The sequence below is a fragment of the Aeribacillus composti genome (assembly GCF_007827555.1).
Taxonomy (GTDB): Bacteria; Bacillota; Bacilli; order Bacillales; family Aeribacillaceae; genus Aeribacillus; species Aeribacillus composti.
The window spans coordinates 1-54743 of sequence record NZ_VISS01000029.1 but is presented as its reverse complement, the minus strand read 5'-3'; the positions used below and the strand labels follow the sequence as shown (position 1 = coordinate 54743).

51 protein-coding genes and 1 pseudogene are annotated in these 54743 nt (G+C 39.6%); 44 read left to right on the top strand and 8 right to left on the bottom strand.

The window, feature by feature from the left end:
- Nucleotides 1-63 precede the first annotated feature (63 nt).
- Both FB379_RS14410 and FB379_RS14405 read right to left on the bottom strand, forming a co-directional pair.
- Nucleotides 64-330 carry a protoglobin domain-containing protein gene (locus FB379_RS14410; RefSeq protein ID WP_242009341.1) on the bottom strand — a complete coding sequence of 89 codons (267 nt, stop codon included), beginning with the start codon at nucleotides 328-330 and terminating at the stop codon, nucleotides 64-66.
- Nucleotides 331-658: 328 nt separating this feature from the next.
- Nucleotides 659-895: a hypothetical protein gene (locus FB379_RS14405; protein WP_063389449.1), complete on the bottom strand. Its 237-nt coding sequence runs from the start codon at nucleotides 893-895 to the stop codon at nucleotides 659-661.
- 1097 nt (nucleotides 896-1992) lie between these two features.
- Here FB379_RS14405 and FB379_RS14400 point away from each other — a divergent pair.
- From FB379_RS14400 to FB379_RS14365, 8 genes are all read left to right on the top strand, one after another.
- Nucleotides 1993-2691, top strand: coding sequence for a helix-turn-helix domain-containing protein (locus FB379_RS14400; protein WP_144598256.1), 699 nt, complete (start codon nucleotides 1993-1995; stop codon nucleotides 2689-2691).
- 938 nt (nucleotides 2692-3629) lie between these two features.
- On the top strand, nucleotides 3630-4382 hold the full coding sequence (locus FB379_RS14395; protein ID WP_063389445.1) for an IclR family transcriptional regulator: 753 nt from the start codon (nucleotides 3630-3632) through the stop codon (nucleotides 4380-4382).
- Between the two features lie 172 nt (nucleotides 4383-4554).
- Nucleotides 4555-5451, top strand: a complete 897-nt coding sequence (locus FB379_RS14390; RefSeq protein WP_063389444.1) for a class II glutamine amidotransferase domain-containing protein — start codon at nucleotides 4555-4557, stop codon at nucleotides 5449-5451.
- On the top strand, nucleotides 5439-6146 hold the full coding sequence (locus FB379_RS14385; protein ID WP_063389443.1) for a GltB/FmdC/FwdC-like GXGXG domain-containing protein: 708 nt from the start codon (nucleotides 5439-5441) through the stop codon (nucleotides 6144-6146). The genes FB379_RS14390 and FB379_RS14385 overlap by 13 nt, the downstream gene beginning before the upstream one ends.
- Entirely contained in the window at nucleotides 6128-7486 is a 1359-nt protein-coding gene (locus FB379_RS14380) for an FMN-binding glutamate synthase family protein (protein WP_063389442.1), read from the top strand. Before FB379_RS14385 ends, FB379_RS14380 begins: the two co-directional genes overlap by 19 nt.
- Before the next feature lie 23 nt (nucleotides 7487-7509).
- Nucleotides 7510-8868, top strand: coding sequence for a type III glutamate--ammonia ligase (gene glnT / locus FB379_RS14375; RefSeq protein WP_199757349.1), 1359 nt, complete (start codon nucleotides 7510-7512; stop codon nucleotides 8866-8868).
- Nucleotides 8869-8903: 35 nt separating this feature from the next.
- Nucleotides 8904-10061 (top strand): N-methyl-L-tryptophan oxidase, encoded by a 1158-nt coding sequence (gene solA, locus FB379_RS14370; protein WP_063389441.1) that lies wholly within the window; start codon nucleotides 8904-8906, stop codon nucleotides 10059-10061.
- A 31-nt stretch (nucleotides 10062-10092) separates the two neighbouring features.
- Nucleotides 10093-11475 carry an ammonium transporter gene (locus FB379_RS14365; RefSeq protein ID WP_066251084.1) on the top strand — a complete coding sequence of 461 codons (1383 nt, stop codon included), beginning with the start codon at nucleotides 10093-10095 and terminating at the stop codon, nucleotides 11473-11475.
- Between the two features lie 432 nt (nucleotides 11476-11907).
- Here FB379_RS14365 and FB379_RS14360 read toward each other — a convergent pair whose 3' ends face one another.
- A complete protein-coding gene (locus FB379_RS14360) occupies nucleotides 11908-13128 on the bottom strand; it encodes an acyl-CoA dehydrogenase family protein (protein ID WP_144598255.1) in 1221 nt (406 codons plus the stop codon).
- A 476-nt stretch (nucleotides 13129-13604) separates the two neighbouring features.
- Here FB379_RS14360 and FB379_RS14355 point away from each other — a divergent pair, with 476 nt between their 5' ends.
- From FB379_RS14355 to FB379_RS14325, 7 genes are all read left to right on the top strand, one after another.
- A complete protein-coding gene (locus FB379_RS14355) occupies nucleotides 13605-14021 on the top strand; it encodes a cupin domain-containing protein (protein WP_066251087.1) in 417 nt (138 codons plus the stop codon).
- An 87-nt stretch (nucleotides 14022-14108) separates the two neighbouring features.
- Nucleotides 14109-15083: a heme-dependent oxidative N-demethylase family protein gene (locus FB379_RS14350; protein WP_235600511.1), complete on the top strand. Its 975-nt coding sequence runs from the start codon at nucleotides 14109-14111 to the stop codon at nucleotides 15081-15083.
- Between the two features lie 74 nt (nucleotides 15084-15157).
- Nucleotides 15158-16111, top strand: coding sequence for a PDR/VanB family oxidoreductase (locus FB379_RS14345; protein ID WP_242009340.1), 954 nt, complete (start codon nucleotides 15158-15160; stop codon nucleotides 16109-16111).
- A gap of 29 nt (nucleotides 16112-16140) precedes the next feature.
- Nucleotides 16141-16872 carry a hypothetical protein gene (locus tag FB379_RS14340; protein ID WP_063389437.1) on the top strand — a complete coding sequence of 244 codons (732 nt, stop codon included), beginning with the start codon at nucleotides 16141-16143 and terminating at the stop codon, nucleotides 16870-16872.
- Between the two features lie 168 nt (nucleotides 16873-17040).
- The gene (locus FB379_RS14335; RefSeq protein ID WP_144598253.1) at nucleotides 17041-17628 is read left to right on the top strand and encodes a dimethylamine monooxygenase subunit DmmA family protein; all 588 of its coding nucleotides are present in this window, start codon (nucleotides 17041-17043) and stop codon (nucleotides 17626-17628) included.
- A gap of 71 nt (nucleotides 17629-17699) precedes the next feature.
- Nucleotides 17700-19019: an ammonium transporter gene (locus FB379_RS14330; RefSeq protein WP_199757348.1), complete on the top strand. Its 1320-nt coding sequence runs from the start codon at nucleotides 17700-17702 to the stop codon at nucleotides 19017-19019.
- A gap of 33 nt (nucleotides 19020-19052) precedes the next feature.
- A complete protein-coding gene (locus FB379_RS14325) occupies nucleotides 19053-19304 on the top strand; it encodes a hypothetical protein (protein ID WP_144598252.1) in 252 nt (83 codons plus the stop codon).
- Between the two features lie 419 nt (nucleotides 19305-19723).
- Here the strand turns inward: FB379_RS14325 and FB379_RS14320 are convergent, their stop codons facing one another.
- Nucleotides 19724-20488, bottom strand: a complete 765-nt coding sequence (locus FB379_RS14320) for an IclR family transcriptional regulator (RefSeq protein WP_094245469.1) — start codon at nucleotides 20486-20488, stop codon at nucleotides 19724-19726.
- A 600-nt stretch (nucleotides 20489-21088) separates the two neighbouring features.
- Here FB379_RS14320 and FB379_RS14315 point away from each other — a divergent pair.
- The 19 genes from FB379_RS14315 (at nucleotide 21089) to FB379_RS14230 (ending at nucleotide 40211) form a co-directional block, all read left to right on the top strand.
- Nucleotides 21089-22381, top strand: coding sequence for a homocysteine synthase (locus tag FB379_RS14315; RefSeq protein WP_063389432.1), 1293 nt, complete (start codon nucleotides 21089-21091; stop codon nucleotides 22379-22381).
- Between the two features lie 585 nt (nucleotides 22382-22966).
- Nucleotides 22967-23140 carry a PaaD-like zinc ribbon domain-containing protein gene (locus FB379_RS19300; RefSeq protein WP_422386932.1) on the top strand — a complete coding sequence of 58 codons (174 nt, stop codon included), beginning with the start codon at nucleotides 22967-22969 and terminating at the stop codon, nucleotides 23138-23140.
- 5 nt (nucleotides 23141-23145) lie between these two features.
- Complete coding sequence (locus FB379_RS14310) at nucleotides 23146-24003, top strand: 3-hydroxyacyl-CoA dehydrogenase NAD-binding domain-containing protein (RefSeq protein ID WP_144598251.1); 858 nt, start codon at nucleotides 23146-23148, stop codon at nucleotides 24001-24003.
- Nucleotides 23993-24718, top strand: coding sequence for a 3-hydroxyacyl-CoA dehydrogenase family protein (locus FB379_RS14305; RefSeq protein ID WP_144598250.1), 726 nt, complete (start codon nucleotides 23993-23995; stop codon nucleotides 24716-24718). The genes FB379_RS14310 and FB379_RS14305 overlap by 11 nt, the downstream gene beginning before the upstream one ends.
- Nucleotides 24719-24803: 85 nt before the next feature.
- Nucleotides 24804-26003 carry a thiolase family protein gene (locus tag FB379_RS14300; protein ID WP_063389429.1) on the top strand — a complete coding sequence of 400 codons (1200 nt, stop codon included), beginning with the start codon at nucleotides 24804-24806 and terminating at the stop codon, nucleotides 26001-26003.
- A gap of 15 nt (nucleotides 26004-26018) precedes the next feature.
- Nucleotides 26019-27494: an aldehyde dehydrogenase family protein gene (locus FB379_RS14295; RefSeq protein ID WP_117017466.1), complete on the top strand. Its 1476-nt coding sequence runs from the start codon at nucleotides 26019-26021 to the stop codon at nucleotides 27492-27494.
- Between the two features lie 122 nt (nucleotides 27495-27616).
- Nucleotides 27617-28417, top strand: a complete 801-nt coding sequence (locus FB379_RS14290; protein ID WP_144598249.1) for an enoyl-CoA hydratase/isomerase family protein — start codon at nucleotides 27617-27619, stop codon at nucleotides 28415-28417.
- A gap of 266 nt (nucleotides 28418-28683) precedes the next feature.
- Nucleotides 28684-29559, top strand: a complete 876-nt coding sequence (locus tag FB379_RS14285; RefSeq protein WP_066251023.1) for a PaaX family transcriptional regulator — start codon at nucleotides 28684-28686, stop codon at nucleotides 29557-29559.
- A gap of 22 nt (nucleotides 29560-29581) precedes the next feature.
- Complete coding sequence (locus FB379_RS14280; RefSeq protein WP_082829593.1) at nucleotides 29582-30556, top strand: MBL fold metallo-hydrolase; 975 nt, start codon at nucleotides 29582-29584, stop codon at nucleotides 30554-30556.
- A 210-nt stretch (nucleotides 30557-30766) separates the two neighbouring features.
- Nucleotides 30767-31702 (top strand): Phenylacetic acid catabolic protein, encoded by a 936-nt coding sequence (locus FB379_RS14275; protein ID WP_066251026.1) that lies wholly within the window; start codon nucleotides 30767-30769, stop codon nucleotides 31700-31702.
- Nucleotides 31702-32028: a metal-sulfur cluster assembly factor gene (locus FB379_RS14270; RefSeq protein WP_144598248.1), complete on the top strand. Its 327-nt coding sequence runs from the start codon at nucleotides 31702-31704 to the stop codon at nucleotides 32026-32028. The genes FB379_RS14275 and FB379_RS14270 overlap by 1 nt, the downstream gene beginning before the upstream one ends.
- Nucleotides 32025-32255 carry a hypothetical protein gene (locus FB379_RS14265; protein WP_063388948.1) on the top strand — a complete coding sequence of 77 codons (231 nt, stop codon included), beginning with the start codon at nucleotides 32025-32027 and terminating at the stop codon, nucleotides 32253-32255. The genes FB379_RS14270 and FB379_RS14265 overlap by 4 nt, the downstream gene beginning before the upstream one ends.
- Nucleotides 32252-32896, top strand: coding sequence for a Phenylacetic acid catabolic protein (locus FB379_RS14260; RefSeq protein ID WP_375338787.1), 645 nt, complete (start codon nucleotides 32252-32254; stop codon nucleotides 32894-32896). Before FB379_RS14265 ends, FB379_RS14260 begins: the two co-directional genes overlap by 4 nt.
- A 9-nt stretch (nucleotides 32897-32905) precedes the next feature.
- The gene (locus tag FB379_RS14255) at nucleotides 32906-33691 is read left to right on the top strand and encodes an enoyl-CoA hydratase-related protein (RefSeq protein WP_144598247.1); all 786 of its coding nucleotides are present in this window, start codon (nucleotides 32906-32908) and stop codon (nucleotides 33689-33691) included.
- 17 nt (nucleotides 33692-33708) lie between these two features.
- Nucleotides 33709-34509, top strand: coding sequence for an enoyl-CoA hydratase/isomerase family protein (locus FB379_RS14250; RefSeq protein WP_144598246.1), 801 nt, complete (start codon nucleotides 33709-33711; stop codon nucleotides 34507-34509).
- A gap of 109 nt (nucleotides 34510-34618) precedes the next feature.
- A complete protein-coding gene (locus FB379_RS14245) occupies nucleotides 34619-36202 on the top strand; it encodes a benzoate-CoA ligase family protein (protein ID WP_094245477.1) in 1584 nt (527 codons plus the stop codon).
- Between the two features lie 33 nt (nucleotides 36203-36235).
- Nucleotides 36236-36685 carry an acyl-CoA thioesterase gene (locus FB379_RS14240; protein WP_144598245.1) on the top strand — a complete coding sequence of 150 codons (450 nt, stop codon included), beginning with the start codon at nucleotides 36236-36238 and terminating at the stop codon, nucleotides 36683-36685.
- 35 nt (nucleotides 36686-36720) lie between these two features.
- Entirely contained in the window at nucleotides 36721-38289 is a 1569-nt protein-coding gene (locus FB379_RS14235; protein WP_242009339.1) for a long-chain-fatty-acid--CoA ligase, read from the top strand.
- 143 nt (nucleotides 38290-38432) lie between these two features.
- Nucleotides 38433-40211, top strand: a complete 1779-nt coding sequence (locus FB379_RS14230) for an adenine deaminase C-terminal domain-containing protein (RefSeq protein WP_066251041.1) — start codon at nucleotides 38433-38435, stop codon at nucleotides 40209-40211.
- 458 nt (nucleotides 40212-40669) lie between these two features.
- Here the strand turns inward: FB379_RS14230 and FB379_RS18815 are convergent.
- Nucleotides 40670-40885, bottom strand: a pseudogene (locus tag FB379_RS18815) (hypothetical protein); the annotation flags it as partial.
- 844 nt (nucleotides 40886-41729) lie between these two features.
- On the opposite strand from FB379_RS18815, the gene FB379_RS14220 reads away from it, so the two are divergent.
- Genes FB379_RS14220 through FB379_RS14205 form a run of 4 tightly spaced genes read left to right on the top strand, consistent with a single transcriptional unit; the run spans nucleotide 41730 to nucleotide 45468 of the window.
- On the top strand, nucleotides 41730-42119 hold the full coding sequence (locus FB379_RS14220; protein WP_063389422.1) for a GntR family transcriptional regulator: 390 nt from the start codon (nucleotides 41730-41732) through the stop codon (nucleotides 42117-42119).
- Nucleotides 42112-43011, top strand: coding sequence for an ABC transporter ATP-binding protein (locus FB379_RS14215; protein WP_117017216.1), 900 nt, complete (start codon nucleotides 42112-42114; stop codon nucleotides 43009-43011). The genes FB379_RS14220 and FB379_RS14215 overlap by 8 nt, the downstream gene beginning before the upstream one ends.
- Complete coding sequence (locus FB379_RS14210; protein ID WP_144598243.1) at nucleotides 42986-44944, top strand: DUF6449 domain-containing protein; 1959 nt, start codon at nucleotides 42986-42988, stop codon at nucleotides 44942-44944. The genes FB379_RS14215 and FB379_RS14210 overlap by 26 nt, the downstream gene beginning before the upstream one ends.
- A 17-nt stretch (nucleotides 44945-44961) precedes the next feature.
- Entirely contained in the window at nucleotides 44962-45468 is a 507-nt protein-coding gene (locus FB379_RS14205) for an RNA polymerase sigma factor (RefSeq protein WP_063389419.1), read from the top strand.
- 63 nt (nucleotides 45469-45531) lie between these two features.
- On the opposite strand, the gene FB379_RS14200 is transcribed toward FB379_RS14205, so the two are convergent.
- Nucleotides 45532-45948 (bottom strand): DUF4395 domain-containing protein, encoded by a 417-nt coding sequence (locus tag FB379_RS14200; RefSeq protein ID WP_130156953.1) that lies wholly within the window; start codon nucleotides 45946-45948, stop codon nucleotides 45532-45534.
- Between the two features lie 147 nt (nucleotides 45949-46095).
- Between FB379_RS14200 and dat the strand changes: the two genes are divergently transcribed.
- The 3 genes from dat (at nucleotide 46096) to FB379_RS14185 (ending at nucleotide 48875) form a co-directional block, all read left to right on the top strand.
- Entirely contained in the window at nucleotides 46096-46935 is an 840-nt protein-coding gene (gene dat, locus FB379_RS14195; protein ID WP_144598242.1) for a D-amino-acid transaminase, read from the top strand.
- A 78-nt stretch (nucleotides 46936-47013) separates the two neighbouring features.
- Nucleotides 47014-47940, top strand: coding sequence for a dipeptidase (locus FB379_RS14190; RefSeq protein WP_144598241.1), 927 nt, complete (start codon nucleotides 47014-47016; stop codon nucleotides 47938-47940).
- A gap of 110 nt (nucleotides 47941-48050) precedes the next feature.
- Nucleotides 48051-48875 carry an alpha/beta hydrolase gene (locus FB379_RS14185; protein ID WP_277874809.1) on the top strand — a complete coding sequence of 275 codons (825 nt, stop codon included), beginning with the start codon at nucleotides 48051-48053 and terminating at the stop codon, nucleotides 48873-48875.
- 59 nt (nucleotides 48876-48934) lie between these two features.
- Here FB379_RS14185 and FB379_RS14180 read toward each other — a convergent pair whose 3' ends face one another.
- Entirely contained in the window at nucleotides 48935-49492 is a 558-nt protein-coding gene (locus FB379_RS14180; RefSeq protein WP_063389414.1) for a DUF420 domain-containing protein, read from the bottom strand.
- A gap of 170 nt (nucleotides 49493-49662) precedes the next feature.
- Between FB379_RS14180 and FB379_RS14175 the strand changes: the two genes are divergently transcribed.
- Nucleotides 49663-50079, top strand: a complete 417-nt coding sequence (locus FB379_RS14175) for a universal stress protein (protein WP_158640205.1) — start codon at nucleotides 49663-49665, stop codon at nucleotides 50077-50079.
- Between the two features lie 704 nt (nucleotides 50080-50783).
- Here the strand turns inward: FB379_RS14175 and FB379_RS14170 are convergent.
- On the bottom strand, nucleotides 50784-52175 hold the full coding sequence (locus FB379_RS14170) for a polysaccharide deacetylase family protein (protein WP_063389411.1): 1392 nt from the start codon (nucleotides 52173-52175) through the stop codon (nucleotides 50784-50786).
- A 998-nt stretch (nucleotides 52176-53173) separates the two neighbouring features.
- On the opposite strand from FB379_RS14170, the gene FB379_RS14165 reads away from it, so the two are divergent.
- Together FB379_RS14165 and FB379_RS14160 are read left to right on the top strand one after the other, a co-directional pair.
- Nucleotides 53174-53737: an FAD-dependent oxidoreductase gene (locus FB379_RS14165; RefSeq protein ID WP_063389410.1), complete on the top strand. Its 564-nt coding sequence runs from the start codon at nucleotides 53174-53176 to the stop codon at nucleotides 53735-53737.
- 304 nt (nucleotides 53738-54041) lie between these two features.
- The gene (locus FB379_RS14160) at nucleotides 54042-54623 is read left to right on the top strand and encodes a cell wall hydrolase (protein ID WP_063389409.1); all 582 of its coding nucleotides are present in this window, start codon (nucleotides 54042-54044) and stop codon (nucleotides 54621-54623) included.
- Nucleotides 54624-54743 lie beyond the last annotated feature (120 nt).

Sequence of the window (54743 nt, the reverse complement as noted above, 5' to 3'; positions counted from 1 at the left end):
GACATCTTTAAAAATCAAATGAATAAATGGTTGGCCACTATACCTAATTATATCAAGCAATGCTTAAATATTTCTGTGTGCGAAAGTTGAGTTAATAATTTTTAAAAGCGATGGTTCTTTTTCCAAGTTCTTATAAAATCTATCAGCAATTAAATCAATTTTTTCTATTACGAATGGCTGTATAGCATTAATAATCTGTAAATCTTTTTCTGTTAGGTCGATCATTAAGATTTGCCTTTCAATTTCACTGCCTTTCGTGATACTTATATTGCCTTTCCCTTGATCAAAATTAAAATACGAATTTTCTTGCTTTGTTCTTTTGAAAATCACCTATATTTCACCCCGTTACAACATGTAGGCATGTGCCAATACGAATAAATCCCGAAAAATACAACAATACATAACATTTTTGAAAATATTTTACATCATCCGTTCCAAAAATGTTGGGATGATTTTGGATAACCAACCCTATTATCTAACTAGCTGTATAAGGCAATTAAATATCATTTAGCTTCTTTATGTACCTATTCACGCTGCGAGTACGGATGGCAGTGAAACGATATTGAGCGGCTAGAGCAGAAATAATAGTTTCCACAATTTTAACCATCGTACCAAATGAGTTTTTTCTTCTGCTTAATTTGTTATAAATTATTCAGTTTCAACCGACATGCTGCACTTGTTCGGCATGGGGTTGACCCTCCTCTTCGATTTCCAACTCTCTTAAAATTTTATCGCGATATTTTCGGTTTTGACGTGTTCCTGAAATAATTTCAGAAAGGCGGCTTAACGGGATTTTATGCTGCTCGCAAAACTCCTTATGGGTCATTTCAAGTTCTGCCAAGCGCCGCTTGATTTTCCACCCTAACGGAGTGATGCGTTGTTTGCGAACCGCCATTTAAATCACTCCTTTCTATGATCATTCTGTTTCCCTATGCCGAATTTTGGTAGAATGAAAGGGAGTCATAACTATATTGAGGATTAGAATTCGTTATGAGATGTTGATTCAAAAATCTATTGCTGATTAACTATGTCCTGGTGCTATCTCCGAAAGATTTTCATGTATAACGAGGACGGAGAAACGCAGCAGGAGCTTTTATCATCCTTAAAGCTTCACATCGACCAGATTGTTCAGGAGATTAAGCCTGCTCATCATGTTGTAAAACCAAACTGTGGATAAATAAAAGAACCAAGTTCCTCAATTCATGCCAGTACTAGCTCTATTTAGAGACTATCTATATTTCGGAGAATTTAATGCAGATGGTATTAAAAAACAGTGAAGCATTTCCATTTGTATATCTTCAACTGATTGATGTAGTTGGGAACAAGTTGTTTTCTCGATGCTTCAAATTGGCAATTTTTAAAGGACAGATGATTCAACAGTTTATGTATGAATTTGAAAGTATTTATACAACAGCTCAAAGGACTATTTTAGATAGCAAAACTCTGCTTGATGCTTCGAATGGGTATAGCCTTTGATTGAGCTCGTCTATTTCTTTCATTGTTATGATCAATAATCAGAAGGCTTTCCGGGCATATAGAACATTTGATATGCTGCATTTTTCAGTCAGCACGCTGTACCTGTTTCATCCAAAGCATCTGCACCGGAACAACAGCTTGCTTATTCCAATCATTGGATCGCGATGCTATTGTTGTACAATGATTCAACTGCTAGTTCAGTTTCAAGGCTGCAAAAGCGGTTGTGATGATTAATATAGAGGATAAACCGCTGCGCACTGATTATTTAAACGGATATATAGTCCATCGGTAACTTTCATGAAATGACCCTATGACGGTTCTTTTGGACCAATGGACTAGGAAACTTACGCAGATTGTCGAGCTTTCACATCTATTTACACTTTATTTTTGTTTGACAAGGTAATCGGTTACCACTTTTGATTACATTATATATTCCTATAAGACGAAAATCAACAAAATATTCCTTTAGGACTAAAAATATTTCTTTTAGGAAGATTATAGAGAGGTTGACAAAAAATGAACGATTTCAAAAAGGAATTGGGCAGTCGGATAAGACGAATTCGTAAAGAAAAAGGTTTGACACTTGAGGAAATGGCAAAAGCTACTGGTATTACGAATAGCGCACTAAGCAAAATTGAAAGAGGAGCAGTTTCAGTTTCTGCTGAGAATCTATCATTAATAAGCAGAGTTTTAGGAGTGAGTAATGATTTCTTGCTATACGGCGAGGCTTATTTGACTAGTGTTCCGATTTCTGAAACTAATGATAAATTTACGTCAAATTCTTGTTTACAAGAAATGACTGACCGTGCTTCAGCTGAAGACGATAAAATTAAAAAATCTCCATTGTTTAAAAGATTTCAGGATTTAACCATAAAATGCTTGAAAGGCGAAAACAGTTCGGTCAGCTTAGATCCTGAAGCACTAATGAATCTATTTAAAGCCTCAGCTGCTCTTTTTGCCGATCCATCTATAAAAGTTAGTGAAAACGAAATGATCGATCAACAAAATGACAAAAACGAACTTTCTCCAGAAGAGCAGGAACTAATCGAAATCCTCCGTCAATTGGATGACGGCGACAAATTTGAAATTATGACTATTGCCAGAATGAAAAGAGACATCACTAAAAGGTATGGCAAACGAAAAAAGGGGATGTCATCTACATCGATTTCCGAGGGGGCTGCCGCATCTGAAAAACGTTATGATAAGTTTGCTTAATTTTATATTCCAAAATGGTAAGTATGTTACCATTTTTAAAAATTGAGCAGGTCTCGTATTTTCCCTTAACAGGTAGACAGTCAAATGTAATGATTTTATGCTCCTAACCGTCTACATGGGAGGGTATTTTTTAAAGCAAAGAAAGGATAAACGTTTCAATTTTTATCAAAGCATTTATTTTATAATGAAGGTTTGGATTTATTTAGGCGTTTTGTAACTGAAAGACAATATTATACTAAAACCGACAATTTAAATATGTAAGTGAATTTCGAAACGGATTGACCTTATTCTAAGCGGAAATTGTTGTCAATACGAACCTTTCACGAAAGTGTAATCGAGTACACTAAAACCATTCAACTAAAGAAGAACTATTAAGGGCATCCTGGCTGGTGTACTATTCGTTTTGGCTGGTATTTTCATTACGACACGAGAGAGACATGGGGCTGTCCAGAAAATCAAATCCCATTAAAAACAAAAATCATAAACATCGATATATCAACGTTTCTAAAACATTAAAGGGGGCGTCAATAAGCCGTAAAAACGACTTATTAGACACCCCCATCTTATGAGACCTTCAGGATACAAGGCCAACCAGCTGCAATTTGCGCTTTTTCAACAAGTGCATCCAAATGACGGATTATTTTGTCGTATATTGCTTGGATAATAAATTCGCAAATTGTTACATGATCCGATATACATCCCCAGTTCGCCTCTAGAGAACCACAGAAAATGGAGAAGAGAAAAATTAACTCAACTTGCTCGTTTATTAAATTCCTCCCTCAACCTCTTCCGGTAAAAAATCTCATTATATGGGAAAAAATATAAAAAGTATGTTGGCCGATCTGACAAAACAACGTTGTATCATTTTTTATTTCGTTAATATAAAAGCAAACATTCCATTCTCATTATGTAAATTTTTTTACATAGGAGGGGTTTAGATGTCAGAGGTGATTCGGAAAACGATTTTATTATTGCAAACTATTCAGCCGAACGAAAATAAAGAAGAGTGGAGTACTACGGAAATCAGTAAAAAGCTCGGTATTCCCGTTCAAACGGTGCACCGATTGCTGACTTGTTTAGAAGAGTATGGATTTGTGTATAAAAACAAACAAACGAGAAAATTCCGTCTAGGCCTTACATTGCTTCAATTAGGTCTTTCCATACGAGACAATCTATCGGTTCGTAATGCTGCAGTACCAATTATGGAAAAGCTGGCCCAAAAAACAAAGGAAAGTGTGTACTTGACCGTACCGGAAGGATGTGAAGGCGTGTTTATTGATTGTGTTGATTCGCCTCATTGGCTTAGAATTGTCGAACCGATTGGAATGCGTCTTCCTTTATGCGTAGGTGCTTCGAAAAAAGTGATTTTAGCATACTTGGAAGAGAAAACAAGAAGCCAAGTGATTAAAGATCTTGTAAAAAATGGAAGGATAAAAGACGTGGATCATCTTCACCGACATTTAATGTTAATTCGAAAGCATGGATATTGTATTTCTTTCGGGGAAACAACAGAAGGAACCGCCAGTGTGGCAGCTCCTATTTTCTCTTGGGAAAATAAAGTGATCGCCTCTTTAAGTGTTGCCGGGCCGGAAACGCGTTTTACGAAAGATGAGTTAGCCGGTTTAATATCTACCACAATCAGAGCCGCAAATGAAATTTCCGAAGAACTAGGCTGGGTACCAAACAGATGACCAAAGGATGAAAAAGTCCATCCTATGGGAGAAAAGGTAACATGGTTTTTGTAATTTTCCCAATATTCGATAAAATGAGCTTTTTTTTGGGAAAAAATTATGGAATATTGTATATAACCACAACCTCTCACAAAAAGTTCCAAAAATTTTTCAACGACTGGAGGGAAAAAAGATGTGCGGGATCAGTGGTGTCATCTTTAAAAATCCAAATCACAAAAGGAAAACAGGCGAAGTCATATTGGCAATGCTGGACAGTTTGTTTCGAAGAGGTCCTGATTCAACAGGAGTTGCCATTCTCCATCCAAAGGAAGAGAACGTCTTATATGTTGATGTGAATTATGAAACAAGGGGCAACGGGGAGAAAATCATTTCCTTCTTAAAAGATAAAGCAGATGTGCTGTATTCATCTGATCATGGCAATTACGTCAGAACAAAAATTTTCCATTCAGGAGATATCCAACATATTGTTCAAGGAATCAGTCAGCTGGACGAAGACATTTCAGTCGCAAACATCGGAGAATCGATTGAAGTGTTGAAATCTTTAGGGGGAGCTCATCTTTTAGATGCGCAATTTAAGCTTTCCGTATATGACGGGCAAGTTGCTGTAGGCCATACAAGAATGGCGACAGAAAGCAAAGTCGATATTTCCCATTCGCAGCCGCTCTGCTGCAATTCTTTCAAAGATTTAACGATTATTCACAATGGCCATGTGACAAACTACATTAAATTGAGAGCATACTACGAAAAGAAAGGCTATCAATTTATAACCGGAAACGATTCGGAAGTGATTGCCGTTTATTTAGTAGATGAAATGAAGAAAGGAGCCAGCTTAAAAGAAGCAATGACAGCATCTGTTCATGATTTAGACGGCTCTTTTAGCTATATTGCTGTTACGCCGACAGCAGTCGGTTTAGCAAAAGAACCTTTTAGTATGAAGCCGATTGTGCTTGCGGAAACTGATGATTTCATCGCTTTTGCTTCTGAAAGCTTAGCAATTACAAATGGCTTTGGGGAAAGCTTGCCAGTAAGAGAACCAGGGGCAGAGGAGGTATTGGTATGGAATCTGTGAAAGAAAGTATAGTAATTGATTGCAAGAGTGAAACGGTGACTTCAATCAACCAAATGATTCGGGATTTTGCGAAAAATAATATAAAGGAGGTCATCATCGAAAACCCTCTCGCACGCCATAACCTTGGAGTATGCATAACAGATCCGATTCATCTCATTTATAACGGAGATGTCGGCTACTATGCAGTGAGTTTATGTGATAAGGTGACAGCGACCATAAACGGGAATTGCGGCTGGGCAGTTGGTGAAAATTTAATGAGCGGAGAAATTGTCGTAAATGGAAATGCAGCGTCTTCCTGTGCAGCTTCGCTGAGAGGCGGTATCGTAGTTGTCAAAGGAGAGGCAGGCGCCAGGGCGGGAATCAGCATGAAGGGAGGGACTTTAATTATTGGCGGTAATACCGGATATATGACCGGTTTTATGATGCAAAAAGGAAAAATGATTATTTGTGGAGATGCTGGGAAAGCGCTGGGAGATTCCATGTATGATGGAGTGATCTATGTTGGCGGGAAAATTGCGGAGCTGGGGAATGGAACAAAGGTAGAGGAAGTGTCGGAAGAGGAAAAAGATGAGATAAAGAGTTTGCTTGATTTCTATCAAATAGAACCGCCGCCCTCTTTTCAAAAAATTGTTCCTAACGGCTTGCTTCATCATTTTAATAAAAAGGAGTTTCGCGTATGGAAAGAAATCTTATAAGAAAAAGCAAGGTGTGGAGTCCGGAAAAAATTGAAGAAATTCAAGAAAAAGCTCAGATTGGACGATATCGCATCCGCGGCCAAGCTACAAAAAGAATGGACTTACCTTCCTTTGACGATCTCGTCTTTACTCCGGCAGGACTGTCAAGGGTACCGCTGGAAGGGTATCGGGAGCGATGCGATACAAAAGTTGTTATAGGAGAAGGAAAGGTGAAACGTCCCCTCGTACTCGAAACACCGATCATGATTGCAGGGATGAGTTTTGGGGCGATTAATGCTCATTCTAAAAAAGCGCTTGGCATTGCAGCGACTAGATGCGGCATCAGTACATGTACGGGCGATGGGGGCATGCATCCGATAGAACGTGAATATTCGGAGAAATTGGTCTACCAATTGCTTCCGAGCCGCTACGGTTTAAATCCTTATGATTTGAAAAAAGCCGATGCGGTAGAAATTGTCGTGAGCCAAGGCGCCAAACCAGGTACGGGCGGAACGCTTCTTGGACATAAAGTTTCTGAAGAAGTGGCAAAAATGCGGGATCTTCCTGCAGGAGTCGATCAACGAAGCCCGTGCCGGCACCCCGATTGGATGGGGCCAGATGATTTAGGGGTAAAAGTAGAGCAAATTCGGGAAGCGACTGATTATGAAGTGCCGATCTTTATTAAAATTGGGGCCGGACGCGTTTATGATGATGTAAAGCTGGCGGCAAAGGTTGGGGTGGAAGCAGTCGTCATTGATGGAATGGAAGGAGGAACCGCTGCCTCACCGGAAATCCAATTGGATCATACAGGGATTCCGACCATTTCCGCTGTAGTTGAAGCAGCTCAAGCACTTTACGATATCGGTATGAAGCACGAAGTAAAGCTAATTATCGGCGGCGGAATCAGCAATGGCGCTGATGCAGCGAAAGCCATCGCACTAGGTGCGGATGTCGTTTATATGGGTTCAGCAATGTTAATTGCCCTTAATTGCCAGCGGCCAATTTATATAGAAGACTACCATGCCTTAGGGACAGAACCTGGTGCATGCCATCATTGCCATACGGGTAAATGCCCGGTCGGTATTGCGACACAAGATCCTGAGTTAATGGCGAGATTAGATCCTACAGCTGCCGCTGAAAGAGTGGAGAATTATATCAATTCGATCACGATGGAAATGCAAATTTTTGCAAGATCGTGCGGAAAAAGCAGAGTCAGTGATTTAGATCCTACCGATTTGCGCTCGTTAACATTAGTCACCTCCTATATTACAGGAGTTCCTCTAGTAGGATTAGGGGGCAAAAAACCGTATTTTGCAAGCCTTGACCATGGGAGTTCATTTAAAGATCTTTTAAAAGTGTAAAAAATAAGGGATGGTGATGATCATTGATCGGTATAGTGGAAAGCAATAACAAGGTGTTGGAGGAGACGTTAAAATATATCGAAGGTAAAAAGATCAAATTGGCGTTAGCCTCCTTTTCGGATTTGAACGGTTCTTTACGTGCGAAATTAATTCCTTCCTCCCGTTTACAGTCAGTCTGCCAATCAGGGGCTGGATTCGCCGGTTTTGCTGTAGGCGATCTCGGCCACGGACCGCATGATCCCGATATATTGTGCATCCCTGATTTGCGTTCTATGACTATATTACCGTGGAATAAAGAGATTGCTTGGTTTGCCGGAACTTTAACGGAAGATGGAACTCCTTGGCCGTTTTGTACGAGAACGATTTTGTTAAATGTGCTGACGCAAGCAAAAAGCATGGGATATACGATGAAAACGGGAGTGGAACCGGAATTTTTCCTTGTGAAACAGGGAGAAGACGGGAAAATTGCCCCGTTTGATGAACAGGATAAAGAATTGAAACCATGTTACCAACAGCAGGCGCTTATGAGAAATATCGAATTTTTAGGCACTTTGATTGAGTATATGAATGAATTGAAATGGAATGTCACACAAGCAGATCATGAAGATGCCAATGGACAATTTGAAATCAATTTTGATTTTTCAGATGCGGTGACGTCTGCTGATCGGCATACATTTTTTAAATATATGATTAGAACCATGGCAGAGGAACGAGGACTAATCGCCACGTTTATGCCGAAGCCATTTTCCAATCTGACCGGGAATGGCTGCCATATGCACTTAAGCTTATGGGATGAGCGGGAAGAACGAAATGTATTTGAAGATGCTCATGATCCAAAAGGCTTTGGATTGTCTGCAGTCGCGTATCATTTTATTGCAGGTATTCTCAATCATGCAAAAGCCTTGGCTGCTATTGTCTGTCCAACTGTCAACTCTTACAAGCGGCTAGGAGCGTTAAATTCCTCATCTGGATCTACATGGGCTCCTAATTTTATTTCTTATGGAGGGAATAACCGCACACAGCTTATTCGCATTCCTGATGCTGGAAGGATTGAGTTTCGGGCCATGGACGGTTCCTGTAATCCGTACCTGGCGACTGCTGCGATTTTAGCAGCGGGATTGGACGGCATCGAAAAGCGGATGGATCCAGGAGATCCATTTAACGGAAATTTATACATGTTCCATTCGATAGAAAATGAATTTGACAAATTGCCTTCTACATTGAATGAAGCGATTGAAGCATTAGAAAGCGATGAAGTGTTAGTCAAGGCACTAGGGGAAACATTTATGGAGACCTTTATTAAACGAAAAAAGGCTGAATGGAAAGAATATCATGACTATGTCAGCGAATGGGAAGTTGAAAAATATTTAAAAGGCTACTAAAAACAAATCGTATTGATTTATATGGAGGAATTCGTATGAATTATGACGGGATGTACGATGTGATTGTTATTGGAGCAGGTTCTGCAGGAAGTGCTGCAGCCTATTATTTAGCCCAAAATGGTCAAAGCGTGTTGATGATTGATCAATTTTCTGTTCCAAATTCCTTTGCAAGCCACGCCGGGGAAACAAGAATGCTGCGATTTGGTTATGGCCAAGGGGAAAAATATGTTGATTTAGTTAAAGAAGCATACCGGTTATGGATGGAACTGCAAGAGCAAACAGGAAAAACGTTATTTTATCAAACAGGCACTTTAGTTGTCGGCGAACGCGATTCATCTTTTGTCAATGAAACGATTCAAAGCTCTATTCATCACAACCTCCCAATTGAAATGTTCACAGCAAGCATGGTGATGAACAAATGGCAAGGCATTCAAATTCCCGAAGATTTTACTGCCTGTTTTGATCCCCAAGCAGGATTTTTGTTATGTGAAGTATGTATTCAAACTTATAAAGAAGAAGCTTTAAAACTGGGAGCCAAACTGTTGGAAAACAATCCTGTCTTAAAGCTGTCCATTCAATCGGATATGTCGGAGGTCATTACGGAGAAGGGACGTTTTCAAGCAGCCAATTTAGTGATCACAGCTGGTGCATGGATTCCGAAATTATTGCCGGAACTCGATTTTCCGATCCAAGTGATCCGAAAACCTGTTGCATGGTTTGCACCGTTGGAGGATGGACTATATGATTTTGGTCAATTTCCTGCTTTTGTCTTTGACACAAAAGAAGGTCATTATTATGGTTTTCCGAATTTTCGGAAAACAGGTGTAAAAATAGGACGTCATGACATGGGGATTGAAAGTGATCCAGATTCCGTGAACAGACTATTTGGTTCTTACTGTGAAGATGAACGTGATGTACGAAGCTTTCTTGAAAAATATATGCCGCAGGCTGCCGGCGAGCTGACCGATGGTAAAATTTGTTTATATTCACTTACTCCTGATAGCGACTTTATTATCGATTTTCATCCAAACTTCAGCAATGTGTTGTTAGCCGGTGGATTTTCCGGACATGGGTTTAAGTTTGCCAGCATCGTTGGGAGCATTTTAGCAGATTTAGTCACGCTTGGGAAAACAAAACATGATATTTCCTTTTTTCGATTAAATCGTTTTGAACAAATCGCTACCGAAAGCTAGAGTAATGAAAAAAGTAAGGAGGAGGATTCCTATGGATGGTTTCGTAAAGAAAAGAGCTTCAATATTTTTCGTTTTTCTTCTTTATCTTTTATTCCTTTTTCCGATTTCAGCCTTTGCGCAAGAGAACGAGCCGGTGGTTGATACGGGGGATACAACTTGGTTGCTCGTAGCAGCGGCTATCGTTATTTTTATGCATGTACCTGGTTTGGCTCTCTTTTATGGAGGGCTTGTAAGTGAACGGAATGTTGTATCAACGATGATGCACAGCTTTGTCAGTCTTTTAACTGTGACCATTGTTTGGGTGCTATGGGGATACAGCCTCAGCTTTGGACAGGATGTAGGGGGAATCATTGGAAAACTGGACTACCTGGCATTTAACGGAGTAGGAGGAGAGGCTGCTTTTGGTTCATTAACCATCCCTCATTATATATTTGCCATTTTTCAAGGTGCATTTGCTGCTATAACGGTTGCGATTATTTCCGGAGGAATTGCAGGGCGTATTTCTTTTCCTGCATGGGTAATGTTTTCGGTTTTATGGATCACCTTTGTTTATGCACCAATGGCTCATTGGGTATGGGGAGGCGGATGGCTTTTTGCCATGGGCGAACTTGATTTTGCTGGAGGTACGGTTGTTCATATACTTTCCGGTGTTAGCGCATTAACAGCTGCACTCGTAATTGGGCCGAGATATGAACATATGAAGAAAAATGATGCTCCTCATAATATTGTTTTATTTCTTATTGGAGCGGCCACTCTTTGGTTTGGCTGGTTCGGTTTTAACGCAGGAAGTGCACTTAGTGCAAATGGTATTACCGCTCTTGCCTTTGCCAATACACAAGTTGCCGCAGCAGCCGGGGGCTTGGGATGGCTGATCATAGAATGGATGGTTCGCAAGCGCCCGACGCTAGTAGGAACTGCCACTGGGGCAATAGGCGGTCTTGTTGGCATAACTCCAGCAGCAGGATTTGTCACAATCCCTTCAGCTTTGATTATTGGACTTGCATCCGCCCCTATCTGCTATTTTGCTATCCATTTTGTGAAAGCACGTCTAAAATATGATGATACGTTAGATGCTTTTGGAGTACATGGCATCTGCGGAATATGGGGATCCATTGCAACAGGACTTTTTGCTACTAAGTCAGTGAATCCGGCAGGGAATAACGGTTTGTTTTATGGAAATCCTGAACAGCTGTTCCATCAGGTTATAGGAGTGATTGTGGCTGTTTTGCTTGCGGCAGTAGGAACATATATTGTTTTGAAAATTGTTTCGCTGTTTACACCGTTGCGTGTGAAAAAAGAAGACGAGCTGCTTGGCCTTGATTTAAGCTTTCATCAAGAACCGGCTTATTCAGATGTTGATCAGTCGATAGAAGAGAAGGGTAAATCAAACGATATTGCTTCTCAAATGTCCTAGCATGGCAATGTATTTTTCATTGGTTGTCAAAACGGCAAAGCTATGACCAATTCAATTGTATACGCATAAAAGAATCCTCACCTGATAAACAGTGTGAGGATTCATGTTTGTTTTGATGAATTTGTAAAAACACAACAAGTAGATTTCGACAAAGAAAAACAGCCGATTATTGTTAATTTTTTATACTGTAAAGAAAAAGATTAAAAATCTGTCGTCATGTGATCGTTTTGTTCTCTTATTTCTTTAAAACTATTTTAAGCAAAAAATATACAAAAGGGTGTGGAGCTTGTTTCTGAAATATCTTTCGACTAATCGGAAGGCAGGGCTCCCTCCTCTCGTAAGGCGATTTATTCGGCTAACGATTCTCTTTTTTTGCATTTCAGAAACAAGTTATTGGCACAAACAGTTATATTTCAGATCAAGTGATACAAATTATTCAAACCAAGGAACACCAATTAACGTGCGGCCAATCCATTCGCGCAATATTTCGTTTGTGGGTCCCATGACTGCATCTGCTCGACCGTCACGCAAAAATTTTTCCACTTGCCCGGTTAGATATCCTCTTCCTCCAGAAACTTGTAATGCTTGATTTGTAACTTGTATGACTATATCTGCTGCATGAGTTTTGAGTTCCCAAAGCGGGTATAAGCATTCTGACAATTCTTTTCCACTATTTAAACATTGATCCATCCCTTCAGCTGTACGATAAAGCATGCTTCTTGCACTATCGATTAAAATTTGCGCTTTTGCCAATTCGTGGCGAATGACTTGGTAGCCGGCAACTGATTTTCCTGTATCTTTATGGACTTTTTTCTTTGCCTGGTCAATTGCTGCATTCAAGGCTCCTTGAGCAATACCAACCCAGCAAGCACTTGTGCCTAATAAAAAGAGCGGATCAATGACGTTTTCATTATAAACATTCATTCCGCCTTCAGTCCCAAGACGATTTTCAATAGGGACAAAGACATCTTTAAACTTCATCGGTCCGCTTGAATTTCCGCGAAGCCCCATAGCTGAAAAAGGAAAATATTCGATTCCCTTCTGATTATGATCTACAATTAAAAACATTAATGGATCGTCTTCTATGCTATTTGGATAATTGGTGCAAACAATATACCAATCCGCCTCGCCCGCACTGGTGACAAATGATTTTTCCGCATTTAACAAATATCCGTTTCCTTTGCGGGGAGCCGAACTAACAACATTCCAGAAGTGGCTTCCAGTCGCTGGTTCACTAAAGGCTAATGCGCCAATCTTTCCCTTTAGCACCCCAGAAATATAACGCTGCCGCTGCTCTCTAGTTCCAGCTGTATAAAGCGTTTGGACGGCAGCAGTGTGCATAACCCAACACATAGTAGTGGAAGCGCAATATTGAGAAAAACTTTCGGCTAACAAAGCAAATCCAGTTAGTCCAGCGCCAAGGCCTCCGTCGTCAACAGGGATTGTAACTGCTCCAAATCCAGCATCCGCAATTGCTTGTAAGCTTTCCCGAGGATAACGGCACTCCTTGTCTGAAATAGAAGCACGGGGCAGCAGCTCCTTTTTGCCTAATTCATGTGCTTTTTCAATTAGTTTTTCGAATCCTTCTGGGTAAGACCACCATTTTGGAATTTGCATAATTTCTTCCTGCAGTTCTGTCTGATTGACTACCATTGACATCACTCCTTTTTAAAGGTTACTGTTAAGAATGTTAACAAAAATTACAATATTATGAATATTGTGCTTTTATTTTTACATAGACGATTCTTTCAAAGAAACAGAGATTTCCTAAATAGTGGGAATAAATCAAAAACCTTGTCATTACATTTTACAATGATTCGGTACTCTCCCTGTCTCCTTTCCGTGTAAAACATCGTTGCTGATCTCATTATTGGCGCTAATAATGTTAAGTTCTCAAAGAAATAAAATTTCATTGCCTGCTCATGTTGAATGATCCGAAAGGAAAAGCTCTAATTGTCAGAACATTTTACAGATTTTTGTGAATATTCCCGCCATTTGAGAAAAAACGGTTGTGAGAACGTTACGGTTGTTATTATGATAGGATCATCAGAGTTATAAAATAATACATTTTTTGTTACAAAACATAACATAACTCTGATTATAAAAATTGAAAAAGGAGAGTGGAAAGAATGAGTGAATCAGCGGTAACAGCTATGGATCATCAATTTTTAAGTCAAAAGCCAGGAATTCAGCTAATAAAAGCTGGAACGTATGAAAAAATTGAGTTGAACAATGTTTTGAGTATACCGGCTTTGAAAAGTCAAATTATTGACGTTCCGATTAGCCCATTAGAGAAGCCTTTAACAATTGGATATTTCTCTATGCAAAAGTCGGAAGAGTTTGAATTTTTGTATACTTACTTAGAAGTAAAGGTAATTATAAAGGGGCAGATCATCGTCAGAGATGAACAAGGAAACAAATATGTAGGGGAAGCGGGAGATGTTTTTATCTTTACCCCTGAAACGAAAGTGATCTTTGATGCTGAAAGCGATGGAGATGCGATTTATACGGCACATCGATTGCCGGAGCCAACATTTTTAAATTAAACAAATGAAAGAATTTCCCCTTGTCGTAACGCGGCTTCATGGGGAGGTTCTTTCATCCAGTTTTGATCGTGAGGAGGAGAGAGGGCAGTGAGTGTAAAAACGACTAACCAACATATGATCAAAGAAATTCCGCTTATTAAAAGGTTCCCATTTCCATTTCAAAAGGACTCTTACAGGTATTCTAATAATGCGAGGCCTCTAGAATCCGGGAAACTTGCAGATATTACTCCCGAATATTTTGAAGAAATAGATAAAAAGCGTCAAATACTATTAAACCACCATGAACGTGCTTTTCAATCTTTAGAACATTCAATCGATGGACAGTGGGAAGTGCTGGAATTTTTAATAGATGAACTTGCCATTATTTACCCTGAGTATTTCTCGGTTATAAAAAATGGTCATGAATGGACGTTTGAAAATAAGCTTTTGGATGAGAAACATACATTTACTTTTGGCGATCTATCGACATTGCCCTACGAGCCTTTAGATTTTATCGGCAGACACGTTCAAGAGGATCTCATTTTTATGGGGCAAAGAGACGGTGATTTATATATGGATGCAGGACAATTGTGTTTTCCTGCCAATTGGTCGATTGCCTTTGATATTGGCATGACTTACACCGAGTTCCATTCTCCTGTACCGGTTTTTTTCGACAGCGGTTTAGCGAAAAAAGTCCTCAATTTTCTTTTGAGAATCGAGGCAGGGAAACCGTGGACACGGTTAAACTGGACTTTAACAGTGGAGCCAATCCTTGACACGTTCCCTGAGAATTTTGATGAATGGGGTCCAAAAAAGGAAAAGGTAACTTCAGAAAATGCCGGTCAGCTTGTCCACTTAAGAGTGGAGGATCAAAGGCTATTTCGTATGCCGCGAAGCAATGGGATTTTATTTAGTATTCATACTCATTTAATATCACTTGATGAGCTGAAAAAAAATGAAGATTGGTTGAAACGTTTTTTTCGAGTTTTAAAGGATTTACCTGACTATATGGCTGAATATAAAGGATTTAGTTTATACAAAGGAGAAATCATTCGCTATTTAGAAAAAAGCTTGACAGATTGAAATTGGGAAAATTGGAAGAAAATAGCGTGTGAAGAAGCTGTTTTTAAAAAACATGAAAGGAGGAGGATTACATGATGGCGCGAACACTTGAAGTGATTGTAGAACAAATTACGCATGAAACAGCTGCGATTAAAAGTTTTAAGCTAGTGTCAGCAGACCGTTCGCCATTGCCTCGTTTTAGTGGGGGTTCTCATATTACGACTTATTTGCAAACTGAAACAGGCTTAATCGAACGCCACTATTCTCTTACAAGTGATCCGGACAATACAGGCTACTATCGAATCGCCGTTCGCCGCAATGAGGATTCAAATGGAGGATCAATTTATTGGCACGATCATGTGAAAGAAGGGGATAAGATCTCCATTAGTTATCCGAAAAATTATTTTCCGCTAAGCTTTCAAGCAAAACGCCATTTATTTTTTGCAGCTGGGATTGGCATTACACCTTTTCTTTCGATGGCGAAGGAATTAAAAAAGAAGAAGGCTCCATTTGAAATACATTATGCCGCTCCTTCAAAGGAATTATGTGCCTTTTATCGCCATCTCTCCACTTTTTTTTCAGAGGAAACTCATTTTTATTTTTCAAAGGAAAACAAGAAAATGTCAACAAAGTTAATGGAAAATCAACCGATAGGAACCCATGTTTATTTCTGCGGTCCAGAGGCCATGATCAAAGGATTTGCCGATGCTGCCAAAGTCATTGGTTATTCTGAAAAAAGCATCCACTTTGAACTCTTTACACCGCCAAAATCAGGACCGATGCAGCCATTCCGGGTAAAACTCAATAAAAGCAACAAAGTGATTGAGGTGCCTGAAGGGAAAAGCTTGCTGGACACTTTATTACAGCTTCATATTGATGTGCCATATTCATGTAAAATCGGGGGATGCGGCAGCTGTCAGCTGCATGTTTTAAAAGGAGAAATTGACCATCGAGACTTTTTTCTTACCGAAATGGAGAAAAAAGAAAGCAATGTCATTTTAACATGTGTTTCAAGGGCAAAATCCGGCAGTCTTGTTTTAGATCTTTAAGAGCATACAAGAAAGGAGCAAATGGAATTGTGCACACAACAAAGGTTATCGGAATCGATGATTTTGAATTCAAGATAAACGACGTGAAATGTTCTTTTGAGGAGTTGCTGCCGGGATTTCATCAATATGATCGACTAGGAATAGTCGTACGGGAACCGGCAGGAAGTGCTGGTGCTAGCGCCTTGCTTATGGCAGCTGTCACCAGATTTTATGATTTTTATCGTCAGGATTTAACAGATGAGGAGGGCGGACTTCGAATTTATCCTGATTATTTCATTTTCCATGTCGGAAAACAGCACTTAGATCATTATTGGATGGATATATGGCCGCCCCATAAAGAGGTTATCGTGGAGGATGACCCTGAACAAATTTTAGAAGCGATTAACGATCGGGGCATCACCCGGCTGATTGTGGAAGATATCAAACCCGTTCATGCGACTTTTTTACAAGAAACCATCAGCAGTGCGCAGCAACGAATCGTCAGTGCGATAGCATATTCACCGTCAGGACGGGTTCATTTCGGCGATGTGAGTATTGCAAGCTGTCCAGCAGCAGAACGCTTCGTTTTTGACTCGTTTAATAGATCTAAGAAACTTTTTCAACAAACGGCTGCCCAATTAAAACAAAAACGGGAGAATCTATTTGTCAATGGGCGTGTTATTGAAACTTATCGCCGGATTCCTTTAACAGATGCTCTTTATATGCTTACACGCTCGAACGGTCCGGGCTTCACAACTAGCCGTTATCTTTCTATGTTGTAATTTGATAGAAATCAAGTTACGGCAATGCTTTGTTTGCTTAATATTGATTCGAACTAGCTGCAGCTTATCGTTGGAGAATATCCTGATATTCGAAAAATTCGAATTGAGAAAATTACAAATTGCTTATTCGATTCGACCATGTTGAAAAACAAACAAGGAGGTTGAAAAATGACTAAAAAAGCAGATGGGAAAACAAGCGCTTCTGAAGCAGATGAATTTTTTGCGCAAAATCAGCAAGCTGGCAATCTATTTCAATTCATCACTGGGAAACAATTTTTGTTTATCATTGATGAACCGATGATTTTGCCAACGTTGATGTTTATTAAAAAAATTCCAGAACAGACGAAGAAACAAATCTATATATTGAAGAAAAATGATAGCAGCCTTCATTCGTATAAGGGGACAGAATTTTTTCCGAATGAAGCGACTGTCCTTTCATCAACATCCAGTGAGGAAATTTACAAAATATTTGAAAGTCAATTTATCGGTACAAAGCTATTTCTTTCAGCTCAATGGTCAATGTTAAAAGAGCTGAAAAAACTGGCATTGCGGGCTGGTTTTAATGAAGATGAGATCCAGGCACAAGGATGGGGGGAGAAAGAGGAAAGGGTATTTTGTGTAAAGTGTTATCATCTGAACAAGCTGACAGCACAAAAACAAGTAACGTGTGAAAAGTGTCATGCATCGTTAGAGGTTTCAAGACACTATTCTAGGCTCCATGATGCATATTTAGGTTATTTAAAAATAATTTCATGAAACAGAAGAAGGAGGGCCTGAAAAATGGTAGGTTAAAGGCTTTGAAATCTTTAGAATAAGGGGATGATCATGTGGAGGGATTTGAACAGTTTGCCGCAATCCAAATAGAAGTATTCTATTGGTGGTGCATTGCAATCATGCTGCAGATCCATGCGGGGTTTTTGACTCTTGAAGTCGGCATCTCCCGTGTAAAAAACGTATTGGCGACGGCTTTGAAAAATATTATGACGTTAGCAGTCGTGTTACCTGCTTTCTATTTTGTTGGCTGGTGGATATACAATGCGTTTCCAGACGGTTTGATTCCGAGAATGAGTGAAGCGGCATTAGCTGCATTGCCTTGGAGTGAAAATATGGGTCCGAATATAACGGATCATGCGAGTGGAGTTTTCTGGGGTGCTTTTGCGCTGTTTGCTGCTACGACAGCTTCCATCTTATCCGGCGTGCTGATCGAACGGGTTCGATTAAGTGGATTTCTTATTCTTGCCGCTATTCTTGGATCAGTTATTTGGAATTTAGCTGCTTCTTGGGGCTGGCACGGAGAAGGATGGTTTTTAACGCAATTTGGTTATCATGATGTTGCCGCTGCAGGCGTTATTCATGCAATAGCTGGGTTTTTTGCATTAGGAGTCGTGATCAATTTAGGACCTAGAATCGGCAAATATACAGGGGATGGGAAAATTGTTAATATTCTGCCGCATAATCTTCCGTCCACTTTATTAGGGCTGATGCTCATTTATGTTGGTTTTTTCGGCTTCCTCGGAGGCTGTATAATCGCTGTTACAAATGGGGAATGGATGACGATTTACGGTAATCCTACCAATTTATCGGCTTTTGTATTCAATGCTTTAATGGGATTAGCGGGAGGTTTAATAGGGGCATATTTAGGTTCAAAAGGGGAACCGTTTTGGGTCGCTTCAGGCGGGCTGGCCGGGGTTATTTCAGTAGGTTCGGGTTTAGATTTATATCATCCAGCGCTTGCATTTGTTATAGCTGTCATTGGAGGATTGATGTGTCCATTCATTGGAAATTTTCTCGAAAGGAAAGGGATTGATGATCCTGTAGGTGCTATTACCGTCCACGGATTTATCGGGATCTGGTCAGTCCTTGCAGTCGGGATATTTGCCTCCGGCTATCCCAATATAAACGGCCCGGAAATCTCTTTTATTGGACAACTCGTATGTGCAGCGGTTGTGATCCTTCTAGGATTTCTCCCAGGCTACTGGACATCACTGCTTTTGAAAAAGCTTAATATGTTGAGAATACCAAAGCAAGCAGAGATGCTTGGTATTGATTTAACTGAAATACCTGCAACAGCTTTTCCGGAAGGAATTCCATCTACTCAAGAAAATGGAAGATTAAAAATGATCATGTCAAAGAGCAAAACTAGTTAATAAAAGGATAAAAATGTAAAGGAGGAATAGTAAATGAATACAAGTCCAATAACAAATTGGGAGCATGTTGGTGCTTATTTTACCTTTGGCCCGCATTCTATAGGGGTTGTGTTATCGATTATAGCTGCGATCGGCATCTGTGTTGCGTTGATTTACGCAATGTTTCAACATGAGAATCAAGCTTTTTCGGAAGTAAATCTATTAGCTTCGAAAGCAGTTGATGAAAAATTGGATTTTCCGAAAGAGGGTACGTACGCAGATCCATTAATGGAAAATGTAAACTAGCATAAGAGCAGGTTGCTGTCCTGATTTATTAAAATAGGAGTTTTCATACTCAAACTCTTTTTTATTTTAAATTTAACAATAAGAGAGTATTAAGTTTTGTGTCAGCCACAGCCTTGAAAGCTGTGGGATTCTGAAATGAGGAGATTAATCAATTATTATTGGAAGAATAGTACCGACAAGATGATAGCAGAATTTTCTGTTATCAATAAAAGAGGGTTTCGTATGTACACAAAAGAACCGGGCGTTGATATTTTAACGCTCGGTTTTTCATATAAGGATAAAAATAACATCTGACCTTATAAATGACAAGAAGGCGAACACCGTCTTTTTTACTGAAACATATGAAATAGTAAAAATCAATTCCTATTTTTTAAATTCCATCTCACTTCTACTTTAAAAGGGTGCAGAAAGCCTCTTTTTTATTCTTCTTTCCATCCGAAAACGGCGGAAATTTCTTTTCCTTTTATAAGCAAATATTCGCTTAGCTCATGTTCGATAGTGTCTGGAATCGATTTTTCAAAGCCGACAACAATAATAGACCCTAAAATTTCCCGCTCAAAATTAAAAATCGGAATGGCGGCAGAAGCGATGCTTGGCGCTAAAGCTTCCTGCGCAAACGATATTTTTTGATCGGCAATAAGCTGAAACTCTGTCATTAGCTCGTCTTTCGCCTGTTTGCTTAGCTTTGACAACTCCGATTCCTTCCAAACGTTTACACTTGGATCGTTTTTAAATGCCGCAAAAAGTTTTCCGGCTGCCGAGGAGATCGGAAGGATTGTTCCGACCTGTCCGCCTAAGTTCAGCCCTAAATGACTATGGATCATTTTGACGATCATTGGGCCGTTTGTTGTCCATACGGCAAGGAGAGTCGTTTCTTTCGATTTGGCATTAATTTCATGCAAAAATGGCGTGATTTTGCCAATGAGGTCCTCTTGATTGACAGCTGCCATTCCATATTGAATGAGTGTGCTCCCTAAAGAGTATAAGCCGCTTCCTTTATCCCGATGAAGGACACCGAGATTCGTAAGGGTATTTAAATATTTATATAAATTGCTTTTTGCTATATTAGTATAATGATGAATGTCGTTAAATTTCATCGGACTGCCGTTTTTGGCAATCAGGTCAATAATTGAGAATCCTACAAGCAAAGACTGAATTTGTGCATGTTTTTTATTTTCTGTCATTGCTAAAACCATCCTTCAACTGATAGGCATACTTCATCTTATTTTACCACTTCAACAAAATTTTTTCTATATTTTCAAAAAACTACTAAGACTTTGTCAATGAAAATATAAACTAGCAATAGATGAAGTGTGAAAGGATAAAAAATTTGTCCGGGATGCGAGAAAAATCCTCTCAAAAAGTCTGAAGAGAAAAATGAAGTTCCTCGCCATTTGCTTAATGATGGCAAACTGTTTTTTTATTGCATCAATTTAAGAAATTTCATTTTCGGACTGCTCTCAGTATATTCTTTATTCCTTTTACTCATCCTGCATTCCCTTTAAAAAAGAATAAGTAGATTGGAAAATTATTATCAAATGAAAATACGAGGAAAGGTTACTTATAAAGCATTCCATTACATGAAATGATATCCAAAAAGTTTATCTTCCAATTGAGATTTTATGCTATACTGAAGAAGTCTAAAAAATTTTTGAAAGTTTTGATAAGTAATTGACATCCGGCTGAACAAGCAGTACATTTTATTTATATATAATTAAACCTATTATTTTAGTAGGTTTAATTTTGCGAATATATAAGTTTAGAATTGAAGGGAGAAATAAACTATGTCAAACGAAAGAAAACTTCAGCCCGAAACGCTAGCTGTACATGCAGGACAGGTGCCTGATCCGACGACTTTGTCGAGAGCTGTTCCGATCTACCAAACGACTTCGTATGTATTTGAAGACAGTCAGCATGGGGCAGATTTATTCAGTTTAAAGAAAGAAGGAAATATTTACACAAGGATCATGAATCCAACGACTGATGTATTTGAAAAGCGTGTAGCTGCGCTTGAAGGCGGAATTGGGGCGCTGGCGCTTTCATCTGGACAAGCTGCTGTTTTTTATTCGATTTTGAATATTGCTGGAAGCGGCGATGAAATTGTTTCTTCATTTAGCTTATATGGCGGAACCTATAATTTGTTCACACATACTTTGCCGAAGTTTGGCATCACGGTAAAATTTGCCGATACGACGGATCCGCAAAATCTTGAAGCAGCGATTACTGAAAAGACAAAAGCAATATTTGCCGAGACGATCGGAAACCCAAGAGGGGATGTGCTTGATATTGAAGCGGTGGCAGCAATCGCTCATAAACATTCAATTCCGCTTATCGTTGACAATACAATTCCAAGCCCTTACTTGCTCCGTCCGATTGAATTCGGCGCAGATATAGTTGTTCATTCGGCTACGAAATTTATTGGAGGACACGGAAATTCAATCGGAGGCGTCATTGTCGACAGCGGCAAGTTTGATTGGAAAGGAAGCGGCAAATTCCCTGAGTTCACCGAGCCGGACCCAAGCTACCATGGTCTCGTTTATGCTGATGACATTGGTGAAGCTGCATATATTACGAAAGCGCGCATTCAGCTGTTGAGAGACCTTGGAGCTTCACTTTCTCCATTCAATTCATTTTTATTCTTGCAAGGGCTTGAAACGCTTCATTTGCGAATGCAGCGCCATAGTGAAAATGCGCTTGCAGTTGCGAATTATTTACTTGAGCATGAAGCGGTCGAATCTGTCAGCTATCCAGGTTTGAAAAATCACCCTTCATTCGAACTTGCACAAAAATATTTGCCGAAAGGTCAGGGAGCCATTCTGACATTCGAAATCAAAGGCGGCGTTGATGCAGGAAGAAAACTGATCGATTCGGTTCAATTATTTTCAAACCTTGCCAACATCGGCGATTCGAAATCGTTGATTATTCATCCTGCCAGCACGACTCATCAGCAATTAACGAGCGAAGAGCAGCTGGCAACCGGGGTTACACCTGGTCTTGTCCGGCTATCAGTCGGTACGGAATCGGTTGATGACATTATTTACGATCTGGAACAAGCGATTCGAGCAAGCCAAGCTTAAGATCGTATCGCCAGTTAAAAATTTTGCAGGGATTGCGGCATAAGCCCACTTCACACTGAAAAGCAGCAGGCAACCTTCAGCTGCTTTCATATCGAAAGAAGTAGAGGAAAACGACTGTTTTTCTCTACTTTTATTTTATGGACTTATGGACATACTCTGCATATTACCGTTTCCCGAAACCAGCGCTCATAGCAGTATGAAACTATTCTCGAAACCAGCGCTCATAGCAGTATGAAACTAGAAAGAAAACTGCCGCGGTTTAGCTGTCGTCAAAACCACCCTCGCTGTAAAATTCTCTCGTTTCATTTATAGGTAAAAATGATACATATGTTGATTTTAGGGGGCTGTCTAATAAGTCGATTTTCCGGCCTTATAGACGCCCCCTTTAATGTTTTAGAAACGTTGATATATCGATGTTTATGATTTTTTGTTTTTAATGGGGATTTGATTTTCTGGACACCACCGTTTTAATTTTAATTTCCAGAAAATAAATAACATTTTAATTTTTTCGTTGACAGAACCTGTTGTTTTTATTAATATTTTGTTAAATAAACGATAGTAAAAAAAACGTAATATAACAGAGAGGTGACACCGGTGTCCGACAAATATGTGGTGCACTGTTCCTTTTGCGATTCTACAAATGTTAAGAAAATAGCTGTTTTCGGCACTGCTCAGCTCGTTTCTCAATATTACTGCAACCAATGTAAAAGCGTTTTTGAATTTATAAGATGGCAAAATGATTTGAACAAGGGGGTGTAGTCTGTTTGACGATCCAAACGGTTGGAGTTGTAGGAAGCGGAACGATGGGCTCTGGCATTGCCCAAACGTGTGTGCAGCATGGATTTCGTGTATTTCTTTATGATTTAAATGATGCGATCGTTCAGAAAGCATTTACTCAAATTAAAAAACGCCTTAACAGATTAGTAGAAAAGGGAAAAATGGAGGAACAAACGTTTCAAGATTCAATATCACGAATTGAGACTTGCACCGATTTATCGCTGATGAAAGCGTGTGATCTTGTGATTGAAGCAGTTCCGGAAAAAATCAATATTAAAAAAGAAATTTTCCAAGCGCTGGATGAACATTGTCCAGAACAAACCATTTTAACCACCAACACATCATCGTTTTCTGTCACTGAAATTGCAAGCGTTACCAAAACAGGGGAAAGAGTGGCAGGTCTTCATTTTTTTAATCCGGTTCCGCTAATGCCTTTAGTAGAAATCGTAAGAGGGGTGAAAACGTCTGAGGACACGTTGAAAAAGCTTGCACAATTTGTCTCTTCTCTTCATAAAGATCCGGTTGTTTGCGAAGATACACCGGGATTTATTGTAAACAGAATTGCCCGTCCTTTTTACAATGAAGCATTGAAAATTGCAGGTGAACGTTTGGCGAAGCCCGAACAGATTGACAGGATCATGAAAAAGGCTGGACGTTTTAAGATGGGTCCTTTTGAACTGCAAGATTTAATTGGTATTGATGTGAATTTTTCCACAACGGAAACCGTCTACAATAGTTTTTTCGGAGAGGAAAGATTTCGTCCTCATTATTTGCAGCAGCGCATGGTTCAGTCAGGTAAGCTTGGCAGAAAGGCCGGTGAAGGATATTATCCCTATGAAAACTAAATCATTCACTGTAAAAGTAGCTGGAGAAGGCTCTTTAGCCGATTCGATCATAGCGCAATTGCGCGAAACAGGCCATCAGCTCGAAGATCAATCGGCTGTACATTCAAATTTTGATATTGTGATCGAAACGACAAATCTCGACATCGACCAAAAGAAAAAACTATTGGTCGAAATCGAAAAAACATTGCCAAAGGAAACGGTCATTTTGTCTACATGTCTTGGTGTAACAGCAACAGAAACCGCTTCTTGGCTCCAACATCCTGAACGATTAGTCGGATTTGCCGCATTTTTCCCTTGGGAAGATTGTGAACTTGTCGAACTTGCACCGGCTTTGCAAACCGAAAAAGAAAATGTTGAGAAAGCTAAGCAGTTTTTTGAAGAAGTTGGAAAAGAGGTCGAAGTAGTGGAAGACGGTGTAGGATTAGTATTTCCTAGAATTTTATCATTAATTATTAATGAAGCTGCTTTTGCTTTAACAGAAGGTGTTGCAAGTGCAGAGGACATAGACAAAGCAATGATGAAAGGAACGAATTACCCGATGGGCCCCCTTCGCTGGGCGGATCATATCGGTATTGATGATGTTTATGCTGTTTTAGCCGGAATGTTTAAAGAAACAGGGGAGGACCGCTACCGGCCTGCTCCATTTATCAAAAAGATGGTGTATGCCAAATGGTTCGGAAAGAAAACGGGAAGAGGCTTTTATCAATATGATTAAAAATTCCAGTTGATGATGGTAACTTCGGGAAAAGTTCAAAATGAATCAAAATGCCTGAAAAAACGGTCAAAATGGGGGTAAGAAAATGAAAGAAGCTGTGATTGTTGATGCTGTCCGAACCCCGATCGGCAGGTTCAACGGGGCATTAAGAGAGGTCCGCCCGGACGATTTGGCAGCTCACGTCGTAAGAGAGCTGCTCAAGCGAAATCCGATTGATCCTTCCGATGTGGAGGATGTAATTTTTGGCTGCGCTAATCAAGCCGGAGAAGATAATCGCAATGTGGCAAGAATGGCCGTGCTTCTTGCGGGTTTGCCTGAAACAGTTCCAGGCGTGACCGTCAACCGTTTATGCGGATCGGGTCTGGAAGCAATTAATCAAGCAGCGCTGGCGATTCAAGGCGGATTGGGAGACGTCTATATTGCAGGCGGAACCGAAAGCATGACAAGAGCTCCATATGTCATGATGAAGCCGCAGCTTTCTGGAATGAGGGACACGCCAACTTTTTATGATACAACTCTCGGCTGGCGGCTTGTCAATGATAAATTAGCGGAAATGTATCCGCCGATCAGTCTTGGCGAGACGGCTGAAAATGTAGCTGCGCGCTATCAAATTTCGAGGCAGGAGCAAGATGAATTTGCGTTGGAAAGCCATAAAAAAGCCGGAAAAGCTATACAAGAAGGGCGTTTTCAAGATGAAATTGTTCCGGTGACAATAACAGGGAAAAAAGGGGAAGAAACGATAGTAGATGCAGATGAGCATCCGAGGCCTGATACGACTTTGGAAAAGCTGAATAAATTAAAGCCTGCTTTTGTTCAAGACGGAACAGTGACCGCTGGAAATTCCTCTGGAATCAATGACGGCGCTTCCGCACTTTTAATCATGGAGAGATCGATAGCAGAAAGACTTGGCTTTAAGCCGCTGGCACGGATTGTCGGCTCCGCTGTCGCTGGGGTGAATCCATCTTATATGGGGATTGGCCCGATTCCAGCAACGAAAAAAGTGCTGCAAAGAACTGGTTTATCTATCAGCCAACTGGATTTAATCGAGATTAATGAAGCATTCGCATCCCAATCCATTGCCTGCATTAAGGAGCTGGGATTTGATATGGAAAAGGTGAATGTCAACGGTGGAGCAATTGCTTTAGGTCATCCTCTCGGCTGCAGCGGGGCGAGAATTGTTACCACTCTCGTTCATGAAATGAAAAGAAGAGACGTTAGATATGGACTCGCGACGATGTGCATAGGCGTCGGGCAAGGAATCGCCACGATTGTCGAAAAAATATAGAAAGGAATGAAAAATATGAAAAAACACTATCAGCTTTTTATTAATGGACAATATGTAGACAGCTCAAACGGAGAAGTATTCGAAACGCATAATCCTGCAACCGGCGAAGTCATAGCAACGGTAGCCAAAGCAACAAAGAAGGACGTTGACAAAGCGGTGGAGGCAGCCCGTGCTGCATTTGAGTCGGGCAAATGGCCGAGAATGACGGCAGCGAAAAGAGCTCGCCTGTTAAACCGTATAGCGGAAATGATGAGAGAGCGATTTGAAGAATTGGTTCGCGTTGAAGTATTAAACAGCGGAAAGACCGTTGCTGCTGCCAAGGGGCAAATTATGCAGGCGATTGAAGATTTTGAATTTTATGCCGCTGCATGCTTAACTCTCCAAGGTGATGTCAATCAAGTTCCAAACGGCTTTTTTAACTATACTCTTAAAGAGCCAGTCGGGGTATGCGGTCAAATTATTCCTTGGAATTATCCGCTCATGATGGCCGCTTGGAAAGTGGCGCCTGCATTGGCTGCCGGCTGCACTGTTGTCTTGAAGCCTGCTAGCTACACTCCAATTACAGCCTATATGCTTGCGGAAATATGCCATGAAGCAGGTGTTCCGGCAGGAGTCCTGAACGTCATTACAGGCAGCGGGTCTGAAATCGGACCATATATGACGGAGCATCCTGGAATCGACAAAGTTGCGTTTACAGGCGAAACGGAAACCGGAAAGGACATTATGAAGCGCGCTTCTGAAACGTTAAAACGGGTAACTTTGGAATTAGGAGGAAAATCGCCGAACATCGTCTTTGACGATTGTGATCTGGAAGGAGCCGTAAACGGTTCGCTTTATGGAATTTTTTACAACACAGGACAATCTTGTGAAGCAAGATCTCGCTTGTTTGTTCATGAAAACATTTATGATGAATTTATGGAAAAATTTCTCGAAAAAGCTTCCCGTATACGAGTAGGAAATCCGTTTGATGAAGGCGTGCATATGGGGGCCGTCATTTCCAAAAGTCATCAGCAAACAATTGATCATTACGTGAAATTAGCGGTGGAAGAGGGCGGAAAAATTTTATACGGCGGCAAAATACCGGAAGGCGGAGAGTATGAAAAAGGGTATTGGTATTTGCCGACGGTTATCGGGGATGTCACAAATGATATGAGAGTTGCACAAGAGGAAATTTTTGGGCCTGTCGTAGTTGTTATGAAATTCAGCGACGAGCAAGATGTGATCCGACAAGCAAATGATTCCATTTTTGGATTAGGTTCGGCTATATGGACGAACGATCATGGAAAGGCACACCGTGTTGCGGCACAAATAAAGGCAGGAATTGTTATGGTGAATTCGCCAATTTCTGCATTTCCTGGAACACCTTTTGGAGGCTATAAGCAATCGGGATTTGGCCGGGAGCTGGCATTGGAAACATTGAATTTGTACACGGAAACGAAAAGCGTTGTTTCTTATATCGGCAGCAAACCATTAAATCTCTTTGGACTCTAATTATATGTATAAAAAAAGATCGTTTAAAAAAAATATAATTTCTATTGAATTATTAGAATATTTAGTATATTATGTTTATGAAACGATAAAATATTAAACGTATAAATAAAGGAGGAATTGCAATGTCAGATACAGTAGCAATAGAAAAGAAAAATTTAACGGTGATCAAAAACAGCGGAGTGGCGGAAATCCATCTTCACATCAATAAAACGAATGCCTATGGACTGGAGTTTTACCAAGAATTCAACGCAGCGATCGATGAGCTTCGCTTCGATCCAAACATAAAAGTGGTCGTGCTGATGAGCGATGTGCCGAAATTTTTCTCGGCAGGAGCGGATATCAATTTCTTAAAAGCAGCGGATCCGCGCTATAAAACACAGTTTTGCCTGTTCTGTAATGAAACGCTGGATAAAATCGCCCGTTCGCCGCAAGTATATATCGCCTGTTTGGAAGGGCATACAGTCGGCGGAGGATTGGAAATGGCGCTAGGCTGCGATCTGCGCTTTATGGGAGATGAAGCAGGAAAAATCGGCTTGCCGGAAGTATCGCTTGGGGTGCTGGCTGGAACGGGAGGAACGCAGCGGCTCGCGCGGTTGATCGGGTATTCGAGAGCGCTGGATATGAACATAACTGGGGAAACGCTGACACCGCAGGAAGCGCTGGACATTGGTCTCGTCAACAAAGTGTTCCCGCAGGCGGAAACGAGAGAGCGGACGCTCGAGTATGCGAGAAGGATAGCTGAAAGCGCAAGCTATGCGGTTTCCAACATCAAGCTGTCGATCATGAACGGAAAGGAAATGCCATTGAACGTAGCCATCCGCTACGAAGGAGAGCTGCAAAACTTGTTGTTCCGCTCCGAGGATGCAAAAGAAGGATTAAGCGCATTTTTAGAAAAGAGAAAACCAAATTGGAAAGGGATATAAAAAAGAAGGACGAAGCATATCGGCCATAAACGGCCGGTATTTTTTCATCCAGAAAATAATGCGGAAATTTAAAGACAAGTCATATGCCTTCCTCAAGGAGGAGGCAGTTTTTTTTCTGATCGGCAGAGTCGATTTAAACAGCTTCAGACTTATAAAAAAATAGATTAAAAGGCTCCCTATCTTGAAGAAAAAACTTGTAAAAATGGAATTCCATCCAGCATAATAAAAATAAAAGCAAAATTCAGGAAAAAGACGGGTGTAAGAAAATGAAGCCAAGATCATTAATGTTTACACTATTCGGTGAGTACATTCAGCATTACAGCACAGAAGTTTGGATTGGCAGCTTAATTCAAATGATGTCCCATTTCGGCATTTCTGAATCTTCGATACGGGGAGCCACGTTAAGAATGGTTCAGCAAGGCTTTTTTAAAGTTCGCAAAATTGGCAATAAAAGCTATTATTCTCTTACAAATAAAGGGAAGAGAACGATGATGGACGGGTTTGCCCGCGTTTATTCAATGAGAAATTACAAATGGGATGGGAATTGGAGAATTTTGACCTATTCGGTCCCGGAAGAAAAAAGGGAGCTTCGCAATCAAATTCGAAAAGAGCTGAGCCTCATGGGATTCGGCTTGATTTCGCACGGTACGTGGGCAAGTCCAAACCCTATTGAAGATCGGGTGATGGAGTTTATAAAAGATTACCATCTCGAGCCGTATGTGATTTTATTTACTTCCAGTTCAGTAGTATCCCATGATAATCATGAGTTGATTCATAGAGGATGGAATTTTGACGAAATTGCCAAAGAGTATGAATCATTCATTGATCAATACCGGCAAAAGTATGATGATTTTAAGGAACGCATTTGGAATAATGAATTATCAGATCAAGAATGTTTTATTGAGAGAACGAAGCTTGTTCATGAATATCGCAGCTTTTTCTTTATCGACCCGGGGTTTCCGAACGACCTGCTGCCTGCTGACTGGAGCGGCTTAAAAGCTAGAGAGCTGTTTTTCAATGTACATCAGCTTTTGTCTGTACCTGCTATTCGATATTTTGAAACTTTATTTGAAAAAGCTCCCGATTGTGAATTGGAAGCGAATCGGGACAGAGCGATCAACCCTTTTATGGACATTGTTTAAAATAAAAGCAAGTAGGTGCATAATGGTGGTCAATATTGAACAAATCGGGAAAAATATATATCGCATTCCGGTTCCAATCCCTTTTCCGATGAAATACATCTATTGTTATATGGTGCGCGGTGCAGACGGATGGAGCCTTGTTGATGCAGGATTTCATAATACCGAAGCGATTGAAGCTTGGGAGCAAGTATTGAAACAAATGAATGTTCGTTATGAACAGATTCATTCGATTTATTTCACTCATTTTCATCCTGATCACTTCGGATTGGCAGGGTGGATGCAGGAAAGAACAGGAGCAAAAGCTTATATAAGCAAAGAAGATTTTGCCATGGCGCAGCGTGTTTGGGGAAAAAACAGCAGCCAGGCGGAGCAAATTGGTGAAATGTGCAGAAAAAACGGTACACCGGAAGATCTTGCGGATGAAATTGAAGAAAGTATGAGAAGTTTGGCAAAGCATGTAACGTTTCCGGAATTGACGATTCTAGAGGATGACGAGGTCATTCTAGGCGAAAGAAAATGGGAAGTTATACCGACACCTGGTCACAGCGATGGACACATTTGCTTTTATCAAAGAGAAGAAAGACTGCTGCTTGCAGCCGATCATATTTTGGATAAAATTACTCCGAACATTAGCATATGGCCCGGTTCAAGCAAAAATCCGCTTGGAAACTACATATCTTCGCTTGAAAAAATACAGCAATTGAAGGTAGACCTGGCGCTTCCTGCCCATGGGGCATTGATCGAACGAGTTGACGACAGAATATCAGAAATCATCCAGCATCATCAAAAGCGCTTGGATCAAATATTTCGACTTGCGAAGGATGGCCGTACCGCCTATGACATTGCCCAAGATTTATTCCAGCACAAAAGCTTGAATTCGCATCAATGGCGGTTTGCGATCGCAGAAACTTTGTCGCACTTGGAGTATTTAGTTTTCACAGGGCAAATTAAAAAAGAGAATCGTAACGATATTGTCTTTTATAAACAAAATAAATAATAATGGATAAGTGCATAGCAAAAAGCTATGCGCTTTTTTTGCGGTCGTAAAAACGGCAAGAACGAAAGAAAGGAGAAAAACATTTTATTTTTTAAATTAACAAAAAAATTTGATTTTTCTATTTTTTCTTGACAAAAGAGGCGGTTGTAAAATAATATTATGTTAAACAGACGAAATAAATAAAAACGTAATATAAAAGAGGTGAAAAAAATGGATCAGGCAGCCCTTTTAAAAGAAAAAATTCAAAACGGTTTTATTGTTGAAGGCGTCGGTGACATGAATGAGGAATATTTAAAGGCATTAAAACAGACGTTGATTATTGTCGGAGATACAGAATTGTTAAGTGTGCCGCCGCTCCTTACTGTTTATGATCAAGCGCCCACTTTAAATAACAAAATTACAGCACTCGCCATTATGCAGGATGAAATCGGTCATGCACATATTGCTTTCAGGCTACTGAAAGATTTGGGCGAAGATACAGACGAATTATTGTACAATCGAGCCCCAAATAAATGGAAAAACCCTTATGCCTTTGACTTTGAACTGTCAAATTGGATTGAGCTTGGAGTGTTTAATGCGTTCTTTGACCGCGCCGGCTACACACTGCTTGGGGATGCGTTTGAGCATACATCTTACGGGCCATGGAAACGCGCATTAGTGAAAGTTGATAAAGAAGAATTGTTCCATCTTAGAAATGGTGAAATCATTATGAGAACAGCCATGAATGATCCGAAATTGCAAGAGGAAGTTCAAAAAGCGGTTGATTGGATGTTTTTAATGGCGCTTGAATTTTTTGGTGTAGAAGACCGTTTAAAATCCAGATCCGCACAGCTTGAATACCGCTTAAAAGGAAGAACAAACGATGAGCTCCGTCAAAAATGGCTGTCGACAGCAGTTCCATTCTGTGAATCAATTGGAGTAAAAGTTCCAGCTCATTATGATGAAGAACAAGGAAAATATGTGCTCGATGTCCCATTCCCTTGTAAATTTGATCCAGTCAATAAAAAATGGCTGTTCGACCAGCCGGACACATGGGAAAACGTCATTAAACGATTTAAACAAAGAGGGCCGCAAAATGAAAGGTTTGTAGGAAGAATTCAAAAAGGGGCAAAAGAATTAGAACAGCTGAGAAAAGAGGTGGTATGATGCAAAAACAAGCTGTGGATACGAAAAAATATTGGGAGGCGCTGAAAGAGGTGATGGATCCTGAATTCCCAATAAGCGTTGTCGATATGGGGCTCATTTACGACATTCAAATGAATGACGGGGAAGTGCATGTGACGATGACATACACAGCCGTTTCCTGCGCCTGCATGGATTGGATTGAAAGCGATATAAAAAATCGGCTTCTTGCAGAAGAAGAAGTAAAGGAAGTACACATAAATGTCGTATGGGATCCTCCATGGACGGTCGACCGTCTTAGCCCAGAGGGAAGGGAAAAATTAAAGTATTGGGGTGTAAGTGCAAAATGATCGCAGAAAAAATAACCTATGATATTTTTGCCCGCATTAATCGGGGAGACAACTTAATGCATATAGGCACGGTAGAAGCAGAAAACAGCGAGCTGGCAAAAGTGTATGCAACGTTTACGTACGACGAAGAGGATTGGACCGAAATGGTTGTCGTGGAACGAAACAAGCTGAATTGGGTGAAAAAACCTGATTGGCTATTTTCAGAGAAAGGAGCTGAAGCATTGTGAGCGTAATGGAACAAGGAACGCATTCTTTGATTGAATTGCTGGAGACAATAGCGGATAACAAATATGTGCTTGGCGACCGTTTAGTGGAAGTTGGTGTAAGCGGTCCGAATTTGGAAGCGACCTTGTCTGCTATAGCTATGGCTCAAGGAGAACTGGGGCATGCAAGACTTTTGTACAATTGGTGTTTTGATTTAAAAGGGGTAAAAGGCAAGAAGCCTGACATTCAAGCACAAACAGGAAAAGCTTTTCAAACAGCTGTAAACGTTCAAAACTGGATTTCTCTCATTGCTTCGCTATATGCAATCAATGCCGCAATCGATATCGTCTTTCAAACGGTGTTAAAAACAAGTCATTCCAAGGTTGCTTCACGGATTCAAAAGCTTGTCCGCGAACAACACGATCATATCATCTATGCAGAAAATTGGGCAAAACAACTTCTTCTTGATCAAGGAGCTGTCCCCTACAGATTTCAAGAAGCATTAAGGGAGGCTGCAGAGGAAGCAAAGGCTTGGCTTGCAAAAGTTGAAAAAAGTGAAGAATTGAAAAAGGAAGGTTATTTCCCGGAAACTCCTTCGTTCCCGGAAAAATTTGAAAAACGGCTGCAGCAATTAAATGCGGAACAGCTTGTTCAAGCAAAGTGAGTGATGCTCATGTCAGAATCAGGCGTTCTTTTAGAAATTCAAAACAAAGTGGCTATCATTCAATTAAATAACGCAAAACGTGCCAACGCATTAAGCAAATTTTTAGTAAAAGATCTTTCTTATGCGATAAACACGATAAAAGATCATTCGAATGTAAGCGCAGTTATTTTTACGGGAGGTGAAAGCAAAGCGTTTTGTGCAGGGGCGGATTTAAAAGAAAGGCAGTCCATGAGCGAACGAGAAGTGGAAGAATATGTCGCATTGCTCAGGAAAACATTTACAAATATCTCATCTTTGCCAATGCCGACGATTGCGGCTGTAAAAGGATTGGCTCTTGGAGGGGGATGTGAACTTGCTCTTGCCTGTGACATTCGTGTCATGGAAAAAGGGGCGCTCATCGGGTTGACGGAAGTTTCTTGGGGAATAATCCCGGGAGCCGGCGGCACTCAACGACTGGCGCAATTAGTAGGAATCGGCAGGGCCAAGCAGCTTATTTTTACAGCTGAAAAAATAAATGGCGAAAAAGCGTATGAAATAGGACTTGTCGAATATATTTGTGAAGCTGGCGAGGCAGAATTGAAAGCGCTTAACATAGCGGAAAAAATCTCGGAAAATTCAATTCATTCTGTCCGTTTAGCGAAGCAGGCTGTCGACAGTTTTGCTCGAGAACTAATGGAAAAAGGTCTGATAGCGGAATGGGATTGTTATCAAAAAACGATTTATCATCCGGATCGTTTAGAAGGATTGGCGGCTTTTCAAGAAAAACGCAAACCTGATTTTTCAAATGATAAATGAACAATGGAAGGAGAATAATGATGACAGTTGAAACAACTGCTAACAAAAATTTAACGGTGGTCAAAAACAGCGGAGTGGCGGAAATCCATCTTCACATCAATAAAACGAATGCCTATGGGCTGGAGTTTTATCAAGAATTCAACGCAGCGATCGATGAGCTTCGCTTCGATCCAAACATAAAAGTGGTCGTGCTGATGAGCGATGTGCCGAAATTTTTCTCGGCAGGAGCGGATATCAATTTCTTAAAAGCAGCGGATCCGCGCTATAAAACACAGTTTTGCCTGTTCTGTAATGAAACGCTGGATAAAATCGCCCGTTCGCCGCAAGTATATATCGCCTGTTTGGAAGGGCATACAGTCGGCGGAGGATTGGAAATGGCGCTAGGCTGCGATCTGCGTTTTATGGGAGATGAAGCAGGAAAAATCGGCTTGCCGGAAGTATCGCTTGGGGTGCTGGCTGGAACGGGAGGAACGCAGCGGCTCGCGCGGTTGATCGGGTATTCGAGAGCGCTGGATATGAATATTACAGGGGAAACGCTGACACCGCAGGAAGCGCTGGACATTGGTCTCGTCAACAAAGTGTTCCCGCAGGCGGAAACGAGAGAGCGGACGCTCGAGTATGCGAGAAAGATAGCTGAAAGCGCAAGCTATGCGGTTTCCAACATCAAGCTGTCGATCATGAACGGAAAGGAAATGCCATTGAACGTAGCCATCCGCTACGAAGGAGAGCTGCAAAACTTGTTGTTCCGCTCCGAGGATGCAAAAGAAGGATTAAGTGCATTTTTAGAAAAGAGAAAACCAAATTGGAAAGGGATATAAACGTTAGCTTTTCATATATATTGTGAAGCCTCCTGAATATATATCTTCTTCAGGCGGCTTCAATGCCGCTTCATCTATTCAAAAAATTGATATATAGGATGGTGAAAAAATGGATCTCCGCGGATTAGGTTTGCTTTACAATGCGGCAGTGCGGTTCATTGATGAAAGTGTAGAGAAAGGTTTGGGCGATAAAATAGCCATTTGTTATCGCGATGAGCGCATACACTATAATGAATTGCAGGAGAAAGTCAATCAGACAGGCAACATGCTCCGTGAGCTCGGTTATAAATTGGAAGACCGCCTTTTAATGGTTTGCCACGATACACCCGAATTTATTTATTCATTTTTTGGCGCCATAAAAATTGGTGCTGTCCCCATTCCGGTCAACACCATGATGAAGCCATCCGATTATGAATATTTTTTAAACAACAGCCGGGCAAAGGGCTTAATCATCCATGAAGATATTTGGGAAAAGATTGAAGTTTACAAAGAACGGTTTTGCTTTTTGAAGGATATCATTATCATTCCGGACAGTGAAAGCGAACAATCAGGCACACATTTAAATTTCCTCCAACTGATGAATAGGGCAAGCAAAAAGCTTGATGCAGCCATGACGAACAAGGACGATCAGGCCTTTTGGCTGTTCAGCTCCGGAAGCACCGGTAATCCAAAGGGCGTCATCCATTTGCAGCATGATATGGAATATGCTTTCAGCACATATGCGAAAAAAATATTGCATATAAGTGAAGAAGACCGATGCTTGTCCGCATCTAAACTGTTTTTCGCCTATGGCCTTGGCGGAGGAATGTACTTTCCTTTAGGAGCAGGAGCTTCAACTGTATTAGTGAAAGAACGCGCAACTCCGGAAGCAATGTTTCAGGCGATTGAAACGTACAAACCGACCATTTTCTTTGGGGTTCCGACTTTATATGGAGCGATGATTGATTATGTGTCGCGAACGGGAAAACAATTCGATTTGAGCTCGCTCAGAGTTTGTGTATCAGCTGGAGAAGCGCTTCCGAAAGCATTTTACCGCAAATGGAAAGAAATGTACAATGTCGATATTTTAGACGGAATTGGTTCAACAGAGGCTCTCCACATATTTTTATCCAATCGGATTGGAGATGTAAAGGCAGGAAGCTCTGGAAAAGTCGTTCCTGGTTATGAAGCAAAAATTGTCGACGAAATGGGCAGGGAATTGCCTCCAAATGAAATGGGAGATTTGTTGATTCGCGGAGACAGCATCGCACATGGATATTGGAACCTTCATGAGCAAAACAAGAAAAAATTTGTCGGAGAATGGCTTCATACAGGTGACAAATATTATAAAGACGAAGAAGGATATTTTTGGTATTGCGGGCGCTCCGACGATATGCTGAAGGTTGGCGGGATTTGGGTATCGCCTGTAGAAGTCGAAAATTGCCTTCTTCAACATGAAAATGTACTGGAAGCTGCAGTTGTCAGCGTGCAAAATGAAAATAATCTTGTCATTCCAAAAGCATATGTTGTTTTAAAAGATAGAACGCCCTCCAAAGAAATGGAAGATGAATTAAAAAACTTCGTGAAGCAGCAGCTGGCCCACTACAAATACCCACGAATTATAGAATTTATTGACGAACTTCCGAAAACAGCAACAGGAAAAATTCAGCGTTTTAAACTTCGGGAATTATTAAAATCGAATTCAGCTCAATAGTTTAAGACATAGCATTGAAAGGAGTACGTACATTTGAAAAGAAACGAATTTCAGCTCAGGGTGAACTTTGGAGATACGGATGCAGCCGGCATTGTATACTATCCGAATTATTTTAAATGGTTTGATATTGCAGGGCATCAATTTTTTAGAAGTATCGGCCTTGCTCCGGCTAAACTCATCAAAGAATACAGCATCATTCTTCCGCTGCTTGATGTCCGCTGTACGTTTGAGCAGCCGTTATATTATGACGACATTATCACTATTAAAACAGAAGTAGTGGAAGTGAACCGGAAAACAATAAAACTGAAGCATGAAGTATATCGTGAAGATACAAGAACCGGGCACGGATATGAGCTCAGGGGGTGGGTGAAAGAAGAAAACGGAAAAAAATTTGCAGTGCCCATACCTGAAGAGGTGAAAAAATTGCTTCAAGAAGACGGGTTTGGTGAACAGGCTCAGATCAATCCATGGCTCAGCGCATAAATGAACATTGAAAAAATGTAATGGAGGTGAGTAGCGTGGATCTTAACGTATCCATTCATGATGTGTTTGAAAAAGCATATAAGCGCTATCCTGATAAAGAATTCATTTACGATGGCTATAAACGTTTAACTTACAAAGATATCAAACAAATGTCCGATTCCATCGCCTCCGCTTTCCACCAGCTCGGTATAGGGAAAGGAGACCGCATCATTGCATGCCTGCCGAACTGGCATGAGTTTCTTGCCATATATTTTGCAATTGCAAAAATAGGCGCCATATTAGTTCCATGCAATACGCGATATCGTGTTGAAGAATTGTCTTATATAGTGGCCAATTCTGGTGCAAAAGCAATTTTTGTGGTAGAAGAGCATGGCCATTTCCATACGGTAAAATCTTTAATGGAAAGTAATGAAAACGCTTTAGAAATGGTGTTTACGGTGCGGTTTCAAGAAGATGGTCACCATTCCTTTGAAGATTTGCTGAAAATAGGACAGTCGAAGCTGCCGCCGGAAGTGTCCATCGATCCGAAGGAAGATGTGTTTTCCATTTTATATACTTCAGGAACAACAGGACTTCCGAAAGGTGCCATGCTCACGCATTTAAATTTTGTCCATAATGCCGCATGTACAGTGGAGGCGCTTCAATGCGACGAAAATGACGTATTTTTAGTGGTCGTTCCTGTCTTTCACGTGTTTGGCATGGTTCCAAGCATACTGGCAGCTGTGACTGCCTGTGCCAAAATGGTGTTTATGGAGCAATTTAAAGCGGAAGCTGTATTAAAAATGATTGAACAAGAAAAGATTACGATACACCATGGAGTTCCGACAATGTTTATATTGGAATTAAATCACCCTCAATTCAAATCCTATGACTTATCTTCGTTAAGAACAGGTATTATTGCGGCAGCACCATGCCCTGTCGAAGTCGTGAAAAAAATTAGAAATGAGATGGGATGCAATATAACTATTTCCTATGGTCAAACGGAAACATCTCCAGTTGTGACAATTACAAGCTTTACAGACAGTGACATCATTCGTTCAGAAACGGTTGGCAGAACGATTCCAGGAGTTGAAATTAAAGTTGTTGATGTGAATCGCCAAACTGTACCGACTGGAGAAATTGGCGAACTTGCTGTGCGCGGGTTAAATGTCATGAAAGGCTACTTTAACATGCCTGAAAAAACGAAAGAAGCCATTGATCAAGATGGCTGGCTTTATACAGGTGACTTAGTGACGCTTGATGAACAAGGTTATGTCCGCATCGTTGGACGGAAGAAGGAAATGATCATCCGCGGCGGCTACAACATTTATCCTCGAGAAGTTGAAGAAATTCTTTATAAACATCCGAATGTAGTAGAAGTAGCCATTATCGGGCTGCCTGACACTGTTTTAGGAGAGATTTCATGTGCGGCGGTAAAATTAAAAGACGGAGCTTTGGAAACGGAAGAATCGATGAAAAATTATTTAAAAGGAAAAATTGCTGACTACAAAATACCGGATAAAGTTGTTTTTGTCGATGAGCTGCCAATGACGCCGAGCGGAAAAATTAAAAAAGTAGAACTTCAGCAAAAATTAAAAGAAGATTTGCAAACAGAATTGCGATAATTTCATGCAAGGAAGATCAAACGGTAGACACATGTTTGATCTTCCTTCATCATAAAGTTAATCAACCTTCTGAAAAATTTGACATCCGATTGATGACCTACGGCTTCTTCATAACATTTTTTAAAAGAGTAGGAGTGAAACTGTTGAGACAAAAAGCGTCAAGATCGGAATTAATTGAAGTGGCTCAAGGACGGAGGCCCGCAGATTTAATTATCAAAAATGGTACGGTGATCAACGTCTATTCAGGAGAATTGTTGAAGCAAAATGTCGCTGTTTATCAAGACTCCATTGCATATGTCGGCGAACGGGATGTCCTTTCCGATGAACATACAAAAATTATTGATGCAGAAGGGATGTATGTTTCACCAGGTTTTATTGAACCGCATGCACATCCGTGGGTCATCTACAATCCTGTTAGTATGACTAGGAAAGTTCTTCCCCTTGGAACAACGACAACGGTAAATGACAATTTGTTTTTTTATTTGCATATGGGAGCTGCTGGATTTAAAAAAATGGTCAAAGACTTGAAAGACCTTCCGGGCAATTTTCTTTGGCTTGTCCGGCTTGTCTCGCAAGCGAATTTCAAAGGAGAAAGGGAATGGTTTAATCAAAAGGATGTCCAAGAGCTTTTAGAATTAGAAGAAGTTGTCGGAACAGCGGAGGTCACAAGATGGCCGCTTTTGTATCAGGCTGATTCCTTTTTGCTTGATACAATTGAAGTGGCAAAACAGAAAGGGAAAGTCGTGGACGGTCATACAGCGGGCTGTTCATATGAAAAATTGATTTCCATTGCTGCGAGCGGAGTCAGCGCTTGTCATGAAGCAATAACGGCAAAAGAGGCGCTGGACAGGCTGCGGTTGGGAATGTGGACGACTTTACGCAACAGCTCGCTTCGCCCTGATTTCCCTGAAGTTATAAAAATGATTACAGAAGGGAAAGTCAGTACACATCGAATTACGATGACAACCGACGGTCCGCACCCTGGGTTTATCGAAAAAGAAGGCTTTGTCGATGGATTGATCAGAAGAGCTGTAGAATTAGGAGTGCCGGTCATAAACGCGTTGCAAATGGCTACGATCAATGCAGCCGTTTATTTGCGATTAGATGATTATATCGGCGGGATTGCTCCAGGAAAATTGGCAGACATTTTACTTCTTCCAGATTTGAAATATTTTCGGCCGGATATCGTCATTTCAAGAGGTGAAGTCGTAGCCGAGCAAGGAAATTTGCTTGTGTCGACACCAAAACTAAATTGGAATCAATATGTTGTCCGGGAGCCATTTGCGTTTTCGAAGCAACTTTTGGACGATTTAAACTTGTACCGTTACCCATATTCAAGTACTGAACAAACTGTTCCGGTCGCTTATTTTAAAAGCAATGTCATTACGCAGCGAAAAGATGTTAAGCTTCCAGAAGCAGAGGGATTCGCAGATATTTCCGGTGAAGAAGGCTTATTGTATGCATCGTTAATTGACCGGAACGGAAAGTGGGTGTCGAAAGCGATATTAGAACGATTTGCCGTTCATCTAGATGGGATGGCGTCAACTTACAATACTACAACAGAATTGCTTGTGATCGGAAGAAATCCAAAAGCGATGGCCCAGGCGGCTAAAAGAGTGCATGAACTAGGAGGAGGAATCGTCATTGTTGATGGCGAGGACATTGTGGTTGAAATACCTCTTCCATTTACCGGCATGATGACGGACGATTCATCATTTGATCAAGCTGTTCGATATCATGATGAGCTGTTAGCAGCCGTGCAGCAAAGAGGATTCCCATTCCATGACATTTTATATACGCTATTGTTTTTAACTTGTGATTTCTTGCCCGGTCTTCGTCTTATTCCATTTGGTTTGTATGATGTTAAGAAAAATGAAATGCTGCTTAAAGCGGAACCAATAAAAGATCAAATCGCGAAGTAAAACTAGAAAAAGAGAGCTGAGCCGTTTCCTCCAGGGGGGCAGCCCAAAAAGTCAGAGTTAACTGACTTTTTGAAGCCCCTTCATTTTAGGAACTTATCGGACAGGCCATTTTTCCAATCTTGTTTATATCCTTCAGAAGTCTTATGAAGGACTTTTCTTATATTCGGTTCTTCAAAAGTTTTATGACAGACATTCAGCATATACAATCGCTTCTTGTTGGACCTCATTGCCTCTATGAAGGCCATTTACAAATTTTATTCGATTATTTTTGTCCTTCACAGCAGTATTTCTCCAAAATCCTTCATTTTAGGAACTCAACGGAGAGCCCCTTCTTACAATTAGTCAAGAATTTTTCGTAACTATTTGTTTCAGTGGATTTATTTAGGAGGCAGTGGTACCCCTTCCTCCTAAATAAATTTACGCATGCCTAATAGATCTAACGATTTTTGTTTTTTTCACTAGATCAAATATGTTATATTTTTCCTGAACAATTGCGAAGTTGCTGATGCGATTTCGTAATTGTACGTTAAAATGTGTGTATTAAGATGGAAGAGACACTTCAATAACTTATTCACAAAAGCGATGGACGCAACTTTATGACATTTGTTATAAGGTTGCGGTTTTAATTTGTCGTAATATTCTACAAAATGATTGTTTCCAATGCGTCGTTGGCGTTAACGATTCCCTTTTCTTATCCACGATCTCATGGATTCAACATATTAAACCTGATCTTATAAGATCCGTGAAGTAGGCCAGTTATTTCAATGCGAACCTATCGTTCTTTAGGCTGTCACGACCTTTTCTCCACTTCTACTAAAAAAATAGCAGCGCAGACATTGGTCGTGGTCTGTGCTACTAATCTTAATATGTTTTTTTCGGGTTTCACATTGTTGAAGCCTCATTTGAGAGCAACAAGGATAAATACATGCTGAATCTCCTACTATTTGTTTTTTTATATAGTAAACTCCTTTTCTGGTGCACTTTAATCAATCGGGAAGCAGGCTGGATGGACGAAAATGGACAAGAAACATTCTGGGAATGTCGGTACAGTTTGGAAAAGATGTACTTATCGTTTGTTCCAACATTTGAAAATCGGCAGGAAGAATCGTTTAAAAAATAGCAGATGCGGAAAACTCAGTTCATCATTATCTTACAGTTCGTTTCAAAAGCAAAAATTTCCTGGGAAAAGCTTGAAAACTATAATCCAATTTTTCGGTTGATGGCGGTGCTTCTCATCGTCTGTCCATTGGTTGGCGAACAAATAAAAGTTTTGAACATCTGCCAGTTACAAACAGACAGAAAATAGTTTAGAAGAGATGTACTCACTGTTTTAAATAGCACAATCATATAAATCAAACTTTGAAAAAGGACAACAGTCTTTCACAGCGTAAAAAGCTGTGCTTTTTTGACGCAAAAAAATTTTTCCAGAAAGTATTGTCATTTTTTTCATAATAAAGTATGATTTATCTGTATTAAGAATTATAATACAGTTAATACAGATGTGGGGGCTGCGGGAAAATGCTTGATATAGATTTTCGAAGCCGAAAACCGATCTATGAACAGCTTGTCGATCAAATAAAAGAGATGATTGTAAGCGGAGTGCTGAAAGGGGGAGAACAACTTCCCTCCGTCAGAGTGCTTGCGCAGCAATTGACGGTGAATCCAAATACAATTCAAAAAGCTTACCGTGAGCTGGAGAGGATCGGATATATTTACTCGATTCAGGGAAAAGGAAATTTTGTTTCGGAGAAGATTGAGGCATCTAATCAGGAAGAGCTGAAAATGGTTAAAGAAAATTTGCAAAAATTAGCACAACAAGCATTATTTTTAGGGATGCAATCTGATGAGCTCCTGCAGATCATGGAGGAAATTATCAAAGATCATCAAGGGGGAAAAAGAGATGATTGAAGTCAAAAAGGTATATAAATCATTTCAAAATGCGACTGTGTTATCTAACATCGATTTACAAATTGAAAAAGGATCCATCTTCGGGCTTCTAGGTTCAAACGGCGCTGGAAAAACGACGTTGTTGAAGCTGATCGCAGGTTTGTATAAACAAGATAGGGGAGACATTTTAATTGATAAAAAACCTGTATTTGAAAATGAAGACATTAAGCAAAGATTCATATTCCTTACAGATATTCCTTATTTTTTCCCTCATTATACGATCAAACAGATGGCGAATTTTTATGAAAACATATATCCATCCTTCAGCAGAGAACGATTTCAAACATTGCAGGATGTATTTGATCTAGATCTTAAGCAAAAAATTTATCGCCTGTCAAAAGGAGTTCAGCGTCAAGTGGCATTTTGGCTCGCTTTTTCCGCAATGCCTGAACTGCTCATTTTAGACGAGCCGTTTGACGGTTTAGATCCGGTCATGAGGAAAAAAATGAAAAATATAATCATCCAAGATGTGGCAGCGAGAGAAATGACTGTGATCGTCTCTTCCCACAACTTGCAGGAAGTAGAGGATATAAGCGACCATATCGGCATTTTGCATAAAGGTGAACTGCTAATAAAACGGAATTTGGATGACCTAAAGTCGAATATACACAAAGTGCAAATTGCCTTTCAAGGAAGCGTTCCTTCGGAAATGCTGCAGCAGCTTCAAATTGTCTATCAGGAACAAAGAGGCAGCGTGCATTTATTCATTGTAAAAGGAAATGCTGATGAATTTTCCAGCTATATAAAAAGCTTTAAGCCTCTTTTATTCGATTTGCTCCCGCTTACATTGGAGGAAATTTTTATTTATGAAATGGGGGAAAAAGGATATGCAATCGAAAACATCCTTATTTAAAAAAGAGCTGTTAATTCAAAATTTCCGTTCTGTCGGGTGGGTAGGACTAGCGTTTTTGATCGGTCTAATTCTATCAGTACCGATGGAAATTGCGGTGTTGTTTTCCGGGAGAGAGAATTATAATGAAGAGAACATATATGAAAGTTTGTTTTCCATTGCACAAGAACTTCAATTATTCATGTTAATCGTGATACCTGTGCTTATGTCCATTTTTTTGTTTCGGTTCCTGCATGTAAAGCAATCCAGCGATTTTCTTCATAGTCTTCCGATTAATCGGAAAATGCTTTTTTGGCATCATTGGCTGACGGGTGTTGTGTTTTTAATCGTACCTGTCATGATTACTTCTCTAATATTGGCCGTTTTTATACAGGTGTTTGATTTGTCGAGCTATTTTCGTGATTTGAACCTTGTTAGATGGTTTTGTACTTATTTAGCATATACGCTATTATTGTTTTCTATCGGCACCTTCTCTGCCATGCTGACAGGAATTAGCACGATTCAAGCCATATTGACATTGATTATTTTATTGTTTCCTTTCGGGGTTTATCAACTTATAGTGTACAATTTGCAATACATTTTGTTTGGATTTCCGAGCGGCTATTATTTGAATAATAATCTTTGGATCGAATTTTTTTCACCGCTTACGAGGCTGATTTCCCTCGAATTCCAGCCTTTCTCTTGGTGGGAAATCGCCGTTTATTTATTGCTAGCAGCCTTGTTTTGCTGTATTTCCTTGCTTCTGTATACACGGCGGCCAGTCGAATATGTGTCACAAGCTGTTATTTACTGGAAGCTTAAACCGGTTTTTAAATATGGCGCCACTTTTTGTACGATGCTTCTCGGCGGAATGTATTTTGGCATTATTGACTATAGAGGAAGCTTATTATGGATTTGTACTGGATATGTAGTAGGTGCACTTATCGGTTACTTTATAGCTGAAATGATCTTGCAGCAGACGTGGCGAATCAAGCCTAAATTAAAAGGATTGTTTATTTATTTTATTGCAGTGATACTCGTATTCATTTTGACCGGTTCTGGTGCGGGAGGATATGAGAAAAAGGTTCCGAGAGTTGCAGAAATACAGTCGGTATTTTTCAGCAACTTTTGGTACTTCGATGACAAGATGACTAATAGATTCATTTACAAGGAACCGAAAATAATCGAAGCAATTCAAAAGCTGCATACAGAAATCGTTGCCGAAAATAGATCCAAAGATGTTTCCGAACCTGAACCGTTGTTTATCGTCTATTATTTAAAAAATGGAAGCAAATCGATCCGCCAATATGAAGTTGATCGGAAATCGTTCGAACGATATTTGAAGGAGATTTATGAATCGAAGGAATATAAAAAAGCAACCTATGAAGTTCTAGACGTAAACGATCAAGATGTTGAACAAATAGTATTTCATTCTAACTATCCAAACTACTATGTTGAAAAAGTGGATATTGCCAATAATTCTGATCAACTAGCAAAAGCATTAAAAGCATTAAAAAATGACATCACGAATCTTACATATGAAGATATGACCGATGAAAGAAAAGACTGGGGAGAAATTGAAATCATTCTAAAAAATAATAAGCAATTATTCATTCCATGGAAAAAAAGCTTTAAAGAGTTCGATGAGTGGATGAAGAATAACGGAACGGTTAAAAACGCAAGAGTGACAGCTGATGATGTCCAATATGTACTCATAACGGAGAATAACATCAATCACGATTTGGATTATAAAAATATGCTGAAAGAAATTGAACAAGATCCGCAAACGGTCAAAATTGTAGATAAACAGTTGATTGAGCAATGCTTGCAAGATGAAACAGAATCGACTTCAGGAAAAAATATTATGTTCATTGTTTATAAAAATGGAAATTATGAGGTTGGCAGCTTTGCTCATCCAGAAATAGCTGAATCGATCAAGAAACAGGCAAAAAAATAAAAAAGGATTGGAGAATTATGGATGATATAATATCCGCTCAAGAGAGCTTTCAAGACATCTATTGTATGTTTTATAAAAAAGTGTACCGGATTGCTTTTTCCATAACGAAAGATGTACATTTGGCAGAAGATGTATTGCAGGAAACATTTTTGAAATTTTATCAAAAGGCTGAACAAATTGAGGATATGGAAAAAATCTCTGGTTGGCTCGGTACAGTAGCAGCGAGAACTGCGATAGATTTTCTTCGGAAGGAACAGAAAACGCCGTGCCCCCTTGATGAATTATCTATCAGTCAAGGGGGCAATGTGGAACAAACAGCAGAATATGAATGGCTGAAAGAGACCATTTCTCAAGAAATTCGGAAACTAAAACCGAAATACCGCGAAATTTTAGAATTGAAATTGTATTATGATTTAAAAGAACAGGAATTAGCTCAACAGCTAAAGCTTTCGAAAGGAACAGTTAAAACTAGGCTTCACAGGGCAAGACGCACGCTGAAAGTGTCGTTGAAAGATGCGATGTAAAGTTCGGGTGCTCTTGCCCCTTTTTTACGTCTTTTCCCAGATTTTTAAAATCAGGGGAGAAGCTTATGAATTTTTCGCTTTTCGATATTGATACTGCTTCCATTGGAACCGGATAAAGCAGCCGATGCAAAATCCTAAAATCGCAATGAAAGCCGCTGAAAAAACTAAAATCGAAAAAATATATCCTAAAACATCAATATGAAAAGAAAATCCGATAAAAGCTAGCAGCAAGCATGTGCAGGCAATGATTTGATTGAATTGCTGATCAGATCTGTCTTCTAAATGATAGGACGAATGTGGTTTTCGTAAAAACGTTTTAGCGGCCGCCATAATCGGATTGACACCAAAAATGAGTCCAATCAAGCCAGCAATAAGCGGAATAAGAAGAAAAAGCGGCTCGTGTGTGATCCAAGTGATCAAAACAGACAAAACAATTGTCCATTGATTCGTTCTAACTAGAGGACGAGGGATGCCGTCCATGGAAATCCCACCTTTCCATATATGTTTTATGATATTTATATCATAAATGTGCAGGCATTGCATCTTTTTTGATTTTGATCAAGCCTCCATTCATATAATTATGTTACAATGGTTGGTAGATATTATGGAAATTAGGGGGATATGAAAATGTCAATCGGTTATGTAAATGGTCGCTTTGTTGACCTCAATGAACCGGTGATCCCGATTGATGAAAGAGGACACCAGTTTGGCGACGGAGTGTATGAGGTGATCCGCGTTTATAACAAAAAGCCGTTTATGCTGCGCGAGCATTTAGAGCGGTTACAGACAAGTGCTGAAGCGATTAAATTAAAACTCGATCAAACATTGGAGCAATATGAACAGCTGATAAAAGAAGCAATTGAAAAATCAGGATTAACAGATTGCGACGTCTATTTGCAAATTACGCGCGGAGTGGCCGTTCGAAATCATTTGTTTCCAGATGTTTCTGTTTCAACAACGATGACCGTAAGACCTGCAAAGCAATTGCCCCATCATTTGCGGGAGGACGGCGTTTCTGCTATATTCCATGACGATGAGCGGTGGGCCAATTGCTATATTAAATCGCTTAACTTATTGCCGAATATTTTAGCTAAACAAACCGCCCATGAAAAAGGAAGCTATGAAGCGATTTTAGTCCGTGATGAATATGTGACGGAAGGGTCGAGCTCCAACGTATTCATCGTCAAAAACGGAACAATTTATACGACGCCGCTATCAAAGCATATATTGTCAGGAATTACAAGAATGGCGGTAAAATCGATCATTGAAACAGAAGGTTTAACATTAGTAGAAGAAAAGTTTACGAAAGAGGATGTACTTGAAAGCGATGAAGTCTTCATTACGAGCACAACTTCTGAAATTTTACCAATCGTGACCGTAGACGGGCAAAAAATTGGCACGGGAAAACCGGGTGAGATCGCGACAACACTTTATCAAAAATTCCAAGAAAAAATCGCAAACGAATAACGAGCCTATTGAATGTAAAAGCCTGCAAGAAATCTTTCCTGCCAGGCTTTTTTTTATCATAAAAAACAGGGGGAAAACATGAATATTATTGATCTTCATTGTGATGCGCTGATGAAGCTGGCGAATGCTAAAGGAAAGCTGAAGTTTGCTAACGCCTCGTATTTGGATACGAATAAACAAAGATTGATCAAAGGTAAAATTAAGGTTCAATGCTTTGCCGTTTTTATCGATCAAAAAATAAAAACTGAATACAAATTCCAAGCGGCGCTTGAACAAATCGATCTGTTTTTTACAGAAGTGCTTGGAAACAATCCGGAAATGAAACAAATAAAGGATTGGTCTGATTTTTATAAGCTTGAGGAACATGAAATTGGGGCGATGCTGACTCTCGAAGGTGTTGATGCGATTGGCGGAGATCTCTACAAACTTCGACTTCTTTATCAGCTGGGAGTTCGATCGGTTGGATTGACATGGAATTATGCCAATCTGGCAGCTGATGGAGCACTTGAAGATCGAGGCGCTGGTGTAACAGCATTTGGCAAGGAAATCATAAAAGCAAACAATGAGCATCGCGTTTTCACTGATGTCTCCCATTTATGCGAGCGTGCGTTTTGGGATGTAATCGAGCTTGCGGATTATCCGATTGCGACCCATTCAAACGCCCGCGCCTTATGTGATCATCAGCGCAATTTAACCGATGAACAGGCAAGGGCAATGTTTCAAAAAGGCGGTACCATTCACATCGTGTACGCGCCCCAATTTTTAACAACTAATGATCAGGCAGCAATCAAAGATGTAATCAAACATATCGACCATTTTTGCATGCTAGGTGGAGTGAAACAAATCGGACTTGGCTCTGATTTTGACGGAATTGAGCAAAAAGTAATAGGATTGGAAGATGCGGCAAAAACACAAAACTTGATCAATGAACTGCTGAAATATTATAATGAGGACGAAGTGAAAGGATTTGCGTATCAAAATTTTCTCAATCATTTACCGAAATAGGTGCAAAAGCAAACTGTTAAGATTGCTTTTTTTTTGGGTTTAAATCCCCAAAAACATACTTGACTTATCGGAATTATAAACATTATAATAAAAAAAACGAACGATTAAAGGTGGTTAATTTTATGGAAAAAATGTACTATATTCCGAGCCAACAGGCATCGTTAGCTGCCACATTGCATATACCGAACGCTCCAGCTAAAAACGAAAAATTTCCGGTTGTTGTTATTTGTCACGGTTTTATAGGAAGCCGAATAGGTGTCAACCGATTGTTCGTCAAAGCAGCCAACCATTTTGCTTCGCTCGGATTTGCAGTTTTGCGGTTTGATTACGAAGGCTGCGGCGAAAGCAGCGGTATTTACGGAACTTATGGCCTCGACCGCTTTATTGAACAAACGATTCATGTTATCGATTTTGTTGAAAAGCTTCCTTTCATCGACAAACATGAATTATATTTGCTTGGCCATAGTTTAGGAGGAGCAGTGGCGACACTCACAGCTGTACGGGATGACCGCGTGAAGAATTTGGCGATTTGGGGAGCGGTCGGTCGGCCATTTGAAGATATAGCGGCCATAGTTGGAAAGGAAGGCTTAGAAGAAGCAGAATCAAGCCAATATGTTGATTATGAAGGCTATTCCTTAACGAAAACATTTTTCCACTCGCTTGAACAGTACACTCCTTTACAAGAGGCAAAATCGTTTACAGGTGACGTATTCGTTGCCCACGGAACAGAAGATGAAGTCATTTCTCCTTCTTATGCTTGCCTGTATGAAAAAAGCTTCAAAAAAAGGGCTAACAGCGTTGAAAAATCACTCATTATCGGCGGAAACCATACATTTTCGTCTATTTGTCATTCAACCGAATTGTTTCAACAAACAGGAGAATGGCTTGAACGGCAAAGAAAGTTAAACGATGATCGAAAAAAAAAGATTATTTAATGAAAGAGTTTCTAAACGAAAAAGAAGGTTGACCGGACAGCTCGGTCAACCTTCTTTTTTTAATAATAAGGAGAAATCAAGATGTATACAAGAACACCAGTAAATGAGACGTATAGCCAAATCGGCATCGCCCAGCGAACAATTTTCCGGTGTTTTTCTACCTGTCTTGACATTCCCCAGAAAAAGGCAAACAATGCAAGCGGAACAATGACGGCTGCTAATATACTATGGGAAGTAAGAATAAATAAATAAAATGTTTTCATAAATCCTTCACCGCCATAACGGGTCGGTTCAGATTGCAAAAAATGATAGGTTAAATAAGAAATACAAAATAAGGTGGTCGTTGTAAACGCTGCGATGATAAAGTTCCGGTGTACTTTGATATTTTTCTTTTTAATTGCATAAAGAGCAGCGAGCAGAAAGACGAACGTAAAGCTGTTAAAAATCGCATTAAGTCTTGGGAAAATCGTCAAATCAAAATGGACTTCGCCTCGATATCCGAGTGGAGAGAAAAATAACAGTAAAATAACGGCATTTATAATAACTGAGAGTGTCACAACAATGCCGGTGTAATTTTTTTTGTTGTGAGGCTGTTCATAGTTTTGAATGGAGTCCATTTTTTTCCTCCTAACATAAATTTTCTCATTGTATATTTTATCATTTTAAAATGGATTTAAAAGTGACAAAGTGGTGAAAATCGAAATTTTGACAAATCTCTACTTAAATTCTAGAAAAATTTTGATAAAATGGAAATAAAGAAAAAATAGTTCTTTTGGAGGGGATGAGGATGTACAAAAAAATATTAGTTCCTATGGATGGATCTGCCCATTCTACACGCGCGCTTGAGCATGCTGTAAAACTTGCCAAAACAGTTGGGTCTGAAAAAATTACGATTTTGCATATCAATAATTTAAGATTTACAGAGCAGTATTATTTTGTTGATATTTCCAAATTAATTGATGAAGAGAACGAAGCGATTTTAAAACCAGCGATTGAATTCCTTACTGAAAGCAACGTCCCGCATGAAACACATATTTTCCAAGGAGAGCCAGCAACAATTATTACGGATTATGCAAAAGAACATGACTATTCCATCATTGTAATGGGGAGTGCAGGAAAAGGCGCGCTTAAAGCAACGTTGTTGGGAAGCGTCAGCCGAAAAGTAGCTCAAGAGGCTCACTGTCCAGTCTTAATCATTAAATAAAAATAAGAAATTTGTCCATTTTAGTTTACATACGAGCTAAAATGGGCTTTTTTTGTTTGCTATAAAGTGAAAGGGAGAAATTGTTCAAAGCTTTTGATCATTACTGGATAGGATGAAATGAAGAGGGGATGGGCACTGCAGAGAATAACAATATGCCTTAAATTACAGCAGAAGCTGTTTTGGGAATACTTTACAATTGTTGTGGCAAGAAAGGCGGTTTGCGGCATGCACTGCCCATGAATAACAGCAGTATAAACGTATTTGTGCATTAAATGAAAAACGTAGAGCAACGACGTCTGGTTTATAAGCAATCAACTTTCTGCAAGGAAAAGCAAATCAATTGCTCTATTGTGTACATCAATCGGCACCAGCTGTTACAACTTGACAAAAGAAAGGGACCCAAAATGCTGACCTTTTTGGATCCCTGCTTTTATGGCCAAAAATGAGTGCAAACGTTAAAATACTGGAACATCTTTTTATGGGAATCGCTTTAAAATCCCTTTTCCTTTTCACACATTTCCACTGCAAAGCTTCTTTAGCAGGACAGATCATTTTTTTCATTAAAATAGGCATCAAACGTTTCAGCTTTCAAAATTTCTGTTGAACGTTTCCATAGATTTGGGAAGCGGATCGCATTCAACACTATAAGAATAGGCATTGTATGCATTTAATATTTCGGTCGCCAACTGCATGTGACGAGGATTTCATTTTTTTGATATCTCTGATACAGTTACAAACTCATAACCTTGTTGTTTTAAATATGGCAAGATTAGCTTCAATGCCTCTACTGTGGATGAATGAATATCGTGCATTAAAATGATGGAACCGTTTTTTGTCTTGGCTTGAACGATTTTAAGTACTTTTTTTGGGTCATCCGTTTTCCAATCTAATGTATCTACAGTCCATAGAATGATAGGCTTTTCAATAGCTGATCTGACCTTTTGATTAACAGCCCCATATGGAGGGCGGACGCAATTCGCTTTTAAGCCCGATGCCTTGAAAATTTCTTGATCGGTCATATTTATTTCTTCAAGTATTTTCTCTTTTTTTATAGTTGTAAAATCTTTATGGCTAAAGCTGTGGTTGCAAATTTCATGTCCTTCCGAACCTATTCTTTTTACAATATTAGGATAAAAATTAACTCTTTGACCAATCACAAAAAAAGTGGCTTTTGCATGATACGATTTTAATAAATCCAAAATTTCTGTTGTATATTTTGGGTGAGGTCCGTCATCAAATGTTAGAGCAACTATTTTTTTGCTTTTGATCGGCTCGTCTTTTTGGATGGGAGGTTTTTTCGGCAATGGTTCTGCTTTTTTTGGTTTGTTTTCTTCCATCCATAATCGCTTCCGCCACTCCTCTGTCAATAACTCTTTTCCTTTCGTTAAAGGAATGGAAATTTCAGGACTTTCAGCACCTTCTGTTACTTCATTGCTATGAAACTTGAAAACAATGAATTTGTTTGTCAAATAAATATTGGAAAAATCGTTATATGGGTGATTGAGCCACTTGTTAAGCTTCTTTTTGCTAAAGCTTTTTTTATATTTTTTTGATTGAAGAAACTGGTCCGTCAATTGAACATGCAGCTTTTCTTTTGTTTTTTCATCGATTTCAAGAATGTCTTGGCTGTTTATAAAACGTTCTGCTGCCAAATCGACTATGAAGATTTTAAAGTCTTTACTTTCTTTTTCCCCATCTGAATGGCTTTCTGAAGTAAAAACAAAAGAATAGACGCTGTCTGTGACCGGATAGAGGCGAAAAGTCAGAGAAAAATTCGACGGATCTTTGAACAAGCGCCATTTTTGGGATTGAATTTGTTCGTGAAACCGTCTTTTCTCTTCTTTGACGTAAGACTGGATGGATGCATTCAGTTTGCTGCTTTGAAATCTCGGATAGTGTATGGCGGAATGGAATTCTTTTTTATCCTCAATATCTGAAATTAAGTCAACTCCATCATATTGCGATTTTTCTATTTGTTTGCTTCCATTTGCTGGGACAGACTGTACCCTTAATGTTTTGTAATAAAAAGACATTAAAAAAATGAAAATGATCGAAATGAAAACGATGCCGCTTATTTTCCATACAAACGATTTCACTAATGTTCACTGCCTTCTTTAAATAAATGCCGTATGTAAAATGTCAACGAATATAGAGTACTATCAGGATGAAAAGATGTCAAAGCCGTTTTCCATTTTTAATAAATTTTTTTAAAATTGGCTTTTATATCCATCCATTTCTACGATCCTTGTGAAATTCGAAATATCATCATAAATATATTGTTTCAGTCCGTTTTCTTGAGCTTGATTCATGTACTTGATGATTCTTTATCTTCTTGTCATTTCATTCTTGCTTCGGTTTGGATATGCGCTTCACCAATCTTTTTTGAAAGCTTCGTAAAGAGGTATGGATCTATTTTAAATGTTAGTTGTCGTTCGAAACCTTTATCTCAACCTGTTTCGTGACGATCTAGCGGTGAATAAAGAAGCCGAGAGAATGCGTAAAATATTTATCAAATATTCAAGATGTTGAATGGTCGATTTGCTGCTAGCAGAGCCGTTGTAATGTTCATTTCATAAATAAATTTTTTGTTGCTAAACGAAAGCTTCCCTATTTTTTTTAAGTAAATGATGATTTATTCCATTCTAGAAGTTTCCAACTAATATATTTAGACGCTCTTTCTTTAATATATGGTTCAGTCTGCTGAGAAAATTCACCTGAATTTGCATAATATGGATTACGACTAAGTATCGTTTGTAATGTCAATCGCCAAAGGAGTGTCATATACTGACTTTCATGTTTTTCTTCCTCCGGCGGACTTATGTAGCAGTTTTGTGGAACATTGCACATTGGGGTGTCGGAAGCCGCATAGCGAATTTTAATAGCGTTTTTTACTGTATTCTGAAAATAGATCAGTTGGGGATAAGCGGTTTTTACTTCGGGACTCCAGCCTACAAAAGGTTTTATGTTCAGCTGGAGAAGGGAGATTATATATGAATTTTTTAATTTTCAGAATTGGTAAGCAAGTTTCTTTACATTTTTTTTCGATTGCGCTTACAATGAAATTATAAACATTTTTTGCAAAGGAGGAGTTAAGATGTACGATGTGATTATTGTTGGTGCCGGTCCTGCGGGGGCAAGTGCTGCGTTGTTTACGGCGAAGGCTGGAAAGAAAACATTAGTTTTAGATCACGATAAATCAATGACGAAAAGGGCATGGATCGAAAACCACTATGGTGTTTTAGAAATTACAGGTCCTGATTTAATCGATATTGGGAAAAAACAGGCGGAAAAGTTTGGAGCAGAAATAAAAAACGAGCAAGTGGAAACAATTGAAACAAAACAGGATGGACACGTCGTCAAAACCGATGGCGGTTCGTATGAAGCGAAGCATGTCATTTTAGCGACAGGAGTATTGACGGATTTAGCCGAGAAAATTGGATTAAAAACAAAAGACGGAACAGAGCCTCGCATCAAAACAATATTCGATGTGGATTCAAATGGAAAAACAAATATTGACGGAATTTGGGCAGCAGGTACAGCTGCTGGCGTAAGTGTACATACAATCATTACCGCAGGTGACGGTGCAAAAGTGGCCATCAATGTCATCAGCGAGCTGAATGGCGAACGGTACGTCGATCATGATATATTGAAAAATTAATTTCAAAAAAGACAGGACATTCATTTGTCTTGTCTTTTTTTATGATTTAAAACTCGAATATAGGTGTAAGTCCAAAATATGTAAAACTTTATACCAATGGGAAATTGTTATGGAAAAATATCTCTTGTGCAGGGAGTTTCTAAAAGAACAAAGTACAGTGTATTCAGCAAAATGTTTCCAAAAGACATATGTAAACGCCGAACCTTTGCTGGAATATTTATGAATAATATGAAAAGATTTTTTAATGAATTCTAGATTAGAAGATGTTAGGGTAATAGAGAGCGAAAAAAAGGAGGTAGGATTTATGAAGAAAATAAAAAAATTCATCTTCTCCTCATTTATTGCTCTTGCTGCCATTGTTTTCACCGGACAAGGAAGTGAGGCAAGCGCTGCCTATTCGGTGAAAGAAGGAGATACACTCTGGAAAATTGGTCTAAAATACGGGGTTTCAGTTCAAAAACTAAAATCCGTTAACAATAAAACAACTGATGAACTATATGTTGGAGAAGAGTTGACTATTCCGCCAACTATCTCAGCAAGTGAAAAAGATTTATTGGCTAGATTAGTAGAAGCAGAAGCAAAAGGAGAACCATACGAAGGAAAAGTTGCGGTTGCCACTGTTGTACTAAATCGCGTAGACAGCCCTTTATATCCTGATACAATTACAGAGGTTATTTATCAAGATCGCCAATTTACTCCTGTAGCAAATGGAGAGATTAACAAGCCTGCAAGTGAGGAATCCAAAAGAGCAGTAAATGAAGCTTTGGCATTCCACGGTTTAGGTCAAGGCTCCCTATATTTTTATAATCCGAAAAAGACGGACGACCAATGGGTTCGAACTAAAAACACAACAATTGTGATAGGCGATCACGTCTTTGCGAAATAAGGAAGCTGCTGCTTATCAGCAGCTTCCATTAGCATTGCATAAATATAGTTAGAATTTTCTGTTAATTAATTTTTGTGAATTTGTGCCAAAAAGACAAAACCTAAAGAAAGGTGGCACTGC

Coding starts and splice junctions, on each gene's coding strand:
- FB379_RS14405 (WP_063389449.1), bottom strand. CDS start 895: ATGGCGGTTCGCAAACAACGCATCACTCCGTTAGGGTGGAAAATCAAG.
- FB379_RS14400 (WP_144598256.1), top strand. CDS start 1,993: ATGAACGATTTCAAAAAGGAATTGGGCAGTCGGATAAGACGAATTCGT.
- FB379_RS14395 (WP_063389445.1), top strand. CDS start 3,630: ATGTCAGAGGTGATTCGGAAAACGATTTTATTATTGCAAACTATTCAG.
- FB379_RS14390 (WP_063389444.1), top strand. CDS start 4,555: ATGTGCGGGATCAGTGGTGTCATCTTTAAAAATCCAAATCACAAAAGG.
- FB379_RS14385 (WP_063389443.1), top strand. CDS start 5,439: ATGGAATCTGTGAAAGAAAGTATAGTAATTGATTGCAAGAGTGAAACG.
- FB379_RS14380 (WP_063389442.1), top strand. CDS start 6,128: ATGGAAAGAAATCTTATAAGAAAAAGCAAGGTGTGGAGTCCGGAAAAA.
- solA (WP_063389441.1), top strand. CDS start 8,904: ATGAATTATGACGGGATGTACGATGTGATTGTTATTGGAGCAGGTTCT.
- FB379_RS14365 (WP_066251084.1), top strand. CDS start 10,093: ATGGATGGTTTCGTAAAGAAAAGAGCTTCAATATTTTTCGTTTTTCTT.
- FB379_RS14360 (WP_144598255.1), bottom strand. CDS start 13,128: ATGGTAGTCAATCAGACAGAACTGCAGGAAGAAATTATGCAAATTCCA.
- FB379_RS14355 (WP_066251087.1), top strand. CDS start 13,605: ATGAGTGAATCAGCGGTAACAGCTATGGATCATCAATTTTTAAGTCAA.
- FB379_RS14345 (WP_242009340.1), top strand. CDS start 15,158: ATGGCGCGAACACTTGAAGTGATTGTAGAACAAATTACGCATGAAACA.
- FB379_RS14335 (WP_144598253.1), top strand. CDS start 17,041: ATGACTAAAAAAGCAGATGGGAAAACAAGCGCTTCTGAAGCAGATGAA.
- FB379_RS14325 (WP_144598252.1), top strand. CDS start 19,053: ATGAATACAAGTCCAATAACAAATTGGGAGCATGTTGGTGCTTATTTT.
- FB379_RS14320 (WP_094245469.1), bottom strand. CDS start 20,488: ATGACAGAAAATAAAAAACATGCACAAATTCAGTCTTTGCTTGTAGGA.
- FB379_RS14315 (WP_063389432.1), top strand. CDS start 21,089: ATGTCAAACGAAAGAAAACTTCAGCCCGAAACGCTAGCTGTACATGCA.
- FB379_RS14305 (WP_144598250.1), top strand. CDS start 23,993: ATGAAAACTAAATCATTCACTGTAAAAGTAGCTGGAGAAGGCTCTTTA.
- FB379_RS14300 (WP_063389429.1), top strand. CDS start 24,804: ATGAAAGAAGCTGTGATTGTTGATGCTGTCCGAACCCCGATCGGCAGG.
- FB379_RS14295 (WP_117017466.1), top strand. CDS start 26,019: ATGAAAAAACACTATCAGCTTTTTATTAATGGACAATATGTAGACAGC.
- FB379_RS14290 (WP_144598249.1), top strand. CDS start 27,617: ATGTCAGATACAGTAGCAATAGAAAAGAAAAATTTAACGGTGATCAAA.
- FB379_RS14285 (WP_066251023.1), top strand. CDS start 28,684: ATGAAGCCAAGATCATTAATGTTTACACTATTCGGTGAGTACATTCAG.
- FB379_RS14280 (WP_082829593.1), top strand. CDS start 29,582: ATGGTGGTCAATATTGAACAAATCGGGAAAAATATATATCGCATTCCG.
- FB379_RS14275 (WP_066251026.1), top strand. CDS start 30,767: ATGGATCAGGCAGCCCTTTTAAAAGAAAAAATTCAAAACGGTTTTATT.
- FB379_RS14270 (WP_144598248.1), top strand. CDS start 31,702: ATGCAAAAACAAGCTGTGGATACGAAAAAATATTGGGAGGCGCTGAAA.
- FB379_RS14265 (WP_063388948.1), top strand. CDS start 32,025: ATGATCGCAGAAAAAATAACCTATGATATTTTTGCCCGCATTAATCGG.
- FB379_RS14255 (WP_144598247.1), top strand. CDS start 32,906: ATGTCAGAATCAGGCGTTCTTTTAGAAATTCAAAACAAAGTGGCTATC.
- FB379_RS14250 (WP_144598246.1), top strand. CDS start 33,709: ATGATGACAGTTGAAACAACTGCTAACAAAAATTTAACGGTGGTCAAA.
- FB379_RS14245 (WP_094245477.1), top strand. CDS start 34,619: ATGGATCTCCGCGGATTAGGTTTGCTTTACAATGCGGCAGTGCGGTTC.
- FB379_RS14220 (WP_063389422.1), top strand. CDS start 41,730: ATGCTTGATATAGATTTTCGAAGCCGAAAACCGATCTATGAACAGCTT.
- FB379_RS14215 (WP_117017216.1), top strand. CDS start 42,112: ATGATTGAAGTCAAAAAGGTATATAAATCATTTCAAAATGCGACTGTG.
- FB379_RS14210 (WP_144598243.1), top strand. CDS start 42,986: ATGCAATCGAAAACATCCTTATTTAAAAAAGAGCTGTTAATTCAAAAT.
- FB379_RS14205 (WP_063389419.1), top strand. CDS start 44,962: ATGGATGATATAATATCCGCTCAAGAGAGCTTTCAAGACATCTATTGT.
- FB379_RS14200 (WP_130156953.1), bottom strand. CDS start 45,948: ATGGACGGCATCCCTCGTCCTCTAGTTAGAACGAATCAATGGACAATT.
- dat (WP_144598242.1), top strand. CDS start 46,096: ATGTCAATCGGTTATGTAAATGGTCGCTTTGTTGACCTCAATGAACCG.
- FB379_RS14190 (WP_144598241.1), top strand. CDS start 47,014: ATGAATATTATTGATCTTCATTGTGATGCGCTGATGAAGCTGGCGAAT.
- FB379_RS14180 (WP_063389414.1), bottom strand. CDS start 49,492: ATGGACTCCATTCAAAACTATGAACAGCCTCACAACAAAAAAAATTAC.
- FB379_RS14175 (WP_158640205.1), top strand. CDS start 49,663: ATGTACAAAAAAATATTAGTTCCTATGGATGGATCTGCCCATTCTACA.
- FB379_RS14165 (WP_063389410.1), top strand. CDS start 53,174: ATGTACGATGTGATTATTGTTGGTGCCGGTCCTGCGGGGGCAAGTGCT.
- FB379_RS14160 (WP_063389409.1), top strand. CDS start 54,042: ATGAAGAAAATAAAAAAATTCATCTTCTCCTCATTTATTGCTCTTGCT.